This is a genomic window from Pseudomonas sp. Pdm06 (assembly GCF_014851795.1).
Lineage (GTDB): Bacteria > Pseudomonadota > Gammaproteobacteria > Pseudomonadales > Pseudomonadaceae > Aquipseudomonas > Aquipseudomonas fluorescens_AA.
The window spans coordinates 1-56,818 of sequence record NZ_JACVAH010000025.1 but is presented as its reverse complement, the minus strand read 5'-3'; the positions used below and the strand labels follow the sequence as shown (position 1 = coordinate 56,818).

The window sequence follows — 56,818 nt, the reverse complement described above, 5'->3', positions numbered from 1 at the left end:
TCGGATGTCTGCAATTGCTGCTGGGTTTCCTTGAGCTGGCTGATGTCCCGCACCACCACGACCAGGGCTGGCGTCGTATCGAGGTCGAAGGGTTCAGCGGAGATCAGCCCGGTGAATACCTGGCCGTTGCTGCGGCGAAAGGGCATTTCCAGATTGCGAATGCTGCCGGCCTGTAAACGCTGCAACAAGCTCGGCCCCACGCCCTGGATGCCCCAGATGTTCAGTTCGGTTGCGTTGCGCCCCACCACTTCTGCGGCGCTCAGGCCGATCTGCTCTTCGAAGGCCTTGTTGACCTCCAGCAGGCAACCGTCCAACAGCCGTGCTATCACCAGGATGTCCGGGCACTGGCGGAACACCGAGGCAAATTTCTGCTCCGAAAGACGCAGCGCTTCCTCGGTGCGCTTGGCTTCGCTGATATCGATCATCAATCCGCGCATCAGCGGCTCGTGCCCGTGTTCGATCAGGCTGACAATGTCGCGCACCCACAGGCAGCGACCATCGGCCGTGATAACCCGGTAATCGATGCAGTGATCGCGACCCGCCAGCACTTCATGGTCGCAATAGGTCTGGGCGCGGGTCAGGTCGGCCGGATGAATGATGTTGCGCCAGAAGCCCGGGACCAGCCAATGGGAGAGGGGATAGCCCAACAGGTCTTCGGCGTGAGGCGACACGTAGCTGTAGGTGAAATCGCTGACCCTTGCCTCCCAGGCAATGGCCGACAGGCTCTCCACCAGCCCACGGTAATGGTATTCGCTGCTGCGCAGCTCCTGCTCAAGCTCAACCCGGCGGGCGATTTCCGAGCTGAGCCGGCGATTGATGCGAATCACCACCGCCAGTATGCCGACCAGGAGCAGCAGCGCAGGCAGGCCGTAAAACAGTAAATCTGACCAGAGCTGGCCATAGTCGTGCACATTGCCGATCCACTTCTGCTGGATCTCGGCGACCTCGGCCGGACTCATGTCTGCCAGGACTTTGTCCAGGATGCCCACCAATACCTTGTTGTCTCGAGGGACGGCCATTGCCAATTGATAGCGATAAGGCGTTTCCCCACTGACATAAAGGCCTTCGAGCTTGAGTTGGCGCAGGCTCCAGACACTGGAAGCCAGATCGCCCACCACCGCGTCTACTTCATCGGTCGCCAGTGCTTGCAGGGCTGAACTGACGTTGGGCAGCGCCACCAGGTTAAGGTCGGGATGATGGTTGCGCAGCAATTCATGAGGCGCGTAGTTCTCCACCACGGCGATTTTCAGCCCATACAGCTCCTTGAGGCTGTGAGGCTGGGCGCCACCGCGATGGGCCAGGATGACAATGGGGAAATCCAGGTAGGGGCGGGTAAATGCCAGGTAATTCTGGCGCTCCGGAGTGGACATGATGCCAGGCAATAGGTCGATCTTGCCCTGTCCGACCTGCTCCAGTACGGCAGTCCAGCTGGCCGGCTCGACGGGCGTGAGCCTGACGGCCAACCGTTCACGGATGATCTCGATGTAGTCGGCGGCCAGGCCCTGATAGCGGCCTTGATCGTCGCGAAACTCAAACGGCGGCCATGAAGCGTCTACACCCAGGCGCAGGTCGGGGTGGTCCTTGAGCCAGCGGAGCTCCTCATCGGTGAGCGTCAACGCGCCAGCTGTTGCGGTCCAGGTGATCAATGACAGCAAAAGCGCGGCCGTCAGTCTGGGCATCACTGTCTCGTCATGGCTTGGGGAGGATGTTTCGAGTGTAGACGGGCAACAGGGGGGTGAGGAGCGTAACGAAGGGGATTTTATCTGCGCATAACAAAACCCCCGGCAGGGCCGGGGGTTTTGAAGGTCACTCGTCGAGGAAGGAGCGCAGATGCTCGCTTCGCGTCGGGTGGCGCAGTTTGCGCAACGCCTTGGCTTCGATCTGACGAATCCGCTCGCGGGTTACATCGAACTGCTTACCGACTTCCTCAAGGGTGTGGTCGGTATTCATGTCGATGCCGAAGCGCATGCGCAGTACCTTGGCTTCACGGGCAGTGAGGCCGGAGAGTACTTCGCGAGTCGCTTCCTTGAGACTCTCGACAGTGGCGACATCGATCGGAGACTGCATGGTGGAGTCTTCGATGAAGTCCCCCAGATGGGAGTCTTCGTCATCGCCGATCGGGGTTTCCATGGAGATCGGCTCTTTGGCGATCTTCAATACCTTGCGGATCTTGTCCTCAGGCATTTCCATGCGTTCGCCCAGCTCTTCCGGCGTCGGTTCGCGACCCATTTCCTGCAGCATCTGCCGGGAAATGCGGTTGAGCTTGTTGATCGTCTCGATCATGTGCACCGGGATACGGATGGTGCGGGCCTGGTCGGCGATCGAGCGAGTGATCGCCTGACGGATCCACCAGGTGGCATAAGTCGAGAACTTGTAGCCGCGACGGTATTCGAACTTGTCCACCGCCTTCATCAGGCCGATGTTGCCTTCCTGGATCAGGTCGAGGAATTGCAGGCCGCGGTTGGTGTACTTCTTGGCGATGGAGATCACCAGACGCAAGTTCGCTTCGACCATCTCTTTCTTCGCGCGACGGGCCTTGGCCTCGCCGATCGACATGCGACGGTTGATGTCCTTGATCTCGGCGATGCTCAGGCCGGTCTCGGCCTCCAGCGCACTGAGCTTCTGCTGGCAACGAATGATGTCTGGCTGCAGGCGGGCAATGGCTTCAGCGTATTTGCTCTTGCCCTTGGCCAGTGCATCGGTCCAGCTTTCGTCGACTTCGTTGCCCGGGAACTGGCGCAGGAAATCAGCGCGTGGCATGCGGGCATCACGCACGCAAAGCTGCATGATCGCGCGCTCTTGCTGACGCAAGCGATCCAGGGCACTGCGAACACGCTCGACCAGGCCTTCGAATTGCTTAGGCACCAGTTTGATCGGCATGAACAACTCGGCCAGCGCCAACAGCTCGGCAATCGCCTGCTTGTTGTTGCGGCCGTGCTTCTTCAGCGCCTTGCGGGTGATTTCCATCTGGTCGGCCACGGCGCCGAAACGCTGTGCGGCGATGACCGGATCCGGACCGCTTTCGGCTTCTTCCTCGTCGTCGCTCGCTTCGGCGTCGTCGTCATCGGTGTCGTCGTCGGCCTTGACGGCTTTCGCATCGATCGGCGGCGGCACTTCGGCGGCAGGCGGCGCAATGCCGTCGTCCGGGTCGATATAGCCGCTCAGGACGTCGGACAGGCGGCCACCTTCGGTGGTGACGCGGGTGTACTCGGAGAGAATATGGTCAACCGTGCCAGGGAAGTGCGCAATTGCGCCCATCACTTCACGGATGCCTTCTTCAATACGCTTGGCGATTTCGATTTCGCCTTCACGTGTGAGGAGCTCTACCGTACCCATTTCACGCATGTACATGCGCACGGGGTCCGTGGTGCGACCAATGTCGGTCTCGACCGCTGCCAACGCTGCGGCCGCTTCTTCAGCGGCCGCCTCGTCGGTATCGGCGTCGGCCAGCATAAGGGCATCCTTATCTGGAGCAACCTCGAATACGTTGATCCCCATGTCGTTGATCATGCGGATGATGTCTTCCACCTGTTCCGGATCTGAAATATCCTCCGGCAGGTGGTCGTTGACCTCCGCGTAAGTCAGGTAGCCCTGCTCACGACCCAATAGGATCAACTCTTTGATACGAGACTGCTGTTGCGCTTTTCCGGACATAACACCCTATCCACTGAAGGTCTTGGCGGGCAAAAAACAAGCCGAGGATTATACCTGAGCTGTGACCTCACGCGCCAGTTGAGGTCGGGTTTGATGCGCAAACATTGCGGCTGAGTAAGTCGCGCAATTGGTTTTTCTCTTCGCTGGTCAACTCGCTCTGGCGAGCTTTTCGCAGAAGTTGTTCCAGGTTTCGCTCGCGTTGGCGGGCGGACAAGCTAGTAATGGTGTCGAAAAACTGTTGTTCAAGGTTGTCTCCATCAATCAGCCATTCCTTCTCGGCCAAGGCCTTCAAGAGGCGTCCCTGCTCGGTACCGTGCCACCGTGCGATCAACTGGAAAGAGTTTAGCTTGGGGTTCTTCTGCACGGCTTCAAGGAGGGCGACCAGCAATTGCGTATTGCTGTGGTCCTCGGCGGCGAAATGCCCTGCGTCCTCTACTTTCTCCGCCAGTTGCGGGTGATGCAGCAAGGTGCGCAAGGCGGCCAGTGTTGGGGGTTCGACGGCGGCCGGCACGCGCGGGGCACGTGGCTGGTCGCGATCGCCGCGCTTGCCGTTCTTGTCCCAGGGTTTCTTGTCCCATTTCTTGCCGCCGCTGCCGGGTTTTTTCGGCGTCCATTCCTGCTGGGGGGCGTAATCCTGCTGGGGTTGATGATAGTCGGCGAAATCCGGCATCGCGTCGTAATCGATGCCCGGGTCATACGCCGGCGGCGCCTCCTGGGGGGCGCTGTGCACCAGTTGATTGACCGCTTCGCTGTTGAGGCCGGTGATCTCGGTCAGGCGCTGGCGCATGAGCGTGCGCAGATTGGCGCCGGGCACCTTGTCGATCAGCGGCGCCGCGAGGGTGGCCATGTGGGCCTTGCCTTCGAGGGAGCGTGGATCGGCCTCTTCGGTCAGCTGCTGGAAAAAATAGTCGGCCAACGGTTGTGCGTGCTGGTTGATCCGCGCACGGAACGCGTCGGTGCCTTCGGAGCGCACCAGGGTGTCCGGGTCCTCGCCCTCGGGCAGGAACAGGAAGCGTGCCCGCCGGCCGTCCTGCAGGCACGGCAAGGTAGCCTCCAGCGCGCGCCAGGCGGCGTTGCGACCGGCCTGGTCGCCGTCGAAGCAGAACAGCACGTTGGGCACGACGCGAAACAGGCGCTTCATGTGTTCTTCGCTGGTGGCCGTGCCCAGGGTCGCGACGGCATTGCGCAGGCCTTGCTGGGCCAGGGCTATCACGTCCATGTAGCCCTCGACGACGATGATTTCGTCGAGGTTGCGGTTGTTCTTGCGCGCTTCGTACAGGCCGTAGAGTTCCTGGCCCTTATGGAACACTGGGGTTTCCGGGGAGTTCAGGTACTTCGGCTTGTCATCGCCCAGCACCCGGCCGCCAAAGGCGATGATCCGCCCGCGCGTGTCGCGGATCGGAAACATGACCCTGTCGCGAAAGCGGTCGTAGCGCTTGCCGGTTTCGGCGTTTTCGATCAGCAGGCCCGCGTCGATCATGGCGCGCTGCTGCAGCGTGTCGCTGCTTAGATGCTTGTACAGGTTGTCCCAGCCGGGCGGGGCGAAGCCGAGGCCGAAGTCCCGGGCGATTTCGCCAGTCAGGCCGCGGCCCTTGAGGTAATCCACCGCGGCCTTGCGCGCCGGGTGGCTCTTGAGGGCCTGGCGATAGAAATCGGCCGCCGCCGTCAGCAGTGGGTAGAGCGGTGAATCGGTCGGTTGGCGCGGCTTGTGCGGTCGACCGCTTTCTTCGCGGGGGATTTCCATGCCGGCGGCTTTGGCCAGTTCTTCGACGGCCTGGGGGAAGTCCAGGTTGTCGTGGTCCATGATGAAGCCGAGGGCATTGCCGCCCGCGCCGCAACCGAAGCAATAGTAGAACTGCTTGTCGGGGCTGACGCTGAAAGAGGGCGTTTTCTCTTTGTGAAACGGGCAGCAGGCCGTGTAGTTCTTGCCTGCTTTCTTCATTTGCAGGCGAGAGCTGACCACGTCGACGATGTCGGTGCGGTTCAGGAGGTCGTCAATAAAGCTCTGGGGAATCAGCCCGGCCATGGCGTTCTCATCATCACTGCGAAATATGGACCCGAAATCGGCAGGCGTAACCGGGTCTGGGTTTGAGGCACGCTGAATCGGTGGCTCGACCGGGTCGTCTGCATCATCGCTGTCGGGAAGTGTATCTGCCGATAATCCACTGACGTTAACAACTATCAGTATTCGACTGTTTGAATGTGTTGCGCTGAGTCCGGTAACGGCCGGTCAGGCCTCGGATAGCTCATGAAGCGGGCACGCAGGCAGGTGCCTTGGGCTGATCGTCGTTAGAGGAATCAGGGTGTGCTCGTCGGTAGCCTTGGAAGGCTCGTCAGGAAAGACGTGCACCGCTGGCAAAAGAGCCAGGTCTGACGCGGTGAAGCGGGTTGTCTTGGTCGCGTCTGCGGCTTTGACGGTGAAGCATCAAGCATTATTCCGCAAATGCCATAAGCCCGGCTTGAAGGCCGGGCTTGGCAGAAGCTTGCTACGGACGTCTGTGTATTAGTACAGACGTACGGCGCGGCGCTGTTCGCGCTGAACTTTCTTGGCGTGACGCTTAACAGCGGCTGCTGCCTTGCGCTTACGCTCAGAAGTCGGCTTCTCGTAGAATTCGCGGCTACGAACTTCAGCCAGAACACCGGCTTTTTCGCAGGAGCGCTTGAAACGACGCAGAGCTACGTCGAAGGGTTCGTTCTCTTTTACTTTGACGGCTGGCATCCAGAGCTACCTTCATTCATTACCGGGGTCAACATCCTCGCGGCAAAAGAGCACTTGAAGACGTCGGTTTTTAAGGGTTGCGGATGTTAACCCCTCAACGCTCGGAATGCAAAGCCTCTGATCGAAAACCGCTGGTCGGGGCACAACGCGACGACTATTATGCGCGCCTTCGAATTCAGCCTCTACAAGGCGCAAACCCATGCTAGTACTGGGATTAGAAACCTCCTGCGATGAAACCGGTGTCGCACTTTACGACAGTGAGCGCGGCCTGCTGGCCGATGCGCTGTTCAGCCAGATCGACCTGCACCGCGCCTACGGCGGGGTGGTGCCCGAACTTGCCTCCCGCGATCACGTCAAGCGCATGCTGCCCTTGATCCGCCAGGTCCTGGCCGAAGCCGGCTGCATGCCGACCGAGATCGACGGCATCGCCTACACCGCCGGCCCGGGCCTGGTGGGCGCGTTGCTGGTCGGTGCTTCCTGTGCCCAGGCGCTGGCCTTTGCCTGGGATATTCCGGCCCTGGGCGTGCATCACATGGAAGGCCACTTGCTGGCGCCGATGCTGGAGGCGCAACCGCCACAATTCCCGTTCGTCGCTTTGTTGGTATCGGGTGGCCATACACAGCTCATCCGGGTCGATGGCATCGGCCAATACGAGCTGCTCGGCGAAACCCTCGACGATGCCGCCGGCGAAGCATTCGACAAAACGGCGAAAATGATGGGGCTCAATTATCCCGGTGGGCCGGAAATTTCCCGGCTTGCGACGCAAGGGGTCGATGGGCGCTTCGTGTTCCCGCGACCGATGTGCGACCGCCCCGGCCTGGATTTCAGTTTCAGCGGGCTGAAGACTTTCGCCCTGAACACCTGGCAGCAGTGCGTCAGCGCCGGGGACGACAGTGAGCAAGCCCGTTGCGACATCTCGCTGGCGTTCCAGCAGGCTGTGGTGGAGACTTTGACCATCAAGTGCAAGCGTGCCCTGAAGCAGGCCGGCCTCAAGCGCCTGGTGATCGCCGGGGGGGTGAGTGCGAACAAGGCCTTGCGCACATCGCTGGAGAAAATGCTCGGTGACATGAAGGGCGACGTTTACTACGCCCGGCCGGAGTTCTGCACAGATAACGGCGCGATGATTGCTTTTGCCGGCTGCCAGCGTTTGCAGGCCGGTCAGCAGGAAAGCCTGGCAATCAGCGTGCAGGCGCGCTGGCCCATGGAGCAGTTGGCACCCCTGTGAAACGGCATTTAAAAATGCCGTTCGCGCCCGGCGAACAGGTCGCGTAGATTGCCCCGGTGGCGCCAGACGATCAGTGCAACCAGCACGGTCATTGGCAGCAAGGCCGCCGGCTCCTGCCAGGCCAGCAATGGCAGGGTCAGCGGTGTGGCGATCAGTGCGGCCAAGGAACTGGTGCGGGTCAGGTAGAACGTCAGCAGCCAGGCACAGACAGCCAGCAGGGCGGCGGGCGGGTACAGGCCCAGCAGCATACCAGCGGCGGTGGCGACACCCTTGCCGCCACGGAAGCGGAAGTACAGCGGGAACAAGTGGCCGATGACGGCGCAGACGCCGATCCAGGCCTGTTGCTGCAGCGAGAGCCCTGCAAGGCTGGCGATCAATACCGGGACAAGGCCTTTGCAGAGGTCGCCCAGCAGGGTCAGGATGGCGAGTTTGCGTCCGGCCAGGCGCAGCATGTTGGTGGCGCCGGCATTGCCTGAGCCACTCATTCGCGGATCCGGGCGACCGGTCAGGCGGCTGAGCAAAATGGCGAAGGACAGCGAGCCGAGCAGGTAGGCGAGAATCGCCAGTAACCAAAACATGCTAACTATTCCGGGCGAGGACGCCCTGATTCTAACGGGGCATCGCGCCCTTGTCGTGCTGCGGAGAAGAGTGCTTGGACAGAGTGTTTATCGAGGGCCTGGAAGTCGACACGGTAATCGGTGCCTACGACTGGGAGCGAGGTATCCGACAGTGCCTGCGGCTTGACCTGAGCTTCGCCTGGGACAACCGCCCGGCCGCCGCGGGCGACGACCTGACCCTGGCACTCGACTATGCCAGCGTGTCGTCGCGCATCCAGGCGTTTGCCGAGCAGGCGCATTTCCAGTTGGTCGAGACCTTCGCCGAACGACTGGCCCAGGAGCTGATGGGCGAGTTCAAGATCACCTGGTTGCGTCTGAAAGTGACCAAGCCCGGCGCCGTACCGGCGGCCAGCGGCGTTGGCGTGGAGATCGAGCGCGGATGTCGCTGACTCAGGTTTTTCTCGGGCTCGGCAGCAATATCGAGCGCGAAACCCATTTGTGCGCCGGTCTTGAGGCCTTGGCCGGTTTCCTCGTGGACATGCGCTGTTCGGCCGTGTTCGAGAGCCAGCCAGTGGGGATCAAGAGCGGGCCGTTCTTCAATTTTGTCGTCTCGGCCTTCACGGACCTGCCGCTGATGGAGTTGGATCGTCGCCTCAAGTTCATCGAGGCGGACAACGGTCGTTATGCGCCAGACCGCAAGGGCCTGCCACTGGATATCGACGTGTTGTTGTATGGCGAACAGGTCGGCAACTTCGATGGGCTGATCCTGCCGCGTGCGGAAATCCTCAAGAACGCCTTCGTTCTGTGGCCTTTGTCGCTGATCGCCCCGGATCGGATTCATCCGGGCGTGGGCAAAAGCTTCGCCACGTTGTGGGACGAGTCGCAGATCGACCAGGTGCTGGCGCCGGTGGCTTTCGAGTGGCGCGGTCAGCAGCTTACGCCGTCCAGCCTGTTGTGAGGCGCCTGCCGCCATCGCGAGCAAGCTCGCTCCCACATTAGAATTTCAGTGGACACCTATCTTGTGTTCAACCGAAATCCACTGTGGGAGCGAGCCTGCTCGCGATGACGGCGTTACATCCAGCCGAAATGCGAACTGACCCGAAAACGCCCGTCAGTTCGCCGCTTCCTTGTAGCTTTTTAACGCCTTGAGGCGCTCGCGCTTGATCGCCTCACCCAGCTCCGGCCCCTTGAAGCCTTTCTCCAGCAAAGGCTGCACCGCCACTGCGCGGGCCGCTGCCGCGGCGCCCCGCAGATAATCAGCCTGTGGATAACTTCGCTGCTCAAGCCCCTTGCGCCCGCGCGCGTCCATTTCGCAGGCCGCAATGAATTCCTCGAAGCGCTGGGGCCGACGGTACACATCAAAACTTTGTAGCAGCTCAAGCAGGGTAGATGCCTTCAGTTCAAGCGCGCGATGACCATGGGTATGGTATTGGCCCACCAATAACGCCAGCTCCTGACAGTCGCGCGGCGCCTTGAAGCGCTCGTTTACGACTTTGATCAGCTTCAAGCCCGTGTGCTCATGGGCGATGTGTCGCGGCCATTCGTGCTGGGGCGTCAGGCCTTTACCCAGGTCATGGAGCAGGCAGGCCCAGCGGACCGTTAGCGGCTGTTGATGCAGGGCCGCCTGTTCCAGCACGCTCAGGGTATGGACGCCAGTATCGATTTCCGGGTGATGGACTTCAGGTTGTGGTACGCCGAACAGCGCGTCGACTTCGGGCATCAAGACCTTGAGGGCTGTGCAGTCGCGCAAGACCTGGATAAATACCTGTGGTTGCTTTTCCATGAGGGCGCGGGAAATTTCTTTCCAGCTGCGCTCGGCCGTCAACGCCTCCAGTTCGCCGGACTCGCTGAGCTGGCGCATCAGCTCAAGGGTTTCGCCCGCCACTTTGAAACCCAGCGGCGCATAACGCGCGGCAAAGCGGGCAACCCGCAGGACTCGGAGCGGATCTTCGGCGAAAGCGGGGGAAACGTGACGCAGTACCCGGGCTTCGAGATCGCGCTGGCCGTGGTACGGATCGGTCAGATTGCCATGGTCATCTTCAGCCATGGCGTTGATGGTCAAGTCCCGGCGGACCAGGTCTTCCTCCAGAGTGACTTCAGGGCTGGCATGGAACACGAAGCCGCCATAGCCGCGGCCGCTCTTGCGCTCAGTGCGGGCGAGGGCGTATTCCTCGCCGGTCTTCGGGTCGAGGAATACCGGAAAGTCGGCCCCCACGGGGCGAAAACCCTTGGCGAGCATTTCCTCGGCGGTGGCTCCCACGACGACCCGATCGACGTCGGTGATGGGAATGCCCAGCAGGCGATCGCGTACGGCGCCGCCAACTTTATAGATCTGCATAAAAAACCTCCGTTGGTCCGACAGGATAACCTTTGCGTCGGACGTCCGGAGGCGAAAACGGGATCAAAGATGAATGACGGCCAGGTCCAGGCGGCCATAATCGCCTTCGGCTTGTTCGCCCCTGGGCGGCACATGATGGGTTTTCATCACTTGGTCGCCTTGCAAGGTTTCCAGGTGGATGTCGAAGCCCCAGAGGCGATGCAGGTGCTTGAGCACTTCATCGGTGGAGTCGCCCAGTGGTTTGCGGTTGTGCGCCTGGTGCCGCAGGGTCAGCGAGCGGTCTCCGCGGCGGTCGATGCTGTAGATCTGCACGTTGGGTTCGCGATTACCCAGGTTGTACTGCGCCGCCAGGGTTTCGCGGATGATGCGATAGCCGCTCTCATCGTGAATGGCAGGTACTACCAAGTCATCCTTCTGGTCGTCATCCAGGATGCTGAACAGTTTCAGGTCGCGGATCACCTTGGGCGAAAGGTACTGCAGGATGAAGCTTTCGTCCTTGAAGCTGCTCATGGCGAATTTAATGGCGGACAACCAGTCCGAACCGGCGATTTCCGGGAACCAGCGACGATCTTCCTCGGTAGGGTTTTCGCACATGCGCCGGATGTCGCGGTACATGGCGAAACCCAGTGCGTAAGGATTGATGCCGCTGTAGTACGGGCTGTCGAAGCCAGGTTGGAACACCACGCTGGTGTGTGATGTCAGGAACTCCATCATGAAGCCGTCGGTGACCAGGCCTTCGTCGTACAGGTCGTTCATCAGCGTGTAGTGCCAGAACGTGGCCCAGCCTTCGTTCATTACCTGGGTTTGGCGCTGTGGATAGAAATACTGGGCGATCTTGCGCACGATGCGCACGATTTCCCGCTGCCATGGCTCCAGCAGCGGTGCATGTTTTTCAATGAAATAGAGAATGTTCTCCTGGGGCTCGGCAGGGAAGCGGGCATTGTCTTTTTCGTTGTACTTGTCCGCACCCTTGGGAATGGTGCGCCATAGATCGTTGATCTGTTTTTGCAGGTGTTCTTCGCGGTCCTTCTGGCGCCGGCGTTCTTCTTCGGCGGAAATCGGATACGGTCGTTTGTAGCGGTCCACGCCGTAGTTCATCAGGGCATGGCAGGAGTCCAGCAGGTCCTCCACCGCGTCGATGCCGTGGCGCTCCTCGCATTGCATGATGTACTGCTTGGCGAACACCAGGTAATCGATGATCGAACTGGCATCGGTCCAGGTGCGGAACAGGTAGTTGCCCTTGAAGAAGCTGTTGTGCCCGTAGCAGGCATGCGCCACCACCAGCGCCTGCATGCAGATGGTGTTCTCTTCCATCAGGTAGGCGATGCAGGGGTCGGAATTGATCACGATCTCATAGGCCAGCCCCATCTGGCCGCGGCTGTAGGATTTCTCTGTGCTGAGGAAGTGCTTGCCGTAGGACCAGTGGTGATAGCCCAGCGGCATGCCGACCGACGCGTAGGCGTCCATCATTTGCTCGGCGGTGATCACCTCGATCTGGTTCGGGTAGGTGTCGAGGGCATAACGGTCCGCGATACGGCTGATTTCGCGGTCGTAGGCCTTGATAAGCTCGAACGTCCATTCGGAGCCGGTGGAAATGGGCTGGCGTTTCTGCTCTTTTTTGGCGGTCATGTCACTAACCTGCGCTGGAAGAGTTCACGGAAGACCGGGTAGATATCCCCGGCCGAGACCAGTTGCTGTTGGGCAAATGTGTCGGAAAATGCTTCGGCAATCCGTTCGTATTCGTACCACAAGGCCTGGTGTTCCCGTGGAGTAATTTCCACATAGGTGTAGTACTGGACGAACGGCATGATCTGGTTGATCAGGATGTCACGGCAGATCGGTGAATCGTCGTTCCAGTTGTCACCGTCCGACGCCTGGGCCGCATAGATGTTCCATTCGTTGGCCGGGTAGCGTTCGGCCATGATTTCCTGCATCAGCTTCAGGGCGCTGGAGACAATGGTGCCGCCGGTTTCCCTGGAGTAGAAAAACTCTTCTTCGTCCACTTCCCGAGCGCTGGTGTGGTGGCGGATGAACACCACATCGATCTTGTCGTAGTTCCGTTTCAGGAACAGGTACAACAGGATGAAGAAGCGCTTGGCGATGTCCTTGGTGGCCTGGGTCATGGAGCCGGAAACATCCATCAGGCAAAACATCACCGCCTTGGAGCTGGGGTTGGGCTGTTTCACCAGCAGGTTGTACTTGAGGTCGAACGTATCGAGGAACGGGACGCGGTGGATGCGTGCGCTGAGTTTCTCGATTTCCGCTTCAAGGTCTTGAATGTCGCCGAAATTGTCGGGTTCTTCGCGTTTCAGGCGAGCCAGTTCTTCCTTGGCTTCGCGCAGTTTGGCCCGGCTGCTGCCCGACAGCGCGATGCGTCGGGCGTGGGCCGAACGAAGGGTGCGGATGATGTTGATGCGTGATGGGTTGCCTTCATTGCTGATACCAGCACGCACGGTCTTGAAGGTGTCGGTACCGGTCAGGTTGCGCTTGACCAGGTTCGGCAGCTCCAGGTCCTCGAACATGAACTCCAGGAATTCCTCCTGGGTGATCTGGAAGACAAACTCATCCATGCCTTCGCCGGAATTGCCGGCCTTGCCAGGGCCCTTGCCGGCACCGCCGCCCTGGGGCCGGGGGATGTGCTCGCCACTGGTGAATTCCTTGTTGCCAGGGTGCACGACGGTCTGTTTGCCGCCGCGACCATGGTGAAGCACCGGCTCGTCGATGTCGCGGCCGGGGATGCTGATCTGCTCGCCGTGTTCCATATCGGTAATGGAGCGCCGGCTGACCGCCTCTTCGACGGCCTTCTTGATGTGGTCGCGGTAACGCCGCAGAAACCGCTGGCGGTTCACCGTGCTCTTGTTCTTGCCATTAAGGCGTCGGTCGATCACATAGCTCATAGGCCCCTCCAGGGGAGCTTCAAGTCGTAAGCCTCAAGCCGTAAGTGGCGTGGCGTCGAGCCTAGGGCTCGACGCCGCTCCCTTGCAGTTTGTAGCTAGAAGCTTGCCGCTGCTTACTGCGATTTCCGGACCCGCAGGTACCACTCGGAAAGCAGTCGTACCTGTTTGTCGGTGTAGCCACGTTCGACCATGCGTGTGACGAAATCGTTGTGTTTTTGCTGGTCCTCCTTGCTGGCCTTGGCGTTGAAGCTGATGACGGGCAGCAGGTCTTCGGTGTTGGAGAACATTTTCTTCTCGATGACCACCCGCAGCTTTTCATAGCTGAGCCAGGTTGGGTTCTTGCCGTTGTTGTTGGCCCGGGCGCGCAGCACGAAGTTGACGATTTCGTTGCGGAAATCCTTCGGATTGCTGATGCCCGCCGGTTTCTCGATTTTTTCCAGTTCCTCGTTGAGGGCCACGCGATTGAGTATTTCTCCGGTTTCCGGGTCGCGGTATTCCTGGTCCTGGATCCAGAAGTCTGCGTACAGCACGTAGCGGTCGAAGATGTTCTGGCCGTATTCGCTGTAGGACTCCAGGTACGCCGTCTGGATTTCCTTGCCGATGAACTCGATGTAGCGCGGCGCCAGGTATTCCTTGAGGAAGCGCAGGTAACGCTCGCGGGTTTCGGCCTGGAACTGTTCCTGTTCGATCTGCTGTTCCAGCACATACAGCAGGTGAACCGGGTTGGCGGCAATTTCGTGGGGGTCGAAGTTGAAGACCTTGGACAGGATCTTGAACGCGAAGCGTGTGGACAGCCCGTTCATCCCTTCATCGACGCCGGCGTTGTCGCGGTACTCCTGGATCGACTTGGCCTTCGGATCGGTGTCCTTGAGGTTTTCACCGTCGTACACACGCATCTTCGAATAGATGTTGGAGTTTTCCGGCTCCTTGAGACGCGACAGCACCGTGAACTGGGCCAGCATCTTCAGGGTGTCGGGGGCGCAATGGGCCTTGGACAGCGAGCTGTTGAACAGCAGCTTGTCGTAGATCTTCACTTCGTCGGTCACTCGCAGGCAGTACGGCACCTTGACGATATAGATCCGGTCGATGAAGGCTTCGTTGTTCTTGTTGTTGCGGAAGGTATGCCATTCCGACTCGTTGGAGTGCGCCAGCAGGATGCCGGTGAACGGAATGGCCCCCAGGCCCTCGGTGCTGTTGTAGTTGCCTTCCTGGGTGGCGGTCAGCAGCGGGTGCAGCACCTTGATAGGTGCCTTGAACATTTCGACGAATTCCATCAAGCCCTGGTTGGCCCGGCACAGCGCACCCGAATAACTGTAGGCGTCGGCGTCGTTCTGTGGGAATTCTTCCAGTTTGCGGATATCGACCTTGCCCACCAGGGCGGAGATGTCCTGGTTGTTTTCGTCCCCCGGCTCGGTCTTGGCTACCGCGATCTGGTTGAGGATCGAGGGGTAGAGCTTGACCACCCGGAACTGGCTGATATCACCGCCGAACTCGGCCAGGCGCTTGGTCGCCCATGGCGACATGATGGTGTTGAGGTAGCGGCGTGGAATACCGAAGTCTTCTTCGAGGATCGCGCCGTCCTCTGTTGCATTGAACAGCCCCAGGGGCGATTCGAACACCGGCGAGCCCTTGATGGCATAGAAGGGCACTTTTTCAATCAGTTGCTTGAGTTTTTCGGCCAGGGACGATTTACCGCCACCTACGGGGCCGAGCAGATAAAGGATTTGTTTCTTCTCTTCCAGGCCTTGGGCGGCATGGCGGAAATAGGACACGATCTGTTCGATGCATTCTTCCATCCCGTGGAAGTCCGCAAAGGCCGGATAGCGGCGAATCACCTTGTTGGAGAAGATGCGCGAGAGCCTCGAGTTGGTCGAGGTATCCAGCAGTTCCGGTTCTCCGATGGCCAGCAACAGACGCTCCGCAGCCGACACATAGGCACTGCGGTCCTGCTTGCAGAGTTCGAGGTATTCCTGCAGCGAGTATTCCTCTTGCCGCGTGGACTCGAAACGTTGCTGGAAGTGGCTAAAAATGCTCATGACGTCACCTCGCTCGATACGTGGAGCCGGTGTCGGATCAATCAGTCGATGCTGGACAGCCGCTGGGAACCCAGTGGCCGTTTACCCCCCAGAATGCTTTCAAGAATGCAGGCTCCTGAAAGCTGACTCCCGATGACCCGCGCGCCGGTGTACCGGCTCTCCCCTGTTTTGGATGGCCTGAGGCTAAGGATAGTTCGGAATCACGGAGGTAAAGGTGGAATACGTAATTAGTTGTGGCTGACCGTTCGTCTGCCATCGCTCAAGCCCACGGTTCACGTGGGCTTGGCCGGCATAAAAAATTATTCGGCGGCGCCTTGCGCTGTTTCTGCGGGATAGGTCGTGCGCCACAACTCAAAACCACCGTCCAGGCTGTAGACGTCGCTGAAGCCCTGGCTGATCAGATAGGCGGCTGCGCTCTGGCTGGAGTTGCCGTGATAGCAGACTACGACGGTCGGCGCATCGAGGTCGGCGGCACGGATGAAGTCGGCGATGGAATGGTTATCCAGATGCTTGGCGCCACTGATATGCAGAGCCGCAAACGTGGCTGGGTCGCGAACGTCGACGACGACCGCGCCTTGCTCGCGCAGGGCCTGGGCCTGTTCCGGGGGGATGCGTTTGAATTCGGTCATGAGGGACTCCTGTAGCTTGAGCGCAATGCCGGTCAAACGGCGGTGCCGGCCGGCAATGGTGCAGTGGTCGGGTGATGGATTCTGGCGTGGCCCTGTTCGTCGCAATCACAACGCAATTGCTCGCCCGTGTCGACGTTCATCAGCGTCATGGCGCTGCCCCACACGCAGCCGGTATCGAGGGCGAAGACGCCGGGTTCGTCGCATTGACCTCCCAGTGCCGCCCAGTGCCCGAAAATGATTTTCAGGTGACGGGTCTTGCGCTCGCTGTGCTTGAACCAGGGGGCGTAGCCGGGTGGTGCGGTCTCGATGCCTTCCTTGCCCTTGAGGTCGAGCTTGCCGTCACGGGTGCAGAAGCGCATGCGCGTGAAATAATTGGTGATGACGCGAAGGCGGGCGCTGCCGGTGAGGTCGTTGTCCCACTTGACCGGCTCGTTGCCGTACATGCCATCCAGGTAGGGCGCGAACAGATTGTCGTCGCGCAGGGCCTGTTCCACCTCGCCGGCGCACTTGAGCGCCTTGCTCAGGGACCACTGGGGCGGGATGCCGGCATGGACCAGCGCCAGGTTGCGTGGCTCGTCGTAGTGCATGAGCTTTTGCTGGCGCAGCCACTCCAGCAGTTCAACGCAATCGGGGGCGTCGAGGATTTCACTCAAGGTGTCGGACTTTTTCAGGCGCTCGATGTTCTGCCAGGCGGCCAACAGGTGCAGGTCGTGGTTGCCGAGCACGCACACCAGCGACTGGCGGATGCCGTAGAGAAAACGCAACGTCTCAAGGGATTGCGGACCACGGTTGACCAGGTCGCCCACCAGCCACAGCGTGTCTTTCTGGGGATCGAAGGCGACGTGTTCCAATAGGCATTTGAGCGGATCGAGGCAGCCTTGCAGGTCGCCGACCGCATACGTGGCCATTAGTGCAGCGCTCCGGGCACGGCGAGGCGAAAGGGCTTGATGACGGCGTCGAAGCGTGTGCCGTCCTCGGCCAGCATCTGGTAGGTACCCTGCATGGTGCCGACCTTGGTGGTCATCACGGTCCCGCTGCTGTAGCTGTGGCTTTTACCGGCGTCGATCAACGGCTGCTGGCCGACAACGCCTTCACCACGTACTTCCTCGACATGGCCGTCGCCATCGGTGATGACCCAGTGCCGCGACAGCAGCCTGGCCGGCAAGGAGCCGTTGTTGCGCACGGTAATGCTGTAGGCGAAGGCGAAGCGGTCATGCTCGGGTTGCGACTGTTCTGCCAGAAAACGGGTGGTGACGCTGACGTCGACCTGGTAACGAGGATCAGACATGCAAATAAGGCCTTAAAAACGAAGCGGGGCGCGGGCGCGACTCAGGAGATCAGTCTAGGCCAAGTATCGGGTAGTAGACCAGACTGGCGTACTGCCCGATAGCGCTTGTCACCCGTTCAGCTGGCGTCGGCTTGCGGGGCGACCTGTTCGCTGAGCTTGTCGGCCAGGCGTACGAAAGCTGCCAGGTCCAGCTGTTCGGGGCGCAGGCTGCCGTCGACGCCGGCGGCTTCGATTTCGGCGCTGCTGAGCAACAGTTTCAAGGTGTTGCGCAAGGTTTTGCGGCGTTGGTTGAACGCTTCGCGCACCACCCGCTCCAGCAGGCGATGATCCTTGGCCGGGTGCGGTAGCACGGCATGAGGTACCAGGCGGACGATGGCCGAATCGACTTTCGGCGGCGGGTTGAATGCCCCCGGACCGACGTTGAACAGGTGTTCGACCCGGCAATGGTACTGGACCATGATCGACAGGCGACCCCAATCGCCACCGCCAGGGCCGGCGGCGAGGCGCTCGACCACTTCTTTCTGCAGCATGAAGTGCATGTCGCGGATCAGGCTGGCGTTGCTCAGCAGATGGAAGATCAGCGGGGTGGAGATGTTGTACGGCAGGTTTCCCACCACCCGCAGGCTGTTCGGCGCGGCGTTCAGGCTATTGAAGTCGAACTTCAGCGCGTCGCCCTGGTGCAGGTTGAAATTGCTCTTGCCGGCGAACTGCTGGTTGAGGATCGGGACCAGGTCCTTGTCCAGTTCCACCACGTCCAGTTGCGCGCCGCTGTCGAGCAGGCCCTCGGTCAGGGCGCCCTGGCCCGGCCCGATTTCCAGCAGGCGGTCGTCGGGCTTGGCCCGGATGGAGCGCAGGATGCGATCGATCACGCCGGCGTCATGCAGGAAGTTCTGGCCGAAGCGCTTGCGCGCGCGGTGTTGGTATTGCTCGGTCATAAATGGGTCTCGGCCATCTGGTAGGCGGTTTCCAGGGCGACTTGCAGGCTGCCGGTATCGATCTTGCCGCTGCCGGCCAGGTCCAGGGCGGTGCCATGGTCCACGGACGTACGGATGATCGGCAGCCCCAACGTCACGTTGACTGCCGCGCCGAAGCCTTTGTACTTCAGCACGGGCAGGCCCTGGTCGTGGTACATCGCCAGCACTGCATCGCAGTGCTCCAGATATTTGGGGGTAAACAGAGTGTCGGCAGGCAGCGGGCCACGCAGGTCCATGCCCTCGCTGCGCAAGCGCTCCAAAGTGGGTTCGATGATGTCGATTTCTTCACGGCCCAGGTGTCCGCCTTCGCCGGCATGGGGATTGAGCCCACAGACCAGGATACGTGGCCGGGCGATGCCGAATTTTTCCTGGAGGTCGGCGTGCAGGATGCGTGTGACCCGCTCCAGGCGTTCCGGGGTGATGGCGTCGGCGATGTCCCGCAAGGGCAGGTGAGTGGTCACCAGGGCCACACGCAGGCCGCGGGTGGCGAGCATCATCACCACTTGCGCGGTGTGGGTCAGGTCCGCCAGGAATTCGGTATGTCCGGAAAAGGCAATCCCGGATTCGTTGATCACGCCCTTGTGCACCGGTGCGGTGATCATGCCAGCGAACACCCCGTCCAGGCAGCCTTGGCCGGCGCGGGTCAGGGTTTGCAGGACGAACGCGGCGTTGGCCTTGTCCAGCTGCCCGGTGACGACCGGGGCGCCCAAGGGCGTATCCCAGACATACAGGCTGTTGGCGGGCGCCGGAGCATCCGGCCAGGCCTGCGGCGTCACCGGCAACAGGTCGACGACCACCCCCAGTTGCGCGGCCCGTTCAAGGAGCAGGTCGCGACTGGTGATGGCAATCAGGGGATGCGGCTGGGGGTGCGAGGCGAGCAGCAGGCACAGGTCGGGACCGATGCCGGCTGGTTCGCCGGGTGTCAGCGCGAAACGCTTGGGTTTCACTGCGCTGCCTGGTCTGCACCAGGAAGTTTGATTTCAACGTAGGCTTCATCGCGAATCTGACGCAGCCAGGTTTGCAGCTCTTCGTCGTATTTGCGGTTACGCAATACGGTCATCGCCTGCTGTTCACGCGCCTGGGTGGTGCTGTCGGTGGCGCGACGGCCAAGGACTTCCAGTACGTGCCAGCCATACGGGCTCTTGAACGGCTTGGACAGTTGGCCTTGCGGTGTCTCGGCCATGACCTGGCGGAACTCGGGAACCAGTGCATTCGGGTCAACCCAGTTCAGATCGCCGCCGTTGAGGGCCGACCCCGGGTCTTCGGAGAAACTCTTCGCCAGTTCGGCGAAGTCCTCGCCCGCTTCGATGCGGTCGTAGAGTTTTTCCGCCAGGCGCTTGGTCTCGGCTTCGCTGCGAATCTCGCTTGGCTTGATCAGGATGTGGCGAACATGCACTTCGTCACGAACCTGGGTTCCGCCACCGCGCTTTTCCAGCACTTTCAGGATAATGAAGCCGCCTGGAGTGCGTGCTGGCTGGGTGATGTCGCCCACGGCCATGGCGCTCAGTTCACGGTCGAACGGAGGCGGCAGTTGAGCGGGCTTGCGCCAGCCCATGTCGCCGCCTTCCAGGGCGTTGTCGCTGCCCGACTTGGCAATGGCCATCTGCCCGAAATCAGCGCCTTGCTTGAGCTGCTGGTAGACATCCATTGCCTGGCGATAAGCGTTCTGGATGGCTTCGGAGTTGGCGCTTTCCGGAGTAGGAATCAGGATGTTCGCCAGGTGCAGCTCTTCGGAAAGCTGCATTTTGCCCAGGTCGGAGGCGAGGAAGTTCTTCACTTCCTGTTCCGACACCTGGATGCGTTCGGCGACACGGCGCTGGCGCACACGGCTGATGACCATTTCGCGACGGATCTGATCGCGGGCGTCCTCGTAGGAGAGGCCGTCGCGAGCCAGGGCGGCGCGGAACTGGTCGATGCTCATGTTATTGCGCTGGGCAATGGTGCCGACAGCCTGGTTCAGTTCTTCATCGGTAATGCGAATGCCGGAGCGTTCGCCGATCTGCAGTTGCAGGTTTTCGACGATCAGGCGCTCGAGCACTTGCTGGTCCAGCACGCCTGCGGGCGGCAGGCCACCGCCGCGCTTGGCGATGGTTTGCTGCACTTCATGGACGCGCTGGTCCAGCTGGCTCTGCATGACCACGTCGTTGTCAACGATGGCCACCACTTTGTCGATGGACTGTACCGCGGCGTTGGCCGCGGTACCCAGGAACAGCGCGCCCAGCATCAGCGGGCGCAGACAATCAGAAAGCTTGGTCTTCACGTTCACGATAACCTTGGATGCCTTTGTCGAGGAAGCTCTCTACCTTGGCGCCGGTGAGGCCGCCGAGTCCCTTCAGAACAATTTGGAGGAAGACGCCGTGGTCGCCTTTTTCGTTTTCCGGGGCGGCTTGACTGAACTCTTCGTAGTCGACCCAGTAACGGTTGATCAGGCGCAATTTCCAGCAGCAGTTGTCGTATTCGAAACCACCGAAGGCTTCCAGGGTACGGTTGCGGTTGTAGTCATACTGCCAGCGGCTGATGGCGTTCCACTGCGGCACGATCGGCCAGATGACCGAGAAGTCGTGCTGCTGGATCTTGTAGTAGTCCTTCACGTAGCCAGGCTGGCCAGGCGTACCGTAGTCGCCACCGCCCACGGACCATTGACCCGTAGTCTGGTCGTAACGGACCTGGTCGTTGCGATAGCGATAACCGGCGTTGATGACCTTGTTCGGGTTGTCTTCAGGCTGGTAGTGGAACATCGCGCTACCCGAGCGAGGGCTGCGAGTGTCCGGGTCCCAGTTATAGGTAGCCGTGGTGCGCCAATCGCGGTTCCAGCGGAACTCATACTCCAGGGCGTAAGGCGAGACATCCGATTTGGCGTCTTCGCGCGTCTTGAAGTCGATGCCCGGCAACTGGACTTCGCGATCCTTGAAGTAAAAGGCCTGGCCGACGCTGATGCGCTGGCGTTCGAAACCGTTTTCTTGGATCCAGCGGCTGGTTATGCCCAGCGACAGTTTGTTCTCGTCGCCGACACGGTCGGAGCCCGAAAAACGATTGTCACGGAACAGCGAGGAGTAGCTGAAGGTGTACTCACCGGTGTCGAACACAGGGATATCGCTCTGGTCTTTCTCAGGTACGTAGAGATAGAACAGGCGTGGTTCCAGAGTTTGGCGATAGTTGGTGCCGAACCACTGGGTATCACGGTCGAAATACAGGCCGCTATCGATGCTGGCGATTGGGACGCCGCGGCTCTGGCTGCCGCTGTACGTGCCGCGCAGACGATCCGTCTCGGCGGATTGCGCGGCGATCTGGGATTTGCCAGTGCCGTCCAGATCCAGATCGTATTGGGTGTATTGGTATTTGAGCGACGGCGTGATGAAGCCGTAGGTGGCTTCCATCGGCAGGCTCATTACCGGTGCCAGATTCAGGCGAGTACCGTTAGCCCGTGCCAGTCCGCGAACGTTGGAGTCCAGCCTCGGCTCGGAGTTACCGTCTTCGTCGGTGTAGGCGCCGGTCCGCAGATCACGATCGAACCGCACCAGCTCTGTCTTGTAGGCGAGATCCAGTCCATACGGTTTTTGCGGCAGCTCACCGATGAAGGTGATCTGAGGCAAGCGGTTGTAAGGGGTGATCTTCGAAATCGTAGCCATCTGGTAGGCCTGGGCGTTCACCCGCGCCGTGTAGCTGTCGCCGCGATAGCTGACTGCGCCTTGCTGATTGACGTAGTCATTGGACTCGATACCAATCTGATCGCTTTCAAGATCCTGGAAATAGTACGGATCGCTGATCTTGGTGTAGTCGACTTCTGTCAGCACGCGCGAATCGAGGCCGCCCTTGTGCTGCCAGTTGTACATGTAGCGGGTCTTGTCGTAGTCGCTCTGCCCACTGCGCTCATCGTCTTCGTCGTTGAGGTACGCCGCGCCGAACTGACCTTCGCTGGACTTGGTCAGGTAGCGGAACTCGCCTTCCATCAACAGGCCGCGTTTGCTCATGTAGCGTGGGTACAACGTGGCATCGTAGTTCGGCGCCAGGTTGAAGTAGTACGGGGTGACCAGCAGGAAACCGGTGTCGCTGCCGCTGCCGATGGTCGGCGGCAGGAAGCCGGATTGGCGACGGTCGTCGATCGGGAAGTAGATGTACGGCGTGTACAGGACCGGGAAGTCCTTGACCCGCAGCGTCACGTTGGTCGCGGTGCCGAAGCCGGTGGCCGGGTTCAGGGTGATGTTGTTGCCCTTGAGCGTCCAGGCGTTGCTGCCCGGTTCGCACGTGGTGTAGGTACCGTCCTTGAGGCGGATGATCGCGTTCTCGGCACGCTTGGCGTACAGCGCGTTACCGCGGATGCGCGATTTGTGCATCACGTATTCGGCGTTGTCGACCTTGGCTTCGCCGGTGTCCAGCTGTACATCGGCGTGGTCGCCGACGATCAGCGCACCGTTGTCGCGAACCCGCACGTTGCCGCTCAGCTCGCCACGGTTCTCGGCCTGGTACAGGCTGGCCTCGTCGGCCTCGACCTGCATGCTGCCCTGGCGCATGACCACGTCACCGGCCAGGGTCGCCACCTGTTCTTCCTGCTGGTAGCGTGAAGCCTTGGCGCCGAGGAACGTGGGCGCATCGCTCTTGGCGGTCTTGTCATTCATGCCAGGACGCGTCGGCTCGATATAGGCACCGGCGCAGTAAGGACCGGTTTCAGCCAGTTGCGCCGGGGTGAGATTCTCGCGTGGAACCCAATCCAGGTGGCTGTAGTCTGCACTTCGCGACTTCAGGCCGCGGCCCTTGGCTTCGGTAACGAGCATCGGCTTTTCGCCGGCTTCCTCGCCCGAGCTGCTGTCGGCTGGTGCCGCGCCGCTGTCGGAAACCGCACTGCCGTCATGCACGGGACGCGGCGGCAACGCGGCGGCCGGTGTCTTGGGCGCACAGTCCCAGGCACCCGAAGCGGAGACGGAGCAGTCATACTGCTGCGCCGCGACGACGAATGAAGAGGCCAGGGGTTGCAGGGCCAGCAGACTGCCGGTGACCAGCAACGGAAATTTTTTACGAAACGCGGGGGATTTCAATGCCATCTTATTAGTCCGGGCTTCCTGCGTGCCATCTGCCCGCGGTGTGGGCCGCACGCCTCTCGATGGTCTGAAAAAGATGCTGGATAATAAAGCATGACCCGCTTGACGGCTAGCGCCGTCGGAGACCCTTGCAATGCCCGACCAAGATGTACGCTTGCAACACCTGAAAGTTTGGCTCGATGAACAACTGCCGATCCTTTTCACTCAACAGGGCTGGGGCGCCGTACCCCCGGCCACGTTGACCGCCGCCAGCAGTGACGCGAGTTTCCGGCGGTATTTCCGCTGGGAAGGCGAGGGCCGCAGTTTGATCGTAATGGATGCGCCACCGCCCCAGGAAAACTGCAAACCCTTCGTGGATATTGCTTTTTTACTGGCGAAATCCGGCATCAACGTGCCGAAAATTTATGCCGAAGACCTTGAACGCGGCTTTCTTTTGCTCAATGACCTGGGCAATCAGACCTACCTGGACGTGATCGACAGCGAAAATGCCGACGATTTATTCGGCGATGCCTTGCAAGCCTTGTTGGCTTTCCAGCAACTGCCGATGGTCGCGCCGTTGCCGAGCTACGATGTCGCGTTGCTGCGCCGGGAGCTGGAATTGTTTCCCGAGTGGTACGTCAAGCGCGAGCTGGGCATCGAATTCGATCCGGCCCAGCAGCAACTCTGGCAACAGGCCAGCGAGCTGTTGATCGACAGCGCCCTGGCCCAGCCCAAAGTGCTGGTGCACCGCGACTACATGCCGCGCAACCTGATGCTCAGCCTACCGAACCCCGGTGTGCTGGACTTTCAGGATGCGGTCTATGGCCCGGTGACCTATGACGTGACCTGCCTGTTCAAGGATGCCTTCCTCAGTTGGCCCGAGGCGCGTGTGCGCGGTTGGCTGGAGCGTTACTGGCAGCAGGCTGGCGCCCTTGGCATTCCCGTACAGCCGGATCTCGAGGATTTCCTGCGGGCCAGCGACTTGATGGGGGTGCAGCGTCACCTCAAGGTCATCGGGATCTTCGCGCGCATTTGCCACCGTGATGGCAAACCACGTTACCTCGGTGATGTGCCGCGTTTCTTTGCTTATATAGAAGCGGTCATCGCCCGGCGTCCTGAACTGGCACCGCTCGATGAGCTGCTTGGCAGCCTGCGGCAGTCGGCCGGAGCAACGGCATGAAGGCGATGATCCTGGCGGCGGGCAAGGGCGAGCGCATGCGCCCCTTGACCCTCACCACGCCAAAGCCGTTGATTCGCGTGGGTGGCGTTCCCTTGATCGAATACCACTTGCGGGCGCTCGCCAAGGCCGGGTTCAGCGAGATCGTGATCAATCACGCTTGGCTCGGCCAGCAGATCGAAGATCACCTGGGGGACGGTTCGGGTTTTGGCGTGAGCATTCGGTTTTCACCCGAAGGCGAGCCGCTGGAAACCGGTGGTGGAATCTTCCGGGCCTTGCCGCTGCTGGGCGATGACGCGTTTGTGGTAGTGAACGGCGATATCTGGACCGACTACGATTTCAGCGCGTTGCGCAGGCCGCTCAAAGGGCTGGCGCACCTGGTGCTTGTCGATAATCCCGAGCATCACCCGAACGGCGATTTCATTCTGGCCGACGGAAAGGTTCACGATGGGCAAACACCTGCCGACAACCTGACCTATAGCGGCATCGCCGTGCTGCACCCGCGCTTGTTCGACGGCTGCACAGGCGGTGCCTTCAAGCTCGCACCGCTGTTGCGCACGGCCATGGCCGAAGGGTGCGTCAGTGGCGAGCACCTGAAAGGGCATTGGGTCGATGTCGGCACCCATGAACGGTTGGCGCAGGTCGAAACCTTGATAGAAGCGAGCGGTTGATATGTGGTGGCCAGGGACTCTGATTGGAGCCGGGGCAGGCTTTGCCATCGCCAGCATTCCGGGGGCCATGCTTGGCGCGTTGTTGGGGCAGGCGCTGGACCGGCGCCTGAACCTGCAGGGCTGGGCGCAAGTACGTGAGCGTCTGGGCGGCCGCCCGGCGTTGCGCAACGATGAGTTGTTGTTTGTATTGCTCGGGCGCCTGGCTAAATGCGATGGGCGCGTGGTCGACGGCCACATCCAGCAAGCTCGCCAGGAGATGCGGGCGTTGGACTTGAGTGAATCGGCGCAGCGCCGGGCGATCGCGGCGTTCAACCGGGGCAAGTCCGGAAACGATCGGTTGCGCGGTTATATGCGTCGCCTGGCCGTCCAGCCCCATGCGGCTGAAGGGGTATTGCGCGCCTGCTGGCGGATGGTCTGGGCCGATGGGCGTGCCGGTGTCGGCGAGCGGGAACTGGTGGCCCAATGGGGCCGCTGGTTGGGCTGGACGCCGCAACAGGTCCAGGCGCTGGCGGCTGATTACGAACCGCAGAAACTGTCGCGGCCCAACGCCGGCGTGACCTATCAGGAGGCCTTGCGCTTGCTGGGGGTTTCGGCCACCAGCGAACCGTCGCAGATCAAGCGTGCCTACCGGCGACTGCTCAGCCGCCATCACCCGGACAAGATTGCCGGCAGCGGGGCGACGCCCTTGCAGGTGCGTGAAGCCACTGACAAAACCCGAGAGCTGCATAACGCCTATCGGTTGATTCGCGAGCGGCGGGATTTTCGCTAGCTTCCGGGGGGAGAAAGGGCCTGAGTCAGCCTTACTCCCCCGGCTTCTGCGGATTCAACCAACCCCGAACCCGACGAAACAACTGCTCCTGCTCCGCCGACGGGTTCGGCAGGGCCTTGAGGGATACCTGGCTGAAGGTCGAACCTTTCAAGCGTTTGCTCGCCTGCAAGCGCTCCAGCGCCGCGTTGCGATCCAGCAATTTGTCCATGTAGAAAATATCGGCGGTCGCCAGTTTCAAGGTCGGGGTCAGTTCGGCCAGGCCGGGCTTGGCAGTGACCGGAGTCTGCGCAGCCACCATCACGAAGCGTTCGACTTGCGAGGGTTGCTTTTCACTCAAGTAACGCGCGACCCAATAGGCGCCGGTGCCATGACCCAGTAGCACGATACGGCGTGCGCTTTGCTGTTCGGCGTAGGCCAGCGCCGCATCGATGCGGGCGAAGATGCGCTCGGCGTCGGCCTTGGCGTGCTCTTCATCGGTTTGCGCAACGAGCGGATCCACCGCATCGGCTTCGCCGCCGGCGACCTGTTCGATCGGCGCCGAAGTGGTAGCGTCTGGTGCCGCGGCAGCCGTATCGGCCGGCTTGGTCTCGGGCGCAGCTTCCTCCACGCGAGGAGCAATGACGTCGCTTTGCAGGTCCGGCAGGGTGATACTCAGGCTGCTCCATTCAACATCGGGCAACTTTTTGCGTAATGGGCTGACGACTTGAGGCCAGTCAGCGGTTTCGCCGGCGCCGGGGATGATGATGACCACGCCTCTGGGGTCACTGGTATTGGCCGGTTTCCACAGTGCCAGGAACGTGTCGCCGCCGGTCTGCAACTGTTGCTGTTCCTGGGGCGGGACTTTTCGTCCGAGTGCGGCCGCTTCTTCCTGGCTACGCTCGAGCAAGGGCTGGCGCTCGACAGGTTTTTCCCCGGCGGGTTGCTCGGCGGCGGGGGCCGTTTCGCTGGCCTGGACAGAAAAGGCACTTGGCAGGATCAGCGATAGGCACAATGCTGGCAACGCCAGGCGATAAACAGAGGGCATCGGATATTCCATGACCAGAAGTATTTCCGGCAGCCTAATGGGTTGGTCAGTATTTGTCAGTGCATGAGACTTCAATGATGCGTTTTTGCTGCCTGTGGGTTATCGGCTGTTTATGGCTTCCCTTGATGGCGTGGGCCGCGCCCGCGCCGTCGGCGCCTGGGGTGCAATTGAATGCAGGGCAGCGCCAATGGCTGGTGCAACATCCGCAGTGGCGGGTCGGTCTGGTCTTGCAGGCGCCCTATGCGCAATACGACCGGCGCTTGCAGCGTTTGTCCGGCACCAATGTCGAGTTGATGCAATGGCTGGGCAAGGCGCTGAACGTCGAGCTGACCTGGCGCAACTTCCAGGACGTGGCGCAACTGGAAGCCGCATTGCGTGCCGGCGAGGTGGACGTCGCTCCGGGCCTGACCCAATCCCCGGGCGGGCTCAAGCTCTGGCAGTTTTCCGATCCTTACATGCGCGTGCCGCAATTGATCGTCGGCGCGCAGAAAGGCGCCGAGGGGGTGGAGTTGGAAAAACTCGACGCCCAGGCCCGCGTCGCGGTGCGCATGCCCAGTGTCACGGCCGATTACCTGCGCAGCAACTACCCGACGCTGAACCTGCAAGGCGTGCCGATGGAGCGCGAGGCCCTGCAATTGCTACTGACCCAGCAGGCCCGGTACGCGGTGGTCGACGAGGCGCAACTGGGTAGGTTGATGGTCGAACCCGAATTCGCCGAGCTGGCGGTGGTGGGCGACATTGGCCTGCCGCAGTTGCTACGGGTTGCCACACGACGGGACTGGCCGGAGCTGGCAGAAATCATCGACAGAGGGTTGCAGGCAATCCCGGCCAAGGAGCTGGAGCAACTGCACAGTCGTTGGCTCAAGCCAAAATACCCGCGCCTGACCGAGACCCCGGGTTTCTGGCAGAACCTGACCCTGTTGATCCTGGCCCTGCTGCTCAGCAGCGTTGCCATCGTGTTCTGGCAGCGTCGCCAGCAACGTGGACTGGAGCGCCGTCTGCGTGCCGCGCGGGAAGACATCGCCCAGCGTGCAGCCAGCGAAGAAGCCTTGCGCCTGACCCAGTTCTCCATCGATCAAAGCACGGTCGGCATCCTGTGGGTCAATTGGGACAGCCACGTGCGTTATGCCAACCGAGCGGCCGAAACCATGCTCGGCTACGCCTCGGGCGCCATCATCGAACGGCCCTTGATCGACTTCGAGCCGGGCTTGCACATGGACCGCTGGTTGAACCTGTGGAAGCGCGCCCGGGCCAGTGAAGAGGGGCCGCAGAGCTTCGAAACCGAGTGCGTGCGAGCCGATGGCAGTATCCTGCCGACCGACGTTTCCCTGAGCTTCCTGCGTTTTCGCGACGCCGAATACCTGGTGGTCTACCTCAATGATGTGACCGAGCGCCGACGTGCGCTGGCGGCGTTGCGCGAAAGCGAGGCGCGGCTGCAAGGCATCGCCGCCAACGTGCCGGGCCTGGTCTTTCGCCTGGAGCGGGCGCCGGTGACCGGCCAGATTGACTTTGCCTACATCAGCGAAGGCAGCGAAAGCCTGGTGGGCTATTCCCCTGCAACCCTGGCCCGCAGCGACACCGGGCTGCGTAGTCTGGTGCATCCGCAGGACAAGGCCGATTATCACCGCACCCAGGACCAGGCGCTGGATACCGACAGTGACTGGTCATGGCAGGGCCGCATCCTGACCCGCGAAGGCCAGGAGCGTTGGGCCGAGATCAAGGCGATCACTCGGCGTCTCGAAGATGGCGCCTATGTCTGGGACGGTATCGTCTGGGACATCACCGACAGCAAGCGCATCGAACTGGAGTTGGCCAGTTCCCGGGAGCAGTTGCGCGAGTTGTCGGCGCACCTGGAAAGCGTACGGGAAGAGGAAAAAGCGCGGATTGCCCGGGAGGTCCACGACGAGCTGGGCCAGATGCTGACGGTGTTGAAGCTTGAAACTTCCATGTGTGAATTGGCCTATGCGCAACTCGACCCGGGCCTGCATGAGCGACTTAACAGCATGAAGCGCCTGATTGCTCAGTTGTTCCAGTTGGTGCGGGATGTGGCGACGGCATTGCGCCCGCCAATCCTGGATGCCGGCATCGCCTCGGCCATCGAATGGCAGGCCCGGCGCTTCGAGGCGCGAACGCAGATTCCTTGCCTGGTACAGGTGCCGGACAACCTGCCGCCCCTGAGCGACGCCAAGGCCATCGGTCTGTTTAGGATTCTCCAGGAGGCGCTGACCAACGTGATGCGCCATGCCCAGGCGCATACTGTGGAGTTGACGCTGGTTCAGCAAGGCGCTGATTTATGTCTGACCGTCAGCGACGACGGTGTAGGATTTATTGCCGATACGAGCCGGCCAACGTCCTTTGGCCTGGTCGGCATGCGTGAACGGGTGCTGATCATGGGTGGACAGTTGACCCTGGACAGTGAGCCGGGGGAGGGCACCACCCTGTCGGTGCGGGTGCCGTTGAATGAGGCCTGATGGTTTGGGTTGCCTGGGCTGACGCTATCGCGAGCAAGCTCGCTCCCACATCGATTGAGGTATACACACACCTTGTGGGAGCGAGCTGGCTCGCGATGAGATCCTGAATCTGGAGAGCAATGTGATCCGTGTACTGGTAGCCGAAGACCACACCATCGTTCGCGAAGGCATCAAGCAGTTGATCGGCCTGGCCAAGGATCTGCTGGTGGTGGGGGAGGCGAGCAATGGCGAACAGTTGCTCGAGACCCTGCGCCACGTGCCCTGCGAAGTGGTGCTGCTGGATATCTCCATGCCGGGCGTCAACGGCCTGGAGGCGATCCCGCGGATCCGTGCGTTGAACAATCCGCCGGCCATCCTGGTGCTGTCGATGCATGACGAGGCGCAAATGGCCGCCCGTGCCCTGAAGGTCGGCGCCGCGGGTTACGCAACCAAGGACAGCGACCCGGCCTTGCTGCTCATGGCGATTCGCAAGGTCGCGGCGGGCGGGCGCTACATCGACCCGGACCTGGCCGACCGCATGGTCTTCGAAGTCGGCCTGACGGACACGCGACCGCTGCACTCGCTGCTGTCCGAGCGTGAATTCTCGGTCTTCGAACGCCTGGCCCAGGGCGCCAACGTCAACGACATCGCCCAGCAACTGGCCCTGAGCAGCAAGACCATCAGCACCCACAAGGCGCGGCTGATGCAGAAACTCAACATCACCTCATTGGCCGAGTTGGTGAAATATGCGATGGAGCACAAGTTGCTCTGAGTCCCGCAATTTCCCCTTGTGGGAGCGAGCTTGCTCGCGATGGCGGCGGCACATTCAATATTGATGTCGGCTGACACTCCGCTATCGCGAGCAAGCTCGCTCCCACAGGGTTTTGTGTTGGCATATCCATTTGCGACACACCCCGACAGCGCTTTTTGCCCTTACTTGCAGCTTGGCGCTTGAAACGCGCCGCCGCACTTACCCAATCCCGCCATCCTTGTAGGGCGATCCCTACCCCGACTCTTCCATCCGGCTGAGGCGATTCTCTCCTGCGCCCCGATTTGCGCGGACCCCAGGGTCCACTAGGCTTGATTCACAAGCAGTCATCAAAACAAAAGGTGCGGGTATGAGCCAGGTCGATTCAAGCGCGGGGGCCAGCGATGTGCTGGTCAGCTTTCGTGGTGTGCAGAAGAGCTACGACGGCGAGAACCTGATCGTCAAAGACCTCAACCTGGACATTCGCAAAGGCGAATTCCTGACCCTGCTCGGGCCTTCCGGCTCCGGCAAGACCACCAGCCTGATGATGCTCGCCGGGTTTGAAACCCCAACCGCCGGCGAGATCCTGCTGGCCGGGCGTTCGATCAACAATGTGCCGCCGCACAAGCGCGACATCGGCATGGTGTTCCAGAACTACGCCTTGTTCCCGCACATGACCGTCGCCGAGAACCTTGCTTTCCCGCTGACCGTGCGAGGCCTGAACAAGAGCGACGTGAGCGATCGGGTCAAGCGTGTCCTGAGCATGGTCCAGCTGGACAGCTTCGCCCAACGCTACCCGGCGCAATTGTCCGGCGGCCAGCAACAACGGGTGGCCCTGGCCCGGGCGCTGGTGTTCGAGCCGCAGTTGGTGCTGATGGACGAACCCCTGGGGGCGTTGGACAAGCAATTGCGTGAACACATGCAGATGGAAATCAAGCACCTGCACCAGCGCCTTGGCGTGACTGTGGTCTACGTGACCCACGACCAGGGCGAAGCCTTGACCATGTCCGACCGCGTGGCGGTGTTCCACCAGGGCGAAATCCAGCAGATCGCCCCACCGCGCACCCTGTATGAAGAGCCGAAAAACACTTTCGTCGCCAACTTCATCGGCGAAAACAACCGTCTCAACGGTCGCCTGCACAGCCACACCGGCGATCGTTGCCTGGTGGAGTTGGCGCGCGGCGAGAAAGTCGAGGCCCTGGCGGTGAATGTCGGTCAGCCCGGCGAGCCGGTGACCCTGTCGATTCGTCCGGAGCGGGTGAGCCTCAACGGCGTCAGCGAACAATGTGTCAACCGCTTCTCAGGGAGGGTGGCGGAATTCATCTATCTGGGCGACCACGTCCGGGTTCGCCTGGAAGTCTGTGGCAAGAACGACTTCTTCGTGAAGCAACCGATTGCCGAGCTCGATCCCGCGCTCGCCGTCGGCGACGTGGTTCCGCTTGGCTGGCAAGTCGAGCATGTGCGTGCGCTCGATCCCCTTCTAGAGGCGAATTGATCGCCCCCTGCTGTACCAACACCAACCCTGCACGTGGAGAGAACAATAAATGTTGAGATCCCTGAAGTTCACAGCCCTGACACTGGGCATGATGGGTGCGGCAAGCGCGATGGCGGCGGGCCCGGACCTGACCGTGGTGTCTTTCGGCGGGGCGAACAAGGCGGCCCAGGTCAAAGCCTTCTACGCACCGTGGGAAGCGGCCGGCAACGGCAAGATCGTGGCTGGCGAGTACAACGGCGAAATGGCCAAGGTCAAGGCCATGGTCGATACCAAGAGCGTTTCCTGGGACCTGGTGGAAGTCGAGTCTCCGGAATTGTCCCGTGGTTGTGACGAAGACATGTTCGAGCAACTGGACCCGGCCCTGTTCGGCAAGGCTGAAGATTACGTCAAGGGCGCCATCCAGCCTTGCGGCGTAGGTTTCTTCGTGTGGTCGACCGTGCTGGCCTACAACGCCGACAAACTCAAGACCGCGCCGACCAGTTGGGCGGACTTCTGGGACACCAAGCAATTCCCGGGCAAGCGCGGCCTGCGCAAGGGCGCCAAGTACACCCTGGAATTCGCCTTGATGGCCGACGGCGTAGCGCCGAAAGACGTCTACAAAGTGCTGGCCGGCAAGGACGGCCAGGACCGTGCGTTCAAGAAGCTCGACGAGCTCAAGCCGAGTATTCAGTGGTGGGAAGCCGGCGCCCAGCCGCCGCAATACCTGGCTTCCGGTGACGTGGTCATGAGCTCGGCCTACAACGGCCGGATCGCCGCGGTACAGAAAGAAAGCAACCTGAAAGTGGTGTGGAACGGCGGCATCTACGACTTCGACGCCTGGGCCATCCCGCGCGGCCTGGACAAGACCCGCGCCGAAGCGGCGAAGAAATTCATCGCCTTCTCGGTTGCACCGCAGCAGCAGAAGACCTACTCGGAAAACATCGCCTACGGCCCGGCCAATACCCAGGCTGTGCCGTTGCTGGCCAAGGATGTCCTGAAAGACATGCCGACCACCCCGGAAAACATCGCCAACCAGGTGCAGATCGACGTCAGCTTCTGGGCTGACAACGGTGAGCAACTGGAGCAGCGCTTCAACTCCTGGGCGGCCAAGTAACCCGACGCTCTGAAGCTGGATGAAATCCATGTGGGAGCGAGCTTGCTCGCGATAGCGGTTTGTCAGACACATCAATGTTGAATGTGCCGTAGCCATCGCGAGCAAGCTCGCTCCCACAGGTTCTTGCTCCAATCGGGTGTTTCAAAAGAACAGAGGCGGCCCGCCGCCCCTGTAACGATAAAAAGATTTGCGGAGTTCGCCATGGCCATCGCCGTTCCACTGAACGCGGGCACCAGCCCCACCCTCAAGCAACGGCTCAAGCGCGCCGAGCGGGTCAACCGCTGGAAGGCCCAGGCCTTGATCGCGCCGCTGGTGCTGTTTCTGTTGCTGGTGTTCCTGGTGCCGATCGTGGCACTGCTGTTCAAAAGCGTCAGCAACCCGGAAGTGGTGGGCGCCATGCCTCGCACGGTCGCTGCCGTCGCGGCCTGGGACGGACGCGGTTTGCCGGGCGAGCCGGTGTACAAGGCTGCCAGTGAAGACCTGGCCGAAGCCCGCAAGAATCAGACCCTGGGCGACTTGTCCAAGCGCCTGAACATGGAACTGGCCGGCTATCGCAGCCTGCTGACCAAGACTGCTCGGGCGTTGCCGTTTGCCACCGAGCCGGCTTCCTATAAAGAAGCCATGGAAAACCTCGATGAGCGTTGGGGCGACCCGGCGTACTGGCAGGTGGTCCGCCGTAACACCAGCAACGTCACCCCGTATTACCTGCTGGCGGCCGTCGACCACCGCATCGATGACCTGGGGGAACTGGCCCCGGCGACTCCCGACCAGGCGATTTACCTGGATATTTTCACCCGTACGTTCTGGATGGGCCTGGTCATCACCGCGATCTGCCTGGTGCTGGCCTATCCGCTGGCCTACCTGCTGGCGAACCTGCCGTCGCGCCAAAGCAACCTGTTGATGATCCTGGTGTTGCTACCGTTCTGGACCTCGATCCTGGTGCGCGTTGCCGCGTGGATCGTGCTGCTGCAGTCGGGCGGCCTGATCAACAGTGGCCTGATGGCCATGGGCATCATCGATAAGCCCCTGGAGCTGGTGTTCAACCGCACCGGTGTCTACATCTCCATGGTCCATATCCTGCTGCCGTTCATGATCCTGCCGATCTACAGCGTGATGAAGGGCATCTCGCCCACCTACATGCGTGCGGCGATTTCCCTGGGCTGCCATCCGTTCGCCAGTTTCTGGCGGGTGTATTTCCCGCAGACCTATGCCGGTGTCGGCGCCGGTTGCCTGTTGGTGTTCATCCTTGCCATCGGCTACTACATCACGCCGGCGCTGCTGGGCAGCCCGAACGACCAGATGGTCAGCTATTTCGTCGCGTTCTACACCAACACCAGTATCAACTGGGGCATGGCCACGGCACTCGGCGGGCTGCTGTTGCTGGCGACCGTCGTGCTTTACCTGATTTACAACCGGCTGGTGGGCGCCAGCCGCCTGCGCCTGAGCTAAGGGGAGATCGAAATGCTGAGTCCTTACATGTCTCCCGTCGAACGGGTGTGGTTCTACACCTTGCGCACGCTCTGCGGGCTGATCCTGTTGTTCCTGATCCTGCCGGTGCTGGTGATCATTCCGCTGTCGTTCAACTCCGGCAGTTTCCTGGTGTACCCGTTGCAAGGCTTCTCGCTGCAGTGGTACCACGATTTCTTCGCCTCGGCCGAATGGATGCGGGCGCTGAAGAACAGCATCATCGTGGCCCCGGCGGCGACGTTGCTGGCGATGATCTTTGGCACACTGGCGGCCATCGGCCTGACCCGTGGTGACTTCCCGGGCAAGGCACTGGTGATGGCCCTGGTGATTTCGCCCATGGTGGTGCCGGTGGTGATCATCGGCGTGGCCAGCTATCTGTTCTTCGCACCGCTCGGGATGGGCAACAGTTTCCTCTCGCTGATCGTGGTCCACGCCGTGCTGGGTGTACCGTTCGTCATCATCACGGTGTCGGCGACCTTGCAGGGGTTCAATCACAACCTGGTCCGCGCCGCCGCCAGCCTCGGGGCTTCGCCTCTGACGGCGTTTCGTCGGGTGACCCTGCCGTTGATCGCCCCGGGCGTGATCTCCGGCGCCCTGTTCGCCTTCGCGACGTCGTTCGATGAAGTGGTGGTGACCCTGTTCCTGGCCGGCCCCGAGCAGGCCACCCTGCCACGGCAGATGTTCAGCGGCATCCGCGAAAACCTCAGCCCCACCATCGCCGCGGCGGCGACGCTGCTGATTGCCTTCTCGGTGATCCTGCTGCTGACCCTGGAGTGGTTGCGTGGGCGTAGCGAGAAGTTGCGCACGGCCCAGGTCTGAAGGTCAGCGTTGTCCAAATGTGGGAGCGAGCTTGCTCGCGATAGCGGTAGAGCATTCAACATTGATGCTGAATGTCAGTGCGCTATCGCGAGCAAGCTCGCTCCCACAGGGTTTCTCATTGCATTCATAAGCTGAATAGCAGACAACCCTCAATACCGAGCTATCCTTGTGCCAGCCCATACTCGAATAAGAGGCCGCGCACATGAGTCTTTCCTCATTCAAGATCGCCCATAAACTGATCACCGGTGCCGCTGCCATCGAGCAACTGGCCGCCGAGTTGACGCGCCTGGACGTCGACAACCCGCTGATCGTGACCGATGCGGCGTTGGTCCAGTCCGGCACCGTGGAGCTGGCCCTGCAACATCTGGGCGGACGCGACTACGAGATTTTCGACCGGGTCATGCCGGACCCGGAAATCGCCATCGTCGAGGATTGCATGCAAGCCTACCGCGACGGTGGTCATGATGGCCTGATCGGCCTGGGCGGCGGCAGTGCCATCGACATTGCCAAGTGCGTGGGCGTCTATGCCGGGTACCACGGCGAGCTGCAAGATATGTTCGGCGTCGATCAGGTGCCGCGCAAAGGCCCGCCCATGATTGCCATCCCCACCACAGCCGGGACCGGTTCGGAAGTCACCAATGTGGCGATCCTTTCCGACAAGGCCGCGCAGCTGAAAAAAGGCATCGTCAGCGATTTTCTGTTGCCGGACGTGGCGCTGGTCAGCCCGCAGATGACCCTCACGTGCCCCCGTGGCGTAACGGCGTCCAGTGGTGTCGACGCGCTGGTCCATGCCATCGAGGCCTACCTGTCGCTCAATGCGTCGCCGATCACCGATGCCCTGGCTATCGGCGCGGTCAAGCTGATCAGCAAGGCGTTACCCAAGGCCTACGCCAACCCCGCGCATCTGCAAGCCCGTGAGGACATGGCCACGGCCAGCCTGATGGCCGGCATGGCCTTCGGCAATGCCGGGGTTGGCGCGGTGCACGCGCTGGCCTATCCGTTAGGTGGGCGCTTTCACGTTTCTCACGGCGTCGCCAATGCATTGTTGCTGCCGTACGTCATGGCGTGGAACAAGATGGCGTGCGTCGAGCGCATGCGTGACATCGCCGAAGCCATGGGCATCAGGACTGCCCATCTGAGCGATATGGAGGCCGCCGACGAAGCCGTGGAAGCCATGGTCGCCTTGTGCGCCGCCGTGGAAATTCCCAAGGGCCTGAGTACCTTGGGCGTGACCGAGGACGTGATTCCGTCCATGGCCCTGGAGGCCGTGGGGATCGAGCGGCTGATGCGCAACAACCCACGCAAGCTGAGCGCCAGCGACATCGAGAAGATCTACCGCGCGGCGTATTGATCGACGGTCACGGTGGGCGCGCCAAATCTTGAGGTATACAATGCGCGCCATCGTGATTTCGCTCAAAACAGGTGCGTCATGCAGCCCTTCGCTATTGCTCCGTCGATTCTCTCCGCCGACTTCGCCCGCCTGGGCGAGGAAGTGGACAACGTTCTGGCCGCCGGGGCCGACATCGTGCACTTCGATGTCATGGACAACCACTATGTACCCAACCTGACCATCGGCCCGATGGTCTGCGCGGCGCTGCGCAAGTACGGCGTCACCGCGCCGATCGACGCGCACCTGATGGTCAGCCCGGTGGACCGCATCGTCGGTGACTTCATCGAAGCCGGTGCCACCTACATCACTTTCCATCCTGAAGCCACGCTGCACATCGACCGCTCCCTGCAGTTGATCCGCGAGGGCGGTTGCAAGGCCGGCCTGGTGTTCAACCCGGCGACGCCCCTGGATGTGCTCAAGTACGTGATGGACAAGGTCGACATGATCCTGCTGATGAGCGTCAACCCTGGCTTCGGCGGCCAGAAGTTCATCCCGGGCACCCTCGACAAGTTGCGCGAAGCCCGGGCGCTGATCGACGCCTCGGGGCGTGACATCCGCCTGGAAATCGACGGGGGCGTGAACGTGAACAATATCCGTGAAATCGCCGCGGCCGGCGCCGACACGTTCGTCGCGGGCTCGGCGATCTTCAACGCCCCCGACTACAATGAGGTGATTGCAAAAATGCGCGCCGAACTGGCCCTGGCGCGCCCATGAGCGGCTTCGAGCAGCTGTTCCCCGGCAGCTTGCCGCGTCTGGTGATGTTCGACCTCGATGGCACATTGGTCGATTCGGTCCCGGACCTCGCGGCCGCCGTGGACAGTATGCTGCTCAAGCTTGGGCGTCCGTCCGCCGGCATCGACTCGGTGCGCCACTGGGTGGGCAACGGCGCCCCCATGCTGGTGCGCCGGGCCCTGGCCAATCACATCGATGCCCAGGGCGTCGATGATGCCGAGGCCGAGCGGGCGTTGGAGCTGTTCAACGAAGCCTACGAAGGTAACCATGAGCTGACGGTGGTCTACCCCGGTGTACGCTCCACGCTCAAGTGGCTGAAAAAGCAGGGTGTGGAAATGGCCCTGATTACCAACAAGCCGGAGCGCTTCGTTGCGCCGTTGCTGGACCAGATGAAAATCGGCCGCTATTTCCGCTGGATCATCGGCGGCGATACCTTGCCACAGAAAAAACCTGACCCGGCCGCGCTGTTTTTCGTGATGAAAATGGCCAACATCCCGGCCTCCCAATCCTTGTTCGTCGGCGACTCGCGCAGCGATGTGCTGGCGGCCAAGGCGGCAGGGGTCAAATGCGTGGCGCTGAGTTACGGCTACAACCACGGCCGGCCCATCGCCGAAGAGTTTCCGACACTGGTGATCGACGATTTGCGCCTGTTAATTCCCGGTTGCCTGGACCCGGCCGCTGAGATAACGTTGCCCGACGCTGTTCAATCCTCTTCTGGAAACGCCATCGTGGTGGTCACTCGCAAACTCTGGATGAAAGTCATGAAGGCCCTGGCCCGCTGGCGTTGGCGCGCCTGACGTGATCCTGGCCGGTTATCCGGCGCGTTTGCATACCTGACTGTCAGCTCCTCTTGCCACGAGGCACCCCATGATCCGCGAAGAATTCCTGCGTCTAGCCGCTGCCGGCTACAACCGCATCCCCCTTGCTTGCGAAACCCTGGCCGACTTCGACACGCCGCTGTCGATCTACCTCAAGCTGGCCGACCAGCCCAACTCCTACCTGCTCGAATCGGTACAGGGCGGGGAAAAGTGGGGCCGCTATTCCATCATCGGCCTGCCGTGCCGCACGGTGCTGCGGGTCCATGACCATCGCATCAGCGTGACCCATGACGGCGTCGAAATCGAAAGCCTCGACGTCGAAGACCCGCTGGCATTCGTCGAAACCTTCAAGGCCCGCTACAACGTGCCGACCATCCCTGGCCTGCCGCGCTTCAACGGTGGCCTGGTGGGGTATTTCGGCTACGACTGCGTGCGCTACGTGGAAAAACGCCTGGGCACCTGCCCGAACCCCGATCCCCTGGGCGTGCCGGATATCTTGCTGATGGTCTCCGACGCCGTCGTGGTCTTCGATAACCTCGCCGGCAAGATGCACGCCATCGTCCTGGCTGACCCGTCCCGGGAAGATGCCTACGAGCAAGGTCAGAAAAGCCTGCAGGCGCTGTTGGAAAAACTTCGTCAGCCGATCACGCCGCGTCCGGGCCTGGATTTCAGCAAGCAGTCGGCGGCCGACCCGGTGTTCCGTTCCAGTTTCACTCAGGACGATTACGAACGAGCCGTCGATACCATCAAGGAATACATCCTGGCGGGCGACTGCATGCAGGTGGTGCCGTCGCAACGGATGTCCATCGACTTCAAAGCCGCGCCCATCGATCTCTACCGGGCGCTGCGCTGCTTCAACCCGACGCCCTACATGTACTTCTTCAACTTCGGCGACTTCCATGTCGTGGGCAGTTCGCCAGAAGTGCTGGTGCGGGTCGAAGACAACCTGATCACCGTGCGACCGATCGCCGGCACTCGCCCCCGTGGTGCCACGGAGGAGGCCGACCGGGCGCTGGAAGAAGACCTGCTGTCGGACGACAAGGAAATCGCCGAGCACCTGATGCTGATCGATCTGGGGCGCAACGATACCGGGCGGGTCTCGGAAATCGGTTCGGTGAAACTCACCGAGAAGATGGTCATCGAGCGCTATTCCAACGTGATGCATATCGTCTCCAACGTCACCGGCCAATTGAAGGCTGGGCTGACGGCCATGGATGCCTTGCGGGCGATCCTGCCGGCGGGCACCTTGTCCGGCGCGCCGAAAATCCGCGCGATGGAAATCATCGACGAGCTGGAGCCGGTCAAGCGGGGGGTATACGGCGGGGCCGTGGGTTATTTCGCCTGGAACGGCAACATGGACACCGCGATTGCTATCCGCACCGCGGTCATCAAGAACGGCGAACTGCACGTGCAGGCCGGCGGCGGCATCGTCGCCGACTCGGTGCCGGCATTGGAATGGGAAGAAACCCTGAACAAACGCCGGGCGATGTTCCGCGCCGTGGCGCTGGCCGAGCAGACCTCGAACGACTGAAGGCCTTCAACAAACAACTGTGGCGAGGGAGCGAACGCCCTCGCCACAGGTCCTTCAGCGACTCGATCAAAATGTGCGAGCGAGCTTGCTCGCGATGAGGCCGTCATATTCAACCCATAGGTCGACTGACAGTCCGCTATCGCGAGCAAGCTCGCTCCCACAGGCTCGCCTCGATCAGAAGTCCAGGCTGACGCCCAGGCTCACCCCCTGCTGGGTCAAGTCATCATCCTTGCGCAACGTATAACCGCCCCGCAGCGCCAGGTCGTTGGTCAACTTGTGGCTGACCCCCAGGCTCAGGCGGTTCAGGTGGCTCTGTGGCGTGTAGCCTTCCAGGGTGAAGTCGTTGGCCGGCAGGCTGTTGAGGGCGATGTTGACCTTTTGCGTGTCGTCTTCGTACTCGCGCTCGTGGGCATATTCGCCAAACACCTGGGTCTGCCGGGTGATGTTGTATTTGCCCTGCAAGCCAATGCCCAGGCGTTTCGAGTCGCGGGTCTGGTCATCGAAGGTCAGGGCCGTGGAGCGGTTGCTCTTTTCCGAGTAGCCATCGACTTCCACCTTCGCATAGTCAGCGCTGATAAACGGCGAGAGGTGCCATTCGCTGCCCGGCTGGGCAATGTCGTAGCCCACCCGTGTGCTGAATGCCCAGAGATGGCCGTCGGTGTCGCCTTTCTCTTGGGCTTCGTTGACGCCCAGGTCGAACTTGCGTTCCAGGTTGTCGTAGTCGAGTTTGCCGCCAGTCAGTGCCGCATCGGCCCACCAGCGGTTTTGCTGGAACTGGGCGAAGGCGGTGGCCAGGTAGCTGTTGAGCTTGTACTGCGAATCGTTATGGCCTGCATCCATGTCCTGGCGATAGAGACCGGCGGCGACACCTACGCGCCAAGCCTCGTTGAGGCGATAGCTGCCGCCGACGTTGAGGCTGTAGCCGCTGCCATCGGCGCTGGCGCCGCTGCCCTGGCTGTCCATGTCCAAATGTTGGCCGCCACCTGCCACGATGGCTCGCCACTGGCCGACCGCCTGCCAGTCCTCCCAGTCCGATTGCCACTGGCTGCGCAACTCATCCTGGTGGGCACGCAGGGTCGAGTGGGCCATTTCCGGCAGCAACGTCAGTTCCCAGGGCGCCGCGAGCAGGGAAAAGGCGTAGTCGGCGATCAGCTTTTGCCCGGTTTCGGTTGGATGGACCGAGTCGTTGTAGATCAGCTTGCTGGGATCTGGCGTGGCACTGTTGATGCCATAGGTGGCGTTTTCCGTGCAGCCGTTGCCGCTGAAGCAGGTAGCGGTCAGGTTCTCCCCAGTGGCGAGGCCGAATCTTGCCGGATCGGCGAAGCTTTCCTTCAGCAAAAGCGGAATATTCAGTGGAATGATTTCAGCGTCGATGCCTTGCAGGCGTGTGATCAGTTGTTGGTTGAACTGATTGCCCAGTTGCGAAAAGGTGTCTTGCAAGGGGCCGCCGTTGAGGGCCGGCGTCAGGCCCAGGTCGGGCAACAGCCAGACCATCACATAGCGGGCACCGGCCGTTTGCAGCACTTGGACGCTGTCGGCCAGGCGGTCCGCGGCGGCGTTCGCTTGCGCTGTGTTCAATACCCGGCCTTGAAGGAAGTCGTTACCGCCTCCGGAAAGGTAATACAGCGCATTCGGATCGGCCCGCAGGCCATTGGACTGCAGGTAGCCGGGACGGCTGCGTTCGCCGGTGTCGGATACACCGGTGATCGATTCGAGGATCTGGTCGGTACGATAGCCGCCCACCGCCCAGTTGTTGCCGTCTGCCAGCCCTTGGTCGGCGCGGACCGCCGAGGTGGAGGCGGCGGTCTCGTCGGCGGAATAGCCCAGGCGCCCGCCGAGCAGTTGGGTGGAGTTGGCCGAATAGGCTTCACCGCTGCCGTCCGTGTAGATCGGACCGGTTCGGTTGGTATAGCGCTCGGTCGAGCCGGGCGGGCCATTCGGGTCGGCGAACTGGCCTGCATCGTTGAGGCTGTCGCCGAACACGATGAACTTGGAGTACGGGTTGGGGGCGGCGCTCGCCTGGGCGCAGGCCATCGCCAGCAGGCAACCGGCAATCGGTACGAACAACGTCTTTTTGATCATGGGAAAATCCGTTTTTATTTTATTGTTGTTAGAAAACGAAACGACAGTACCAAAAACTTTCGGCATTTTGCCATCTATCCGGAACGTCGCGATTGTTTCAAAGCCCTTCGGGGACGGTCATATTGCGTGCTCCGCCCAGCTAAGCTACTGTGCCGGAACGTATGAACGAGACTTCCCCTGTGTCGATTGCCAGCAAACTTCTGGATCAAATGATCAAGGCACACGCCCGTTGGCGTTGGCGCGCCTGAACATTCTCCGCCGGCTTCGCCGGACCTGTACCGATTTGCCTTCTTTACCCGCTGTAGAACCGCTTCGCCGGGGCATCAACCGCCTCGCCAAGCGCAGCAGCGTGCGGGTCACTCTCTGAAGGCTGTGTTCAAAGTCAGTGAATTCAATAGGTTGCTTAGCCATGTTGCTGATGATCGATAACTACGACTCTTTTACCTACAACGTTGTGCAGTACCTTGGCGAGCTGGGCTCCGAGGTCAAGGTCGTGCGCAACGACGAACTGACCATCGCCGAAATCGAAGCCCTCAAGCCTGAGCGCATCGTGGTTTCCCCCGGGCCATGCACGCCGACCGAAGCGGGCATTTCCATCGACGCCATCAAGTACTTCGCCGGCAAGCTGCCGATCCTGGGCGTCTGCCTGGGGCATCAGTCGATCGGCCAAGCGTTCGGTGGCGATGTCGTGCGCGCCCGACAAGTCATGCACGGTAAGACTAGCCCGGTATTCCACGAGGACAAGGGCGTGTTCGAGGGACTGAATCGTCCGCTTACCGTAACCCGCTACCACTCTTTGATCGTCAAGCGCGAAACGCTGCCTGACTGCCTGGAGTTGACGGCCTGGACCCAGCTTGAAGACGGCTCGGTCGATGAAATCATGGGGCTGCGCCACAAGACATTGAATATCGAGGGTGTGCAATTTCATCCCGAGTCTATTCTCACCGAGCAGGGCCACGAGCTGTTCGCCAACTTCCTCAAACAAACCGGCGGCACGCGCTAAGGACTTTTCATGGATATCAAGACAGCCCTGAGCCGTATCGTCGGCCATCTCGACCTGAGCACCGACGAGATGCGCGACGTGATGCGCGAGATCATGACCGGCCAATGCACGGATGCGCAGATCGGTGCGTTCATGATGGCCATGCGCATGAAGAGCGAAAGCATCGATGAAATCGTCGGCGCCGTGTCGGTGATGCGCGAACTGGCGGACAAGGTCGAACTCAAGACGCTGGACGGTGTGGTGGATGTAGTCGGCACCGGTGGTGATGGCGCCAATATCTTCAACGTTTCCACCGCCTCGTCGTTTGTGGTCGCGGCGGCCGGTTGCACCGTTGCCAAGCACGGCAACCGCGCGGTCTCAGGCAAGAGCGGCAGTGCCGATTTGCTGGAGGCTGCCGGCATCTACCTGAACCTGACGCCGATTCAAGTGGCGCGTTGCATCGACAATGTCGGCATTGGTTTCATGTTTGCCCAGACCCATCACCGTGCCATGAAACACGCCGCCGCGCCGCGCCGTGACCTGGGCTTGCGTACGCTGTTCAACATGCTCGGCCCGCTTACGAATCCGGCTGGCGTGAAGCATCAAGTGGTTGGGGTGTTCAGCCAGGCGTTGTGCCGGCCATTGGCCGAAGTCCTGCAACGCCTGGGCAGCAAGCACGTGCTGGTGGTTCATTCGAAGGATGGCCTGGATGAATTCAGCCTGGCGGCGCCCACATTCGTGGCCGAACTAAAAAATGATCAGATCAGTGAGTATTGGGTCGAACCTGAAGACCTCGGCATGAAAAGCCAGAGCTTGCATGGCCTGGCGGTCGATGGCCCGGCCCAGTCGCTGGAGCTGATCCGCGATGCCCTGGGGCGTCGCAAGACCGAGAATGGCCAGAAAGCCGCCGAGATGATCGTGCTCAATGCCGGTGCTGCGTTGTACGCCGCCGACCACGCCAGCAGTCTCAAGCAAGGCGTGGAACTGGCTCATGACGCACTGCACACTGGCCTGGCCAGGGAAAAACTCGAAGAGTTGGGTGCATTTACCGCTGTATTCAAAGTGGAGAACGAAGGATGAGCGTGCCAACGGTTCTGGAAAACATTCTGGCTCGCAAGGTCCAGGAAGTGGCTGAGCGCAGTGCTCGCGTCAGTCTGGCCGAGCTGGAAAACCTGGCGCGTTCAGCGGATGCGCCGCGCGGTTTTGCCAAGGCGCTGATCGATCAGGCCAAGAAAAAACAGCCGGCGGTCATTGCTGAAATCAAGAAGGCCTCTCCCAGCAAGGGCGTGATTCGTGAACACTTCGTTCCGGCCGACATCGCACGGAGCTACGAGAAAGGCGGTGCGACCTGCCTCTCGGTGTTGACCGACGTCGACTTTTTCCAAGGGGCCGATGACTACCTGAAGCAGGCGCGGGCGGCGTGCAAGTTGCCGGTGATCCGCAAGGATTTCATGATCGACCCGTACCAGATCGTCGAGGCGCGTGCGCTGGGCGCCGATTGCGTGCTGTTGATCGTCTCTGCCCTGGATGACGTGAAGATGGCCGAGCTGGCGGCCGTGGCCAAGAGTGTCGGGCTGGATGTCCTGGTGGAAGTCCATGATGGCGACGAGTTGGAGCGAGCCCTGAAAACCCTCGATACCAAACTGGTCGGCGTGAACAACCGCAACCTGCACACGTTTGAAGTCAGCCTGGAAACCACCCTGGACCTGTTGCCACGCATCCCGCGTGATCGCTTGGTCATCACCGAAAGTGGCATCCTCAACCGGGCCGATGTCGAGTTGATGGAAGTCAGCGATGTGTATTCGTTCCTGGTGGGCGAGGCGTTCATGCGGGCCGAGAACCCGGGTACTGAATTGCAGCGACTGTTCTTTCCTGAACGAGGCCTGCCGGTGAGCGGCTCGACGCTGGACTGATCCATGTCGCCTGTGATTTCCCTCAGCGTCGAAGCTGGCCTGCAAGCCGAACAGGACCTGTTGGCCAGCATCTGCGCGGGCGACGCCGAGTTCGGCCTGCTGTTCTGGCAGCCCAATGACCGCGCGCTGGTCATGCCGCGCCGCTTGAGTCGGTTGCCGGGGTTCGAACACGCCAGTGAAGTATCGGCCGGCCAAGGCTGGCCAGTCCTGCTGCGTGAAACCGGTGGTGAGCCGGTGCCGCAATCGTCTGCTACGGTCAATATCGCTTTGGTCTACGCGCCACCGCGCAGCGAAGGCGACCACGGCCGCATCGAAACCGGGTATCGCCGGTTGTGCGATCCCATCTGCCAGTTGTTGGATGAATTGGGCGGGGTGGCTTCGCTGGGAGAAGTGGAAGGGGCCTTTTGCGACGGGCGCTTCAACGTCAACCTCGACGGCCGGAAAATGGTCGGCACCGCTCAACGCTGGCGCCAGAGCAAGGGTGGCCAGCGTCCGGTGGGGCTGGTGCATGGCGCGCTTTTGCTGGAGAACGAGCGCGAGTCCATGGTCGCGGCGGTCAATCGCTTCAATGAGGCCTGTGGCCTGGAGCAGCGAGTGCGTGCCGAGAGTCACATTGCCTTGCATGAAAAATTCCCGGCGCCGCACGCACTGGAGCGACTCGAGGTGCTGTACCGGGAACTGCTGACCCAACTGCTGGGTGCTTAACGCGTTCCGAACACCACCATGGTCTTGCCTTTGACGTTGACCAGGTTGCGCTCTTCCAGGTCCTTGAGTACGCGACCGACCATTTCACGGGAGCAACCGACAATCCGGCCAATCTCCTGGCGAGTCACCTTGATCTGCATGCCGTCCGGGTGGGTCATGGCATCGGGCTGCTTGCACAGCTCCAACAGGCAACGTGCGACACGTCCAGTGACGTCGAAAAATGCGAGATCGCCGACCTTGCGGGTGGTATTGCGCAGGCGCTGTGCGATTTGTCCGCTGAGGACGTAAAGAATGTCCGGGTCTTGCAGGGACAGTTCTCGGAATTTGGCGTAGCTGATTTCCGCAACTTCACATTCAATCTTGGTCCGCACCCAGGCACTGCGTTCCTGTTCCTTGCCCGCCTGTTCGAACAACCCCAGCTCACCGAAAAAATCTCCGGAATTGAGGTAGGCGATGATCATTTCCCGACCGTCATCATCTTCTATCAGGATAGTGACCGAGCCCTTGATGATGAAAAACAGCGTTTCGGAACGATCTCCCGCACAAATGATGTTGTGTTTGGCTGGGTAGCGGCGGCGCTGGCAATGCATCAAGAGCTTGTCGAGGTTCTTGATCTTGAACGTGGGAGTAATGGCAACCATGGTTGTATCCCGAAAGACTGCGCGGTGTGGTGGTTTGTTTTTATGAAGGCGAATAGCTATCGCTAAAAGCTGGCCATACGCCAGCGAGTTGGCGCCAGCTTAACAGAGGCGTCCTTAATAGATTTGAGAATTTACCTACAGGCTGACAGGACGGTGCTCCTAAGACGAAGAGCGGTCATGGCGAAGCGCTGTGCTAAGCTGGCGACCCTTTTTTAACAGTGGAGTCTTGGCGATGAAGGCACGCATCCAATGGGCTGGCGAAGCCATGTTCCTCGGTGAGTCAGGCAGTGGTCATGTGGTCGTCATGGACGGCCCGCCAGAGGCCGGTGGTCGGAACCTGGGTGTTCGGCCGATGGAAATGCTCCTGTTGGGCGTAGGCGGTTGCAGCAATTTCGACGTGGTCAGCATTCTTAAAAAGTCCCGCCAGGCCGTCGAAAGCTGCGAAGCGTTCCTGGAAGCGGAGCGTGCCACCGAAGATCCAAAGGTATTTACCAAGATCCACATGCATTTCGTGGTGAAGGGGCGAGCCTTGAAGGAAGCCCAGGTCAAGCGGGCCATTGAGCTGTCCGCCGAGAAATACTGCTCGGCTTCGATCATGCTCGGCGCCGCCGGCGTCGAAATCACCCACGATTATGAAATCATCGAATTGGGTTGAGTCGATCTCGATGGCGAAGCCCGCAACTCGCCGCGTTGAAATCCTGAGCTAAAGAAAAAGGCGACTCCCGCTGGAAGTCGCCTTTTTCATTGGTGTTGCAATGGCGTCAAATCCGATAGGTGCTCTTGGTCATGACCTTGGCCAGCAGGCTCATGCCGAACTTCACCGGGCCCGGAAAACGGAAGCCACCGGCGTCAAGCGCACTTTCGGCATGGTGTTCTTCATCCACGCGCATCTGTTCGAGGATCGCCCGGGACTTTTCATCCTCGGCCGGCAGTTGCTCCAGGTGTTCGTTCAAGTGCTTGCACACCTGATGCTCGGTCGCGGCAACGAAGCCGAGGCTGACTTTATCGCTGATCAGGCCGGCGACGGCGCCGATCCCGAATGACATCCCATAGAACAGCGGGTTCAGGACGCTGGTGTGGCTGCCCAGTTGGCGAATGCGTTGTTCACACCAGACCAGATGGTCGATTTCTTCCTCGGCGGCGTGTTCCATTGCCTCACGCACCTGGGGCAGCTTCGCTGTCAGCGCCTGGCCCTGATACAACGCCTGGGCACAGACTTCGCCGGTGTGGTTGATACGCATCAGGCCGGCGACGTGGCGGGTTTGCTCGTCACTCAGTTGCGCGTCCGGCTGCACGATAGCCGGTGATGGGCGGTACGGCTGGCCACTGAAGGGCAGCAGGGTGCGCATCGCGGTATCGGCTTGCAGCAACAGACGGTCAATCGGCGAGTAGTGACGTTGGGTAGTCATGCTTACCTCCGGGAAAAATCACAGCGACCAGTTTAACCCAATCGGCCGCCGAAGATTTGCGTTGGATCAGGGGTATCAGCCCGGCGGCCAGTGCATCTGGCGCTGACCCAGCACATGCATATGAATGTGATAGACCGTCTGCCCACCCAGTTCATTGCAATTCATCACCACGCGAAAACCTTCTTCGCAGCCCAACTCCAGCGCCAGGCGCTGGGCAGTGAACAGAATGTGCCCGGCCAGGCCCTTGTCTTCTTCGGTGAGGTCATTGAGCGTACGGATCGGTTTTTTCGGAATGACCAAAAAATGCACGGGTGCTTGCGGGGCGATGTCGTGGAAGGCCAGTACCTGGTCATCCTCGTAGATGACCTTTGCCGGGATTTCCCGGTTGATGATCTTGGTAAACAGGGTATCCACAGCTGTTTTCTCCGTTGGGTTCGTCGAGGTCCGATGTCATGAAGGCTCTGGTTGAGGTGCCTGGTTGTTCAACGTGAAGGGATCAGCGCGGGCAACAAGCCTTGTTGATCATGCCGGCGATGTTCCGGACCAGCCATCGCGATCCCAGTCGCGGCAGTGCGGCCAGCCAGCGATTGCGGCGTCCAGGAATGATGATGGCGCGGTTCTTGTCCAGTGCGCGTACGGCGTACAGGGCAACTTCCTCCGGGCTCATCAGCAACTTGCTGTCGATGAGTTTCTGTTCGTCCATCTGCGCCCTGGCGAAAAAGCCGGTCCGGGTCGGCCCAGGGCAAAGCACCGAGACCTTGATCGCGCATTTCTTCAGTTCAACTCGCAGGGCTTCGGAAAAGTGCAGTACATAGGCCTTGCTGGCGTAGTAAGTACTCATCCAGGGGCCCGGTTGGAAGGCAGCGATCGAGGCAACGTTGAGGATCTGGCCGCCGCCGAGCAGCGCCATGCTATTACCGATGGCGTGACAAAGCCGTGTCAGGGCGAGGATGTTGATTTCGATCAGGTCCTGCTCGGTCATCCAGTCCTGGCCCAGGAACGGCCCGCTGGTGCCGATGCCAGCACAATTGACCAGCAGATCGATCTGCCGCTCGCCTTCCTCCAGTTCCAGCAGAAAGCCTGAAAGCCTCAGCGGTTCGCCCAGGTCACAAGCCCGGAACAATACCTCCACGCCAAACCGTTGAGTCAGTTCGATTGCAATACTTTCCAGCCGATCACGCTGTCGAGCCACCAGTATCAGGTTGCGGCCGCGCCGGGCCAGCGCTTCGGCCATGGCCAGGCCGATACCGCTGGAAGCGCCAGTGATCAGTGCGTAACGGGTCATGCAGTTCTCCATCGCAACAGCCCGCCGCCAGTTGACTGGGCTGTCACCGGCATGAAGCGCGCTTATTGTTCCTCTTCTTCTTCATAGTCTACAGAAGGCGGAGCGGGCTCGGCTGCCTCGACGGCAGGCTCTTCAGAGGTTTCGTTGCTGGATTCGCTGCTTTCATAGCTGCTCAGGCTGCTGCTGTCGTAGTCCTCCTGAAGGGCTCCGAAGATACCGGCGAAGGTGGCCATGAAAATCAGGACGATCATCACCAGCCAGAGCGAGGCCAGCAATTTAACCGCTGTGGTATTGCGCGGCGGCGGAGGGCCATACTGGTTTGCGCCGGTATTGCCCGGAGCGATGATGAGGATGAAGGGGAAGATGCTGCCCACGAATGGAACCAGGTTGATCAGCCACAACCACCCCGACCAGCCGAGATCATGCAGGCGCTGGACGTTGAACTGGATGCTCACGAAGGCAAAGGCTAGCACGACGACTGCGGCGAGCAGGCCGCCGACGATGAGTCCCGCGACCGAGTCGGAAGCCAGCAGCCAGGCCGTGGACAGCCAGAAGCCTATGCCGACCAGGGGCAGTAGGGCCAGGGTCAATACCATGGTCCAGGCCAGGTAGCGTAGACGGCCGATACGCCCTTCGAAGCTGAAGGGCTTGAGTGTGCCGTACTCGGCAAGCGCTTCACCGACTTCGGCGCGGGGAGGCGCGTATGGCGAGACGGGCTCGACGATCGAATCGGGATGGCGTCCACTCGGTTGCCGTGGTGCCTCCTGTACCTCGCCAAGGTTCAGTTGGACGACGGGTTCGGCTTCGATCCTGGCATCGATTCCGCTCTTGTTGAGCGCTTCCAGGTACTGCTGCGCCTCGCTCTGGGACAGGTTGCTCTTGAGGGCTACCTTGCGCCCGGTGAACAGCCGTTCAATGGCGCTGACATCGCTTTTGAACAGCTCGGCGAGGTTGAGTTTGGCGGTGGTGGTATCGACGCCCGGCATCAGGCCGCCGTCGAATACGATGTTGAAACGGGTTTCGCTCATGCCTGGCATCCTTGTCTCTAAAAGTTGATGAGTTGTTTTGTTCAGGCTGATTCAGCGGGGCCATTGCCCGCCAAGCTGTGCCGCCCGGGCTTGTGCCTGACGGTATTCTTCATCCAGGCGTGCCACCAACTGATCGACGCTGGGCAAATCATCGATTTCACCCACGCCCTGGCCAGCGGACCATACGGTTTTCCAGGCCTTGGCTTCATCGTTCAGCGGTTTGAGTTTCGAGCCAAAATCCACGGCGCCTTTGTTCTGCAGGGCGGCCAGATCGAAACCGGCGTTCTCCAGGCTCTGGCGCATGAAACTGGCCGGCACCCCGGATACAGCAGGAGTATGCACGATGTCTGCGGCTCTGGATGTGAGCAACATCTCTTTATAAGCGTCAGGTGCGTGGCTTTCGCTCGTACCGATAAAGCGTGTACCGAAGTAGGCCAGATCCGCGCCGAGCAATTGTGCGGCCAAGATCTGATGGCCGTGGTTCAGGCATCCTGCCAGCAGCAGGGTCTTATCGAAAAACTGCCGGATCTCGGCGATCAGTGAAAACGGGCTCCAGGTCCCGGCGTGCCCGCCTGCGCCAGCGGCAACGGCGATCAAGCCATCGACACCGGCTTCGGCGGCTTTCTCGGCATGCCGTCGGGTCGTCACGTCATGGAATACCAGGCCGCCGTACCCGTGAACCGCGTCCACCAGTTCTTTCACCGCACCCAGGCTGGTGATGACAATCGGCACCTTGTGTTCGATGCAGATGGCCAGGTCGGCCTGAAGTCGCGGATTGCTGTGATGGACAATTAGGTTTACCGCGTAGGGCGCCGGGTTTTCCAGGGTCGCCAAGCCTGCTTCGATTTCTTCCAGCCAGGCCTTGAAGCCGCTGCTTTCGCGCTGGTTCAACGCCGGAAAGCTGCCGACAATGCCATTGCGGCAGCAGGCCAGCACCAGTTGTGGATTGGAAATCAGGAACATTGGCGCCGCCACGACGGGCAGTCGCAAGCGTTGTTCAAGCAGAGCGGGCAACGACATGGGAAGTACCCCGGATAATGGATGCTGATTGGAGGTTAGAACGGTCGAACGACGACCAGAATTACGATAGCCAGCAATATCAGAACCGGCACTTCATTGAACCAGCGATAAAAGACATGGCTGCGGGTGTTTTCGCCACGGGCGAAGCGCTTTACCTGGGCGCCGCACATATGGTGGTAACCGATCAGCAGCACGACCAGGGTCAACTTGGCGTGCATCCAGCCTCCCTGGGTGAAGTAGGCGCCGGCATTGAGGCTGAGCAACCAGATGCCGAATACCAAAGTGGCAATCATCGCCGGGCCCATGATGCCGCGGTACAGCTTGCGCTCCATGACGCTGAAGCGCTCTTTGCTGACACTGTCTTCGCTTTGGGCGTGATAGACAAACAGGCGAGGCAGGTAGAACAGGCCGGCGAACCAGCAGACCATGCTGACAATGTGAAGTGCTTTGAGCCACAGATAGAGCATTTTTAGTTATTCCTCGATTCACGGTAGCCCGATAGTAGAGGTTAGAGCGGCCACACGTCACCTTGACGGTTGTCGCCACGCCCTGCGGCCCCTATCATCGACGGCTTTCCAGTGGGTTCGTTGAGGGCAGGTTTATGGTCAAGGTCGGTATCGTCGGCGGCACGGGTTACACCGGTGTCGAACTGCTGCGTCTTCTGGCACAGCATCCGCAGGCTGAGGTGGTGGTCATCACTTCCCGATCCGAGGCCGGCCTGGCCGTCGCCGACATGTATCCGAACCTGCGAGGCCATTACGACGGCCTGGCGTTCAGCGTTCCGGACGTCAAGACCCTTGGCGCCTGCGATGTGGTGTTCTTCGCCACGCCCCACGGTGTCGCCCACGCCCTGGCCGGTGAACTGCTGGCCGCCGGGACCAAGGTGATCGACCTGTCGGCGGACTTCCGTCTGCAGGACGCCGATGAGTGGGCCAAATGGTACGGCCAGCCCCACGGTGCGCCGGAGTTGCTCGAGGAGGCGGTCTACGGCTTGCCGGAGGTCAATCGCGAGAAAATCAAGCAGGCTCGACTGATCGCCGTACCGGGTTGCTATCCGACCGCGACCCAGTTGGGTTTCTTGCCGTTGCTTGAGGCCGATCTTGCCGATACTTCGCGTCTGATTGCCGACTGCAAATCCGGGGTCAGCGGCGCCGGGCGTGGCGCCAGTGTTGGCTCGCTGTACTCCGAGACGTCGGAAAGCATGAAGGCGTACGCGGTCAAGGGGCATCGCCACCTGCCGGAAATTCGCCAGGGGTTGCGCCGGGCAGCGGGCAAGGACGTCGGCCTGACCTTCGTGCCGCACCTGACGCCGATGATTCGTGGCATCCATTCCACCCTTTATGCGACCGTCGTCGATCGTTCGGTGGACCTGCAGGCATTGTTTGAAAAGCGTTATGCCAACGAACCGTTCGTCGACGTTATGCCAGCTGGCAGCCATCCGGAGACCCGTAGCGTGCGCGGTGCGAACGTTTGCCGGATCGCCGTGCATCGCCCGCAGGACGGTGACCTGGTGGTGGTATTGTCGGTCATCGATAACCTGGTCAAGGGCGCGTCCGGCCAAGCGGTGCAGAACCTGAACATCCTGTTCGGCCTGGATGAGCGCCTGGGGCTGTCCCATGCAGGGATGTTGCCTTAAAGCAGTTTGCCGCCGCTCCGCAAATAGTTGACCGATTTTCTAGGAGAAGCGGATAATGCCCGCCATCACGCATTATGGCGGCGTAAGCGCCGGGAGATATTCAGCATGAGCGTCGAAACCTTCACCCCCACGGCTTTGCAATTCACCCACGGTGCCGCGCACAAGGTGAAGAGCCTGGTCGATGAAGAGGGCAATGATCGTTTGAAGCTGCGCGTATTTGTTACGGGTGGCGGTTGTTCCGGTTTCCAGTACGGCTTCACTTTCGATGAGGAAGTGGCCGAAGACGACACCATCGTCGAGCGCGAAGGGGTCAGCCTGGTGGTCGATCCGATGAGCTTCCAGTACCTGGCAGGTGCCGAGGTGGATTATCAGGAAGGTCTGGAAGGGTCTCGTTTCGTGATCAAGAACCCTAACGCCACCACGACCTGTGGGTGCGGTTCTTCGTTCTCGATCTGAGACAGCTCCAATAAAAACGCCGCAGTGCCTTACGGCCCTGCGGCGTTTTTTTGTCCGTAATCTTGATCTCAGGCCGGGTAGATGGCGCCGAGTACGCGCAAGCCACGGGCGCCAGTGACGCTCGGACGATTGCCTGGAATGCCTTCAAGGCAACAATGGGCGAGCCAGGCGAAAGCCATGGCTTCGACCCAGTCCGGGTCCACGCCATACACCGCCGTACTGCTGACCTTGGTACCCGGCAGCAACTCAGCCAGGCGCTTCATGAGCGCCTGGTTGTGCGCGCCGCCACCACAAATCAGCAGCTCCTGGGTATTCGATTGGGCATGCTGCAGTGATTCGACGATGGTCAGGGCGGTCAGCTCGAGCAACGTCGCCTGTACGTCTTGCGGGGCGAAGGTTGGCAACTGCGACAAATGCTGGCTCAGCCAAGGCAGGTTGAATACCTCGCGGCCGGTACTTTTCGGCCCCTTGGTGACGAAGAAAGGATCGCTGAGCAGTGCCTTGAGCAGGGCTGGCTCGACTGTACCGCTGGCAGCCCATTGGCCGTCACGGTCGAAATGGTCGCCTCGTTGTTGATGTATCCAGGCATCGAGCAATACGTTGCCTGGACCACAGTCAAAACCGGCTACAGGTTTTGCGGGCTCTATCAGGCTGAGATTGCTGAAGCCGCCGATATTCAACACGGCACGATTACCAGCTCGCTCTTCGAACAGTGCTTCGTGAAACGCCGGTACCAGTGGGGCGCCTTGTCCGCCAGCGGCGACATCACGGCTGCGGAAATCGCTGACGACGGCGATGCCGGTCAATTCGCTCAACAGGGCGGGATTGCCGATTTGCACGGTAAACCCACGGGCTGGTTCATGGCGGATGGTCTGGCCGTGGCTGCCAATCGCCGTGATGTCTTCAGGCTTGAGTTTCTGTTCGTTGAGTAAGGTATGGATACCCTGTGCGGCCAGCTTTACCCAGCTTTGCTGGGCAATGGCGGAGCGGGCGATTTCATCGGGCCCGCTGCTGCACAGTTCGAGTAGTTCGGCGCGCAGGGCGGCGGGCATGGGGATGTAGTGCGTGGCAATCAATTTGATCGCCGGGGCCAGTTCGATCAGTGCGATATCCAAGCCATCCAGGCTGGTCCCGGACATCACACCGATATAGAGCGCCATGGCTTAGCGCTTGCTCGAGGCCAGCATGGTGGCTTTCTCTTGATCCATGCGAGCCATCAAGGGTTGGCTTTGCGCCAGGAAGCGCGCGCGCTCGCCCTTGGCGATCGGATCGGCCATCGGCAACTTCTGGCCAAGCGGATCGACATGGACGCCGTTGACCTGGAACTCATAGTGCAAGTGCGGGCCGGTGGACAGCCCGGTGGTACCGATGTATCCGATCACCTGGCCTTGCTTGACGCTGCCGCCAGTCTTCACGCCTTTGGCGAAACCCTGCATGTGGCCGTACAGCGTACGATAGGTATTGCCGTGCTGGATGATCACGGTATTGCCATAACCGCCGCGACGTCCGGCCAGCAATACCTTGCCGTCGCCGGCCGCCTTGATGGGCGTACCGCGTGGGGCAGCGTAGTCGACACCTTTATGGGCGCGGATCTTGTTCAGGATCGGATGCTTGCGGCCGGCGGAGAACTTCGAGCTAATGCGGGCGAAGTCAACCGGTGTACGGATGAATGCCTTGCGCATGCTGTTGCCGTCGGCGGTGTAGTAGCTGCTGTTGCCTTGTTTGTTGGTGTAGCGCACCGCGGTGTATGTCTTGCCGCGGTTGGTGAAGCGCGCGGAAAGGATCGGGCCGTTGCCAACGCTCTTGCCATTGACCACTTTCTGCTCATAGATGACGTCGAATTCGTCACCCTGGCGAATGTCCTGGGCGAAGTCGATGTCGTAGCCGAAGACGCTGGCCATGTCCATGGTCAAGCTATGGGAAAGGCCTGCGCGCGCAGCGGACTGGGACAATGAACTGTTGATGACGCCATGGACGTAGGCCGAGCGAACGGTAGGCTTGGCGGTGACGCGGTTGAATACGTAACCCTTGTCATTTTTGGTCAGGGTGATGCTTTCCAGGTCGCTCAGCTTGGTGTGCAGATTGTTCAGCTGCCCGTCTGGATTGAGTTCGAATTCGAGTTTCTGACCGCGTTGCAGTTGAGTGAATTGCTTGGCTTGCTTGTCGCTGGCCAGGATTTCGTGAACCGATGTGGAGGGCAGGCCAACCTTTTCGAAGAGGGTGGAAAGCGTGTCGCCCTTGGCAACAATCACTTCGCGATGTTCCGGTCCTTTCTTTTCCTCTGCAACAGGCGCTTCTACCGGAGCGGCGGCCTGGGCAGTGTCTTCCGGGCTGTTTTCAATCTGCGCAAAAGGAGAGGCGGCCGGTTCGTTTGTGGCTTGAACGGCTTCGGCGGCGTCTTGTTCTTGTGTCAGTTGTTCAGCAGGGCTTTCCAGTTCAAGACTCAGGGTCGTCTTTTTGGCTTCAACATCGCTGGAGGGAAACACCAGGAGCGCCAGGCTTAGGAGGGCTGCGATGCCGCTGGCGGCAAGCAGGTGGGTCTTTGGGTAAAGCGGCGGCGCTTTAGACGGTTCTGTGGTCATAAGTAATTTTGACTTTTGAAAAGATGAATTGGAAAAGATGAATGACATGATGAAGATGAAATAACTGTATAAAATATAACCAAAACCCCTGCGAAGCAAGCCCGCGAACGCTCTGTTCTGTGGATCGGCGTCCGTGCGCCGGGCAAACCTTGTATTTGGTGCGCGATCTTGTATGGTTGGGGCCCTTTGAATCTGAGCCTTACGGGTCTGTTATGAAGTCGGTTGAAGAGCAGCTAGCGCTGATCAAACGTGGTGCGGAAGAACTGTTGGTCGAGTCCGAGCTGATCGAAAAGCTCAAGCGCGGGCAGCCGCTGCGTATCAAGGCTGGCTTCGATCCGACGGCGCCCGATCTGCACCTGGGTCATACCGTGCTTATTAATAAGCTGCGCCAGTTCCAGGATCTGGGGCACCAGGTCATCTTCCTTATAGGGGACTTCACCGGAATGATCGGTGATCCGAGCGGGAAGAGTGCTACGCGCCCACCGCTGACCCGCGAGCAGGTTCTCGATAACGCCGAGACCTACAAGACTCAGGTTTTCAAGATTCTTGATCCGGCCAAGACCGAAGTGGCATTCAACTCCACTTGGATGGATCAGATGGGACCGGCGGATTTCATTCGCCTGACGTCCCAATACACCGTGGCTCGCATGCTCGAGCGCGATGATTTCGACAAGCGCTATACAACCAATCAGCCGATCGCCATCCATGAGTTCCTCTACCCGCTTGTTCAGGGTTATGACTCGGTCGCGTTGCGCGCGGACGTTGAGCTTGGCGGTACCGACCAGAAGTTCAACCTGTTGATGGGGCGCGAGTTGCAGCGTGGTTATGGTCAAGAGGCGCAGTGCATCCTGACCATGCCATTGCTGGAAGGCCTGGATGGCGTGAAGAAGATGTCCAAGTCGTTGGGCAACTATGTGGGCATCCAGGAAGCACCAGGCGTCATGTACAGCAAGCTGGTCTCCATTCCTGATGTGCTGATGTGGCGTTACTTCGAGCTGTTGAGCTTCCGGTCCATGGATGAGATCAATGCGTTCCGTGCTGATGTAGAGGCCGGGGCCAACCCGCGGGACATCAAAATCAAGCTGGCTGAAGAGATCGTTGCGCGTTTCCATGGTGAGGAGGCTGCGGCCAATGCTCATCGTGCGGCGGGTAATCGTATGAAAGATGGCGAGCTGCCGGATGATCTGCCGGAGATCGAGTTGACTGCGGCTGAGAATATGCCAATCGCGGCGGTTCTTAATAAGGCTGGCCTGGTCAAGAATGCGGCGGTGGCGCGAGATCTCCTGGGTTCGGGTGGCGTGCGTATAGATGGTGAGGTTGTGGATCGCACCTATATATATGAGCTGGGCTCTACTCATGTATGCCAGGCCGGCAAGAAGGCTTTCGCCCGTATTACGCTGAAATCTGAATAAAGCGAAATTAAGGGTTGACGGCAGATTCTGGACGTCTATAATTCGCCCCACTTCCGGTGCGGTCGAAACGGAAAACTCCTTGAGATTCAACGAGTTAAGTAGGTTTCGAAGGTGCAGGGCTTCAGTTCATCGAAGTCTGGAAGGAGCAGAT

At 60.6% G+C, this 56,818-nt stretch carries 51 protein-coding genes (1 of these 51 cut by a window edge); 24 read left to right on the top strand and 27 right to left on the bottom strand.

Annotated features, from left to right (window positions below; genetic code table 11):
- From IB266_RS29380 to rpsU, 4 genes are all read right to left on the bottom strand, one after another.
- A protein-coding gene (locus IB266_RS29380) for an EAL domain-containing protein (RefSeq protein ID WP_192264129.1) crosses the window boundary here: on the bottom strand, positions 1–1,679 show its 5' end (the start). 2,065 nt of this gene lie to the left of the window's left edge; only the first 1,679 of its 3,744 coding nucleotides appear in the window; the start codon lies at positions 1,677–1,679; its stop codon lies beyond the left edge, outside the window.
- Positions 1,680–1,806: 127 nt separating this feature from the next.
- Positions 1,807–3,654 (bottom strand): RNA polymerase sigma factor RpoD, encoded by a 1,848-nt coding sequence (rpoD, locus tag IB266_RS29375; protein WP_060740348.1) that lies wholly within the window; start codon positions 3,652–3,654, stop codon positions 1,807–1,809.
- A 67-nt stretch (positions 3,655–3,721) separates the two neighbouring features.
- Complete coding sequence (gene dnaG / locus IB266_RS29370) at positions 3,722–5,680, bottom strand: DNA primase (protein WP_192264127.1); 1,959 nt, start codon at positions 5,678–5,680, stop codon at positions 3,722–3,724.
- 477 nt (positions 5,681–6,157) lie between these two features.
- Positions 6,158–6,373, bottom strand: coding sequence for a 30S ribosomal protein S21 (rpsU, locus tag IB266_RS29365; protein WP_002551877.1), 216 nt, complete (start codon positions 6,371–6,373; stop codon positions 6,158–6,160).
- 199 nt (positions 6,374–6,572) lie between these two features.
- Here rpsU and tsaD point away from each other — a divergent pair, with 199 nt between their 5' ends.
- Entirely contained in the window at positions 6,573–7,598 is a 1,026-nt protein-coding gene (tsaD, locus tag IB266_RS29360; RefSeq protein WP_192264123.1) for a tRNA (adenosine(37)-N6)-threonylcarbamoyltransferase complex transferase subunit TsaD, read from the top strand.
- A gap of 8 nt (positions 7,599–7,606) precedes the next feature.
- On the opposite strand, the gene plsY is transcribed toward tsaD, so the two are convergent.
- Positions 7,607–8,176: a glycerol-3-phosphate 1-O-acyltransferase PlsY gene (gene plsY / locus IB266_RS29355; RefSeq protein ID WP_060740351.1), complete on the bottom strand. Its 570-nt coding sequence runs from the start codon at positions 8,174–8,176 to the stop codon at positions 7,607–7,609.
- 74 nt (positions 8,177–8,250) lie between these two features.
- On the opposite strand from plsY, the gene folB reads away from it, so the two are divergent.
- Positions 8,251–8,604, top strand: coding sequence for a dihydroneopterin aldolase (gene folB / locus IB266_RS29350; protein ID WP_192264120.1), 354 nt, complete (start codon positions 8,251–8,253; stop codon positions 8,602–8,604).
- Positions 8,595–9,113 (top strand): 2-amino-4-hydroxy-6-hydroxymethyldihydropteridine diphosphokinase, encoded by a 519-nt coding sequence (folK, locus tag IB266_RS29345; protein ID WP_192264117.1) that lies wholly within the window; start codon positions 8,595–8,597, stop codon positions 9,111–9,113. The genes folB and folK overlap by 10 nt, the downstream gene beginning before the upstream one ends.
- Positions 9,114–9,266: 153 nt before the next feature.
- On the opposite strand, the gene IB266_RS29340 is transcribed toward folK, so the two are convergent.
- From IB266_RS29340 to IB266_RS29290, 11 genes are all read right to left on the bottom strand, one after another.
- Positions 9,267–10,493 carry a multifunctional CCA addition/repair protein gene (locus IB266_RS29340; RefSeq protein WP_192264114.1) on the bottom strand — a complete coding sequence of 409 codons (1,227 nt, stop codon included), beginning with the start codon at positions 10,491–10,493 and terminating at the stop codon, positions 9,267–9,269.
- A gap of 63 nt (positions 10,494–10,556) precedes the next feature.
- Positions 10,557–12,122 carry a SpoVR family protein gene (locus tag IB266_RS29335; protein ID WP_060740355.1) on the bottom strand — a complete coding sequence of 522 codons (1,566 nt, stop codon included), beginning with the start codon at positions 12,120–12,122 and terminating at the stop codon, positions 10,557–10,559.
- The gene (locus IB266_RS29330; RefSeq protein WP_014340517.1) at positions 12,119–13,390 is read right to left on the bottom strand and encodes a YeaH/YhbH family protein; all 1,272 of its coding nucleotides are present in this window, start codon (positions 13,388–13,390) and stop codon (positions 12,119–12,121) included. Before IB266_RS29330 ends, IB266_RS29335 begins: the two co-directional genes overlap by 4 nt.
- Before the next feature lie 113 nt (positions 13,391–13,503).
- Positions 13,504–15,426: a PrkA family serine protein kinase gene (locus tag IB266_RS29325; RefSeq protein WP_053125937.1), complete on the bottom strand. Its 1,923-nt coding sequence runs from the start codon at positions 15,424–15,426 to the stop codon at positions 13,504–13,506.
- A gap of 299 nt (positions 15,427–15,725) precedes the next feature.
- Entirely contained in the window at positions 15,726–16,055 is a 330-nt protein-coding gene (gene glpE / locus IB266_RS29320) for a thiosulfate sulfurtransferase GlpE (protein ID WP_192264112.1), read from the bottom strand.
- Positions 16,056–16,087: 32 nt separating this feature from the next.
- Complete coding sequence (locus IB266_RS29315; protein WP_192264110.1) at positions 16,088–16,963, bottom strand: symmetrical bis(5'-nucleosyl)-tetraphosphatase; 876 nt, start codon at positions 16,961–16,963, stop codon at positions 16,088–16,090.
- On the bottom strand, positions 16,963–17,343 hold the full coding sequence (apaG, locus tag IB266_RS29310) for a Co2+/Mg2+ efflux protein ApaG (protein WP_053125932.1): 381 nt from the start codon (positions 17,341–17,343) through the stop codon (positions 16,963–16,965). The genes IB266_RS29315 and apaG overlap by 1 nt, the downstream gene beginning before the upstream one ends.
- A 116-nt stretch (positions 17,344–17,459) precedes the next feature.
- Positions 17,460–18,278: a 16S rRNA (adenine(1518)-N(6)/adenine(1519)-N(6))-dimethyltransferase RsmA gene (rsmA, locus tag IB266_RS29305; RefSeq protein ID WP_060740358.1), complete on the bottom strand. Its 819-nt coding sequence runs from the start codon at positions 18,276–18,278 to the stop codon at positions 17,460–17,462.
- Entirely contained in the window at positions 18,275–19,264 is a 990-nt protein-coding gene (gene pdxA, locus IB266_RS29300) for a 4-hydroxythreonine-4-phosphate dehydrogenase PdxA (protein WP_060740359.1), read from the bottom strand. The genes rsmA and pdxA overlap by 4 nt, the downstream gene beginning before the upstream one ends.
- Entirely contained in the window at positions 19,261–20,577 is a 1,317-nt protein-coding gene (surA, locus tag IB266_RS29295; protein WP_192264108.1) for a peptidylprolyl isomerase SurA, read from the bottom strand. Before surA ends, pdxA begins: the two co-directional genes overlap by 4 nt.
- The gene (locus IB266_RS29290) at positions 20,558–23,356 is read right to left on the bottom strand and encodes an LPS-assembly protein LptD (RefSeq protein WP_192264106.1); all 2,799 of its coding nucleotides are present in this window, start codon (positions 23,354–23,356) and stop codon (positions 20,558–20,560) included. The genes surA and IB266_RS29290 overlap by 20 nt, the downstream gene beginning before the upstream one ends.
- A gap of 130 nt (positions 23,357–23,486) precedes the next feature.
- Here IB266_RS29290 and IB266_RS29285 point away from each other — a divergent pair, with 130 nt between their 5' ends.
- Genes IB266_RS29285 through IB266_RS29275 form a run of 3 tightly spaced genes read left to right on the top strand, consistent with a single transcriptional unit; the run spans position 23,487 to position 25,949 of the window.
- A complete protein-coding gene (locus IB266_RS29285) occupies positions 23,487–24,512 on the top strand; it encodes an aminoglycoside phosphotransferase family protein (protein ID WP_192264103.1) in 1,026 nt (341 codons plus the stop codon).
- Positions 24,509–25,180 (top strand): N-acetylmuramate alpha-1-phosphate uridylyltransferase MurU, encoded by a 672-nt coding sequence (murU, locus tag IB266_RS29280; protein ID WP_192264101.1) that lies wholly within the window; start codon positions 24,509–24,511, stop codon positions 25,178–25,180. The genes IB266_RS29285 and murU overlap by 4 nt, the downstream gene beginning before the upstream one ends.
- Before the next feature lies 1 nt (position 25,181).
- Positions 25,182–25,949 (top strand): TerB family tellurite resistance protein, encoded by a 768-nt coding sequence (locus IB266_RS29275; protein WP_060740363.1) that lies wholly within the window; start codon positions 25,182–25,184, stop codon positions 25,947–25,949.
- Positions 25,950–25,980: 31 nt separating this feature from the next.
- On the opposite strand, the gene IB266_RS29270 is transcribed toward IB266_RS29275, so the two are convergent.
- Positions 25,981–26,973 (bottom strand): alpha/beta hydrolase family protein, encoded by a 993-nt coding sequence (locus tag IB266_RS29270; RefSeq protein WP_192264098.1) that lies wholly within the window; start codon positions 26,971–26,973, stop codon positions 25,981–25,983.
- A 74-nt stretch (positions 26,974–27,047) separates the two neighbouring features.
- Here IB266_RS29270 and IB266_RS29265 point away from each other — a divergent pair, with 74 nt between their 5' ends.
- From IB266_RS29265 to trpE, 10 genes are all read left to right on the top strand, one after another.
- On the top strand, positions 27,048–29,444 hold the full coding sequence (locus IB266_RS29265; RefSeq protein WP_192264096.1) for a PAS domain S-box protein: 2,397 nt from the start codon (positions 27,048–27,050) through the stop codon (positions 29,442–29,444).
- 121 nt (positions 29,445–29,565) lie between these two features.
- Positions 29,566–30,195, top strand: coding sequence for a response regulator transcription factor (locus IB266_RS29260; protein WP_003177702.1), 630 nt, complete (start codon positions 29,566–29,568; stop codon positions 30,193–30,195).
- A gap of 346 nt (positions 30,196–30,541) precedes the next feature.
- Complete coding sequence (locus IB266_RS29255; protein WP_072342484.1) at positions 30,542–31,666, top strand: ABC transporter ATP-binding protein; 1,125 nt, start codon at positions 30,542–30,544, stop codon at positions 31,664–31,666.
- Between the two features lie 49 nt (positions 31,667–31,715).
- Positions 31,716–32,759 carry an ABC transporter substrate-binding protein gene (locus IB266_RS29250; protein ID WP_123343838.1) on the top strand — a complete coding sequence of 348 codons (1,044 nt, stop codon included), beginning with the start codon at positions 31,716–31,718 and terminating at the stop codon, positions 32,757–32,759.
- 201 nt (positions 32,760–32,960) lie between these two features.
- Entirely contained in the window at positions 32,961–34,208 is a 1,248-nt protein-coding gene (locus tag IB266_RS29245; protein WP_060740368.1) for an ABC transporter permease, read from the top strand.
- 12 nt (positions 34,209–34,220) lie between these two features.
- Positions 34,221–35,045 carry an ABC transporter permease gene (locus tag IB266_RS29240; RefSeq protein WP_060740369.1) on the top strand — a complete coding sequence of 275 codons (825 nt, stop codon included), beginning with the start codon at positions 34,221–34,223 and terminating at the stop codon, positions 35,043–35,045.
- Positions 35,046–35,247: 202 nt separating this feature from the next.
- A complete protein-coding gene (locus tag IB266_RS29235) occupies positions 35,248–36,396 on the top strand; it encodes an iron-containing alcohol dehydrogenase (protein ID WP_192264093.1) in 1,149 nt (382 codons plus the stop codon).
- 78 nt (positions 36,397–36,474) lie between these two features.
- A complete protein-coding gene (gene rpe / locus IB266_RS29230) occupies positions 36,475–37,149 on the top strand; it encodes a ribulose-phosphate 3-epimerase (RefSeq protein ID WP_060740371.1) in 675 nt (224 codons plus the stop codon).
- Entirely contained in the window at positions 37,146–37,964 is an 819-nt protein-coding gene (locus tag IB266_RS29225) for a phosphoglycolate phosphatase (RefSeq protein WP_060740372.1), read from the top strand. Before rpe ends, IB266_RS29225 begins: the two co-directional genes overlap by 4 nt.
- 70 nt (positions 37,965–38,034) lie before the next feature.
- Positions 38,035–39,516, top strand: coding sequence for an anthranilate synthase component I (trpE, locus tag IB266_RS29220; RefSeq protein ID WP_060740373.1), 1,482 nt, complete (start codon positions 38,035–38,037; stop codon positions 39,514–39,516).
- Positions 39,517–39,690: 174 nt separating this feature from the next.
- Here trpE and estP read toward each other — a convergent pair whose 3' ends face one another.
- Positions 39,691–41,598: an esterase EstP gene (estP, locus tag IB266_RS29215; RefSeq protein WP_192264090.1), complete on the bottom strand. Its 1,908-nt coding sequence runs from the start codon at positions 41,596–41,598 to the stop codon at positions 39,691–39,693.
- 409 nt (positions 41,599–42,007) lie between these two features.
- Here estP and IB266_RS29210 point away from each other — a divergent pair, with 409 nt between their 5' ends.
- From IB266_RS29210 to IB266_RS29195, 4 genes are read left to right on the top strand one after another with little or no spacing between them, the layout of a single operon-like run.
- Complete coding sequence (locus IB266_RS29210; RefSeq protein WP_060740375.1) at positions 42,008–42,601, top strand: aminodeoxychorismate/anthranilate synthase component II; 594 nt, start codon at positions 42,008–42,010, stop codon at positions 42,599–42,601.
- Positions 42,602–42,610: 9 nt separating this feature from the next.
- Positions 42,611–43,660: an anthranilate phosphoribosyltransferase gene (trpD, locus tag IB266_RS29205; RefSeq protein ID WP_060740376.1), complete on the top strand. Its 1,050-nt coding sequence runs from the start codon at positions 42,611–42,613 to the stop codon at positions 43,658–43,660.
- Positions 43,657–44,493, top strand: coding sequence for an indole-3-glycerol phosphate synthase TrpC (gene trpC / locus IB266_RS29200; protein ID WP_060740377.1), 837 nt, complete (start codon positions 43,657–43,659; stop codon positions 44,491–44,493). The genes trpD and trpC overlap by 4 nt, the downstream gene beginning before the upstream one ends.
- A gap of 3 nt (positions 44,494–44,496) precedes the next feature.
- The gene (locus tag IB266_RS29195; RefSeq protein ID WP_192264088.1) at positions 44,497–45,198 is read left to right on the top strand and encodes a biotin/lipoate A/B protein ligase family protein; all 702 of its coding nucleotides are present in this window, start codon (positions 44,497–44,499) and stop codon (positions 45,196–45,198) included.
- Here the strand turns inward: IB266_RS29195 and crp are convergent.
- Positions 45,195–45,839: a cAMP-activated global transcriptional regulator CRP gene (gene crp, locus IB266_RS29190; protein WP_003206128.1), complete on the bottom strand. Its 645-nt coding sequence runs from the start codon at positions 45,837–45,839 to the stop codon at positions 45,195–45,197. The genes IB266_RS29195 and crp overlap by 4 nt on opposite strands.
- 232 nt (positions 45,840–46,071) lie before the next feature.
- On the opposite strand from crp, the gene IB266_RS29185 reads away from it, so the two are divergent.
- A complete protein-coding gene (locus IB266_RS29185) occupies positions 46,072–46,494 on the top strand; it encodes an OsmC family protein (RefSeq protein WP_003206127.1) in 423 nt (140 codons plus the stop codon).
- A 106-nt stretch (positions 46,495–46,600) separates the two neighbouring features.
- Here IB266_RS29185 and coq7 read toward each other — a convergent pair whose 3' ends face one another.
- From coq7 to hemJ, 6 genes are all read right to left on the bottom strand, one after another.
- Positions 46,601–47,248, bottom strand: coding sequence for a 2-polyprenyl-3-methyl-6-methoxy-1,4-benzoquinone monooxygenase (coq7, locus tag IB266_RS29180; RefSeq protein ID WP_103308219.1), 648 nt, complete (start codon positions 47,246–47,248; stop codon positions 46,601–46,603).
- 75 nt (positions 47,249–47,323) lie between these two features.
- Complete coding sequence (locus IB266_RS29175; protein WP_192264085.1) at positions 47,324–47,662, bottom strand: histidine triad nucleotide-binding protein; 339 nt, start codon at positions 47,660–47,662, stop codon at positions 47,324–47,326.
- 82 nt (positions 47,663–47,744) lie between these two features.
- Complete coding sequence (locus IB266_RS29170; protein WP_192264082.1) at positions 47,745–48,533, bottom strand: SDR family NAD(P)-dependent oxidoreductase; 789 nt, start codon at positions 48,531–48,533, stop codon at positions 47,745–47,747.
- A gap of 62 nt (positions 48,534–48,595) precedes the next feature.
- Positions 48,596–49,561, bottom strand: coding sequence for a DUF805 domain-containing protein (locus tag IB266_RS29165; protein ID WP_192264079.1), 966 nt, complete (start codon positions 49,559–49,561; stop codon positions 48,596–48,598).
- A 51-nt stretch (positions 49,562–49,612) separates the two neighbouring features.
- Positions 49,613–50,581, bottom strand: a complete 969-nt coding sequence (locus IB266_RS29160) for an NAD(P)H-dependent flavin oxidoreductase (RefSeq protein WP_092205519.1) — start codon at positions 50,579–50,581, stop codon at positions 49,613–49,615.
- 35 nt (positions 50,582–50,616) lie between these two features.
- Positions 50,617–51,048, bottom strand: coding sequence for a protoporphyrinogen oxidase HemJ (hemJ, locus tag IB266_RS29155; RefSeq protein WP_003206117.1), 432 nt, complete (start codon positions 51,046–51,048; stop codon positions 50,617–50,619).
- Between the two features lie 134 nt (positions 51,049–51,182).
- Here hemJ and argC point away from each other — a divergent pair, with 134 nt between their 5' ends.
- Positions 51,183–52,217, top strand: a complete 1,035-nt coding sequence (argC, locus tag IB266_RS29150) for an N-acetyl-gamma-glutamyl-phosphate reductase (RefSeq protein WP_192264075.1) — start codon at positions 51,183–51,185, stop codon at positions 52,215–52,217.
- A 105-nt stretch (positions 52,218–52,322) separates the two neighbouring features.
- Entirely contained in the window at positions 52,323–52,673 is a 351-nt protein-coding gene (erpA, locus tag IB266_RS29145) for an iron-sulfur cluster insertion protein ErpA (protein ID WP_003177727.1), read from the top strand.
- A 68-nt stretch (positions 52,674–52,741) separates the two neighbouring features.
- Here the strand turns inward: erpA and IB266_RS29140 are convergent, their stop codons facing one another.
- Entirely contained in the window at positions 52,742–53,833 is a 1,092-nt protein-coding gene (locus IB266_RS29140; protein WP_192264072.1) for an anhydro-N-acetylmuramic acid kinase, read from the bottom strand.
- 3 nt (positions 53,834–53,836) lie between these two features.
- Entirely contained in the window at positions 53,837–55,255 is a 1,419-nt protein-coding gene (locus IB266_RS29135; RefSeq protein ID WP_192264156.1) for a peptidoglycan DD-metalloendopeptidase family protein, read from the bottom strand.
- 212 nt (positions 55,256–55,467) lie between these two features.
- On the opposite strand from IB266_RS29135, the gene tyrS reads away from it, so the two are divergent.
- Positions 55,468–56,667 (top strand): tyrosine--tRNA ligase, encoded by a 1,200-nt coding sequence (tyrS, locus tag IB266_RS29130; protein ID WP_060740387.1) that lies wholly within the window; start codon positions 55,468–55,470, stop codon positions 56,665–56,667.
- Positions 56,668–56,818 lie beyond the last annotated feature (151 nt).

What these genes read in the sequence shown, in the direction of transcription:
- IB266_RS29165 (WP_192264079.1), bottom strand. Translation starts at nt 49,561, where the DNA reads ATGAGCGAAACCCGTTTCAACATCGTATTCGACGGCGGCCTGATGCCG.
- IB266_RS29315 (WP_192264110.1), bottom strand. Translation starts at nt 16,963, where the DNA reads ATGGCCACGTATGCGGTCGGCGACCTGCAAGGCTGCCTCGATCCGCTC.
- IB266_RS29160 (WP_092205519.1), bottom strand. Translation starts at nt 50,581, where the DNA reads ATGTCGTTGCCCGCTCTGCTTGAACAACGCTTGCGACTGCCCGTCGTG.
- IB266_RS29135 (WP_192264156.1), bottom strand. Translation starts at nt 55,255, where the DNA reads ATGACCACAGAACCGTCTAAAGCGCCGCCGCTTTACCCAAAGACCCAC.
- IB266_RS29195 (WP_192264088.1), top strand. Translation starts at nt 44,497, where the DNA reads ATGTCGCCTGTGATTTCCCTCAGCGTCGAAGCTGGCCTGCAAGCCGAA.
- IB266_RS29255 (WP_072342484.1), top strand. Translation starts at nt 30,542, where the DNA reads ATGAGCCAGGTCGATTCAAGCGCGGGGGCCAGCGATGTGCTGGTCAGC.
- IB266_RS29235 (WP_192264093.1), top strand. Translation starts at nt 35,248, where the DNA reads ATGAGTCTTTCCTCATTCAAGATCGCCCATAAACTGATCACCGGTGCC.
- IB266_RS29285 (WP_192264103.1), top strand. Translation starts at nt 23,487, where the DNA reads ATGCCCGACCAAGATGTACGCTTGCAACACCTGAAAGTTTGGCTCGAT.
- trpC (WP_060740377.1), top strand. Translation starts at nt 43,657, where the DNA reads ATGAGCGTGCCAACGGTTCTGGAAAACATTCTGGCTCGCAAGGTCCAG.
- IB266_RS29210 (WP_060740375.1), top strand. Translation starts at nt 42,008, where the DNA reads ATGTTGCTGATGATCGATAACTACGACTCTTTTACCTACAACGTTGTG.
- IB266_RS29225 (WP_060740372.1), top strand. Translation starts at nt 37,146, where the DNA reads ATGAGCGGCTTCGAGCAGCTGTTCCCCGGCAGCTTGCCGCGTCTGGTG.
- trpE (WP_060740373.1), top strand. Translation starts at nt 38,035, where the DNA reads ATGATCCGCGAAGAATTCCTGCGTCTAGCCGCTGCCGGCTACAACCGC.
- plsY (WP_060740351.1), bottom strand. Translation starts at nt 8,176, where the DNA reads ATGTTTTGGTTACTGGCGATTCTCGCCTACCTGCTCGGCTCGCTGTCC.
- IB266_RS29170 (WP_192264082.1), bottom strand. Translation starts at nt 48,533, where the DNA reads ATGACCCGTTACGCACTGATCACTGGCGCTTCCAGCGGTATCGGCCTG.
- rsmA (WP_060740358.1), bottom strand. Translation starts at nt 18,278, where the DNA reads ATGACCGAGCAATACCAACACCGCGCGCGCAAGCGCTTCGGCCAGAAC.
- IB266_RS29240 (WP_060740369.1), top strand. Translation starts at nt 34,221, where the DNA reads ATGCTGAGTCCTTACATGTCTCCCGTCGAACGGGTGTGGTTCTACACC.
- IB266_RS29270 (WP_192264098.1), bottom strand. Translation starts at nt 26,973, where the DNA reads ATGCCCTCTGTTTATCGCCTGGCGTTGCCAGCATTGTGCCTATCGCTG.
- IB266_RS29185 (WP_003206127.1), top strand. Translation starts at nt 46,072, where the DNA reads ATGAAGGCACGCATCCAATGGGCTGGCGAAGCCATGTTCCTCGGTGAG.
- tsaD (WP_192264123.1), top strand. Translation starts at nt 6,573, where the DNA reads ATGCTAGTACTGGGATTAGAAACCTCCTGCGATGAAACCGGTGTCGCA.
- rpoD (WP_060740348.1), bottom strand. Translation starts at nt 3,654, where the DNA reads ATGTCCGGAAAAGCGCAACAGCAGTCTCGTATCAAAGAGTTGATCCTA.
- IB266_RS29340 (WP_192264114.1), bottom strand. Translation starts at nt 10,493, where the DNA reads ATGCAGATCTATAAAGTTGGCGGCGCCGTACGCGATCGCCTGCTGGGC.
- IB266_RS29275 (WP_060740363.1), top strand. Translation starts at nt 25,182, where the DNA reads ATGTGGTGGCCAGGGACTCTGATTGGAGCCGGGGCAGGCTTTGCCATC.
- IB266_RS29290 (WP_192264106.1), bottom strand. Translation starts at nt 23,356, where the DNA reads ATGGCATTGAAATCCCCCGCGTTTCGTAAAAAATTTCCGTTGCTGGTC.
- apaG (WP_053125932.1), bottom strand. Translation starts at nt 17,343, where the DNA reads ATGTCTGATCCTCGTTACCAGGTCGACGTCAGCGTCACCACCCGTTTT.
- argC (WP_192264075.1), top strand. Translation starts at nt 51,183, where the DNA reads ATGGTCAAGGTCGGTATCGTCGGCGGCACGGGTTACACCGGTGTCGAA.
- IB266_RS29140 (WP_192264072.1), bottom strand. Translation starts at nt 53,833, where the DNA reads ATGGCGCTCTATATCGGTGTGATGTCCGGGACCAGCCTGGATGGCTTG.
- IB266_RS29335 (WP_060740355.1), bottom strand. Translation starts at nt 12,122, where the DNA reads ATGACCGCCAAAAAAGAGCAGAAACGCCAGCCCATTTCCACCGGCTCC.
- dnaG (WP_192264127.1), bottom strand. Translation starts at nt 5,680, where the DNA reads ATGGCCGGGCTGATTCCCCAGAGCTTTATTGACGACCTCCTGAACCGC.
- tyrS (WP_060740387.1), top strand. Translation starts at nt 55,468, where the DNA reads ATGAAGTCGGTTGAAGAGCAGCTAGCGCTGATCAAACGTGGTGCGGAA.
- IB266_RS29245 (WP_060740368.1), top strand. Translation starts at nt 32,961, where the DNA reads ATGGCCATCGCCGTTCCACTGAACGCGGGCACCAGCCCCACCCTCAAG.
- rpsU (WP_002551877.1), bottom strand. Translation starts at nt 6,373, where the DNA reads ATGCCAGCCGTCAAAGTAAAAGAGAACGAACCCTTCGACGTAGCTCTG.
- trpD (WP_060740376.1), top strand. Translation starts at nt 42,611, where the DNA reads ATGGATATCAAGACAGCCCTGAGCCGTATCGTCGGCCATCTCGACCTG.
- IB266_RS29330 (WP_014340517.1), bottom strand. Translation starts at nt 13,390, where the DNA reads ATGAGCTATGTGATCGACCGACGCCTTAATGGCAAGAACAAGAGCACG.
- hemJ (WP_003206117.1), bottom strand. Translation starts at nt 51,048, where the DNA reads ATGCTCTATCTGTGGCTCAAAGCACTTCACATTGTCAGCATGGTCTGC.
- glpE (WP_192264112.1), bottom strand. Translation starts at nt 16,055, where the DNA reads ATGACCGAATTCAAACGCATCCCCCCGGAACAGGCCCAGGCCCTGCGC.
- erpA (WP_003177727.1), top strand. Translation starts at nt 52,323, where the DNA reads ATGAGCGTCGAAACCTTCACCCCCACGGCTTTGCAATTCACCCACGGT.
- IB266_RS29265 (WP_192264096.1), top strand. Translation starts at nt 27,048, where the DNA reads ATGATGCGTTTTTGCTGCCTGTGGGTTATCGGCTGTTTATGGCTTCCC.
- folK (WP_192264117.1), top strand. Translation starts at nt 8,595, where the DNA reads ATGTCGCTGACTCAGGTTTTTCTCGGGCTCGGCAGCAATATCGAGCGC.
- murU (WP_192264101.1), top strand. Translation starts at nt 24,509, where the DNA reads ATGAAGGCGATGATCCTGGCGGCGGGCAAGGGCGAGCGCATGCGCCCC.
- IB266_RS29250 (WP_123343838.1), top strand. Translation starts at nt 31,716, where the DNA reads ATGTTGAGATCCCTGAAGTTCACAGCCCTGACACTGGGCATGATGGGT.
- coq7 (WP_103308219.1), bottom strand. Translation starts at nt 47,248, where the DNA reads ATGACTACCCAACGTCACTACTCGCCGATTGACCGTCTGTTGCTGCAA.
- crp (WP_003206128.1), bottom strand. Translation starts at nt 45,839, where the DNA reads ATGGTTGCCATTACTCCCACGTTCAAGATCAAGAACCTCGACAAGCTC.
- IB266_RS29325 (WP_053125937.1), bottom strand. Translation starts at nt 15,426, where the DNA reads ATGAGCATTTTTAGCCACTTCCAGCAACGTTTCGAGTCCACGCGGCAA.
- rpe (WP_060740371.1), top strand. Translation starts at nt 36,475, where the DNA reads ATGCAGCCCTTCGCTATTGCTCCGTCGATTCTCTCCGCCGACTTCGCC.
- estP (WP_192264090.1), bottom strand. Translation starts at nt 41,598, where the DNA reads ATGATCAAAAAGACGTTGTTCGTACCGATTGCCGGTTGCCTGCTGGCG.